A 57,671-nucleotide genomic window follows, 5' to 3' on the forward strand; every position below is an offset into this window, starting at 1 on the left:
TCAAGAAGCAGCACAAAGAGGAGTACTAGAGTTCATACCAAATACTTCAATGCAAATTTTGCATACTTCACTTAATCTAATTGAACCTCCTAAAGAGAAGGAATTACTAAAGTTGCAATTGATAGAGGGCTCACTTTATGTAAATAATATAGAGATTCTAAATAAGAAAGCTGTAGCATGTATGAAAGTTTTTCGCATATTATTTGAACAATTTTTGCATGATTGTAAAAAAGAATTACCCCCTGAAAAACACATGTTGCTTAGCATAACTGAAATAGAAAAGCGCCTAAATCTTGATCCAGAAGCAGATCCAGAACATTACATTAGAAAACCAATAAACACAATTCAAAGAACAATAAAAACTACATTAGCCAAAAAGTTAGGACTAAACATCGAACGTAATGATGTGATTCAAACAGTTGGTTGGCCTGGATCATCGCGTAAAGATTATGGTTACCGTATTAACCCTTTTACTTTGGTTATAAAAGCAACTCGTTAAGTTTTAGAGATACTAAATAACCAATTAAGCGCCATAAGTTACGTAAAATATCGACTATACAAATCTGTCTCATACATTAAAAAAATTTCTTTACAACTAAAGTAAAACGTGATAAAATCAACATATGGTCTTTCTTATAAGTTAAGACATGGTGTTAATCGGCTTTTAAGGGCTGTTATAAGCGTTCTTTAGGTCAAGGTGGTATAATTGTACCCTGAAGTTGTAGAATGGCTTTAAAACGCAATTACGGGCCATTTGTTTTTTCTGAGCGTTTTCTTTCATTTCTTTTATCAGATAACTTTGAAAGAGAGCTTTACACATATACATAACTTATTATTGTAAGTAAAAGAGAAACGAACAGAGTAGTATGTTTTAAAGTCATACTACTATATTATTATATAATAATAGGAGTTATTCTGAAAACTGAGAGTTGAACAAAACCCTCTATATTCCTGAACTTTTTCCCTATTGCTCAGTCTGTAGCTATAAAATTCAACAACCCCTCTAAGTTGTTGAAAATCTCGCATTTCTTTCATCCTTACTAAATTCAGTCTGCATAGACTAAGCAAATTCTGAAGACAAACTGAGCAAATCCGAAGACTGAAATAACTCATATTTTCTATTTTAATTTTATTAATCGCAGATGCTATGATGAACCCAAGTATTCGGATTTTCAACTGGTAAAATGCTACCATTCTCCAGTGATTTATAGTCGGTTGGTAAGACCTTTTCATAAATTGTCACTTCTTTATTCAGTTGATGATCAAATACCTTACTTTTCTTTTCCATGCCTGCAACACAAAGCACCCCATATCTAGTTCTTGCTCCATTTTTACCTTCTCTATTAAATTTTATATAGCCCTTTGTAGCTAAAGTATCAATACGTTCACGGATCGAATGTTGACTACCAAGACCTGCTTTATTCTCAAATGCCTGACAGAACGAATTTATTGTATATAGACGTCCCTTCCGTGCTTCATCATAAATTAATTGTAGAATAGTATCATACCTACGCAAACGTTCTGCATCTAACCTTTGGCCATAATCTTTGTTCACAAGTCTTTGCGATTCATAATCAACTACGTACCAGTTATTGTTAATCTTATCAATGTATTTTGATGCAATAGCGTGGCCATTACGTAACTCAAAGATTAGTTGACGTTTACTTTGTTGTTCATCTGGTCTGTGCATAATTATTCCTGTAGTATAAAATCCCCTTAAACTGCTTGCACCGCTAAAACTTTGAAATGGGTCTTCTTCCAATGATTTCTTTTGCATCTTCTTTGTGTGGTGTACTAAAATAACTCCTGCATCTTGATTAGCCAGCTTTCTCAATTTACCAACCCTTTCTTGTAGAAAGAATAACATAGCATTGTTGTCATTTTCACTACTATTCTCGCCGGCATCAAAAATATTGCGTAGTGGATCTATTGCTATTATATCAACTGCATTAGAGCCAAATGAACTTTCTATTTTATCTACAATAATCTCTATACTATCATCATTTAGAAGTAACTCCACTTGTGGTGTAATAACTAAGTTATATCCAGCAATTTCAAGAAGTTCTTCATTTAGTTTAATCTGCTGAAGACGTTCACGCATATAGTGATAGCCAATTTCAGTTTGTAAGTAAAAGATTTTCAAAGGTCTTGTGGGCATCATGTTCAAAAATGGAATTCCTCCTGCCATGTGTAATAACCAAGAAATAAGAAAATCACTTTTTCCAACCTTAGGTGCACCTGCAAACACCAATAGTCCTCCTGGAGTTAAAATTCTTGGAGCTATTATGTCTTTCGGCATTGGTGATTTATCGTTTAAATACTTTATTACTGGAATTGCTGAAAGTGAAATGCAACGTCCTGCTTTTTGAACTTTCGAGAATTCCTCGGTAGTTGATAGTTTTTTCACATATGGAACTTGAAGAATTAAAGATAAGAATTTTTCAACATTTATACCTTCTTTCACGCAATCAGCAGCGTCCCAACCCTTTGGTTTATCTTTAGGTATTTCCAAAATGCAAAGTTCTTCAACTCCAAGACAAGTAAGTTTCATAGCAGATTTTTCAGCGTATTTCTTGCCTGCTTCATCATTATCTGGCCAAATAATAACATGTTTACCTTTAAGTGGAGTCCAATCTGTCTTCTCAATAGGTGCATTTGCTCCTGACATTGCTGTTGTTGCAGTTATTCCTTTCTCTATCAGCGCTTCTGCACATTTTTCTCCCTCAACCAGAACAACTTTATCGGACTTTAAAATACCTGGAATATTATATAGTGGCCTTATCTCTGGTACACTAAAGGTGGATTTTTTGATATCAAAAGGAAGATATCTCTTTCCACTATCATCATCATAACGATATACTCTAACAATAGCTTGGCCGTTTTCATCGTAATAATCCCAATATGCAGTTGGACTACTTGAAGTTTTGAAATGACCAAGCCACTGAGCTATAGAAGTCATTACTTCAGGAAACTCTATTCTCGTACTTTTTCTATGTACTCCTGCCCAAAGATCAATGATATCACCACCTTCTCCTGTTGCAAAATCATGCCATAGGCCAGCTTCACTGCCACTTAATTCTACTACTAGACTCTTGCCTTTATCACCTTGTATATTGCCTACATAAAACTTATCACCACAAAAAATCCCTCTTGGCAATAGATAAGAAAGGCATGATCTGATATTTAACAGAAGCTGAGCTTTAAGCTGTTCTTTTTCTACTAATGATGCATTTTTTCGTGGAGCTGCAGTATTAAAATCACAATAGATACCCATAAAATCTCCAATATATTTAAAGTTTAGAAATTTGGTTAAGCTGTGGCTATCCAGCGTCCGTTAACCATGTTTATGAATTTTGTTGGTATTGGTTTGCCGTTTTTAAGTTCGTACATCAATTGCAGAGTATTCCTTTCTGGCCTAAATATCATTACTCCAGATGTATATAAACTTCTTAAAACATTAGCACCACTCAATGCTTGAAATGGATTCTTTTTTAACGTGGTTGTTGACACTTTTTTGGTGTAATGTGTAACTATTACTCCAGCAGCAGGATTAGTTATAGAGCGTAGTTCATCAATACTATTTTGCAGAAAAGAGATCATACTCCTATAATCAAAAACAGAGTCTATTACTATAAGATCAACTGTTTTTACATCGAGATTTTCCGACATAATTTCCTTTATTTTTTCCACATTCAAAGTTAACTGTACTTTTTTAGTAATAACTAAGTTTTCTGTTCCTGCATCAAGGATTTTCTTGCTGATTCTTAGCTTCTGTAAGCGCTCTCTTATGTAATCATATTCCATTTCATTCTGTAGATAGAATATCTTAAGTGGCCTTGCAGGCTTCATATCAAGAAATGATACTCCAGCAGCTAAATGTACCAACATGGAAAGTAGAAAATTACTCTTTCCTATTTTAGGAGCTCCACCTATGACCAAAAGACCACTTGGAGTTAGAATTCTTGGGCCTATTATATCTTTTGGCATTGGTGATTTATCATTTAAGTAATGCTTTGCTGAAAACGATGTAATTTTATGTTCTGTTGTGTTTTCTTTAGTATTTAACCACTTCTTAGCGGAATTTATATCACCTTTAACTAAAGTCCAAAGATCGATAATATCACCACTAATTCCTTTAGTAAAATTACGCCAGTTTCCAGTTTCTTTACCTACTATTTTAACTGTAATCGTATTCCCATCAAAATTGCCAACATAAGTCCTCTCTCGATAAAAATTACCGTTTGGAATTAGGTAAGGTACACACTTCTTAATATTATCAATCAATAATCCTTTTATTTCCTTTCTCTGCATAAAACCCCCATACATACTTTTCATACGTTTAGAGCTGAGATTAGCTAGCTCACAAACAGTTTCAAAAGACTCTGAATCAAACCATTTAATTGCTTCTTTCTTTAGCTCTGGATTTTTTCCTGCTGCATCTTTGATAGCTCTCTCAATTACAGCAATCCAGAGCTTCTCTTCGTCGTACTTCAAAATGGCAACCAATCAACTTCAGATTGTTCTGGAGTAATAACCGTAGCAATCTTGTTCTTTTCTCCATACCGATCAGCTTCAATACCAACTTTTGCAGTAAACTCTAACCCGTTAAAATCAGCTATAGAGTTGATTTTTCTAGCAGTAACCGCTTTCTCTGAAGTGTCATGTGCATGAATATTTCGTGCTGACTCCAAAATGCTTCTAAGCATAGAACGTCCAGATTCTCCCCAAGTATCTTCTCCTTCAACTCTTGCTTTGCCACTTTTAATACCAATTACTTGAAAAATCTTGCGTTTTGCATATGGACCTTCAGTGACAGTAAATTCAACGTTTAAATAGATGCTGCCAGTAGTGTAGCTTTTAGTGAACCAATTTTCATAACCTCCTGGTTTAATTGCCATTTTTACCTTGACTATTGTACCTTTTGGTATTAAATTACTTTGTAATTTTGCAGTATTAAAATCAGTTAAAAAATCTGATAACATATTGTCTCCTCCTAAGAAACTCCCTCAATTAGCTCTTCCTGTTGCACCAAGATATAACCAAAAACCCGTGCCTTTTTGATCAAATTTTTCACGACTCTCTCTTTGTAACGTGTTTCGTAATAGTTCATTCCTTTTTCCACATACTCTTGTCCGTATCTCAACATTTGATAGAAGATACACGCTAATTTCCTTGCTGTAGCAGTAATTGCTTTTGGGGATCCCAGTTGCTTTTTTAATCTTCTATAATATGCACCCAATGCACTCTTACTTTTTCCCACGGCATAAGCAGCCATTCGAAATGCATTCGCAGCACGATTGATAACCTCACGAGTTCTTGTCCTAAATACTTTTTCCCCTGTAATCTTATTAGCAGGACTTAGCCCCAACCATGAAGTAAAATGCTTTTCTGATTGCCATTTACTGTAGTTAATACCAACTTCCGAAATAATAGCTTGTACAGTTATAGCCTTTCTTATAATAGTCCGAATGCGATAAGATATGTGTTTATGGCTATAGCAGGCCAGTAGCATATTACGGTCTGTTCGGATTATTGTAAAAAAAGCTATAGTACATCAAATCCAGGAATTTTAGTAAAATCTATACCGGTTACTCGATACAATTCTTCACGCAAGGCAAAGTTTAGCTTATCTTTTCGATACTTACTTCTTTCCTTGCTTAACTCTCTACTCTCGTCAGATTTTGCTTCAAATGTCTTATAGTGGTTTTCAATATTTTTGTCACACTCTGCTATTTTTTCCTGATAAACATTGTATAGTTCAAATTCCTGCTGTAATGCAAATAAATGTTCCTCTCTGTAGTCACCTGTTAGTGCTTTGGCAATAGCCGATTTATCACTCTTTATTCGCACATCCCTTAATTCAGCTAATTTATTAGGATTTCTTTCACCTTCGATTATAGCCTTAATAATTTGCATTCCAGTGACACCTGTTATATGGCTTATTACTTTATGTAACTGAATATTCATTTGTACTAACGCCTTTTGCATCCTATTAATGTGTGTAGTCGCACTTTCTGTAAGATTTTTACGTTGCCGAACATAACTACGCAATATGCACATTTGATCATCTGGCCTAAACGATCCTTGGATTAACCCATAACTGTGTAGTTGTTGTAGCCATTGGCAATCCTGGACGTCTGATTTTCTCCCAGGTACATTTTTTACATGCCTTGCATTTGCCAGTTTTACTTCGAATCCATACGATTCAAGTACTTGGAACAAAGGAATCCAATATACTCCTGTTGACTCCATAGCTACTGTAGTAACTTTACACTTCTTTAACCACTTTGCTATATTGTGAAGATCTTCTGTGAAGCAGCTAAACTTTTGTACACGTTGTTCATCTCTTTCTTCAGGTATACATACATAATGCACAGATGAACCGATATCTATTCCTGCTGCGTTAGGATTCATTATCTCTAATTTACTTTTTGCTTTTTTCATGGTAGCTCCTATAATTTATAATAACGAAGCGCTTCAGCTTGGGAATGGTTAAGATTATACAATCTCCTAAACGAGGTAGTCATAAAATATGGCTCCATCAATGGTTCGAACGTTCCTCCCAAAACCATGCTATAAAACGGGCACTTATGGCACCAGTGAAACATTCGGTTATAACTGCAAAAGCACCTCCTGTACAATTGTACTTAAAAACTACTAAAACTTAAATTGGAGAGTTTCTTCCTGGTTTGACAGATTTTTCTGTTCGGTGCTATAAATCTGTACGTTACGTTGATAATGTGCTAGGACCTGTGAAAGATGTAATTTGTGGAGTTGAGAGTAAAGACAATTATAACAAGTATTATCAAGATAATGATAAACGTGGGTCACAGGGCAGAGAAAGTGTATTCATTGTGTGCACTTGGTGCTATTTTAGCAGCCAACATAATATTGCAACCTTTATGTTTGATACTATAACTAAAGTGACTTAGGTTTACCGACGATTTGATAAACGACAAATTCGTCATCCCGCTGCTTGTTAGCGGGATCTAGAGATACCGCGGCGGTATGACGTAGGAAAACCTGACTTGCACTAGCTACAGCACTCAGCAGTGGCTCAGTTTGAACTATATTGAAATGAAATAAAAAGTGAAAGAGTGTAAGCTTAAGTTACTTTAGCTATACTATATAAATTATTTTATAATATATTTAATGAGTTGTGAACCTTCTCTTACTAAAAAAAGCTACAAATCTCATATTTTCAAGCGTATGCGTAAGTTGCGAATGTATCATTGATGAAAATCTTAATCTGTGTAGTGAATGCAACAAAAAAATCAATTTTCTAACTAAGCATTACTGCAATGTTTGTGGCGTAGTAATCTCAGACAATATTTATACGTGTGGTAAGTGCATCATCAATCCTCCACCGTTTAAAGTATTAAGATCAGTTTTTGCTTATGATCAACATAGTAGAAACATGATTATAAATTTCAAATTTTTTGATAATTTGAATTACGTAAAAATCTATGCAAAGTGGATACACCAAGCTAATCAGGATACATTTCAGAACGCAGAGATCATAATTCCTATACCGTTACATAAAATGCGCTTGTTTAAACGTAAATATAATCAAGCAGCACTGCTTGCAAAAGAATTGAGTAAGTTGTCCAATTTATCCTATACGCCATTTGCAATAAAACGCCTTCGCCATACTGCGCCTCAAGCTGGTCTTTCACTTAAACAGCGTGAAAAAAATTTAAAGAAGGCTTTTAGTATAAGCAACAAAGAAATTATCGAAAATAAAATCGTGATATTAGTTGACGATGTGGTAACAACCGGAGCAACTGTAAGATCTTGCTCTCAGGAAATTTTAAACTCCGGTGCAAAAGAAGTGAGAGTGCTATCACTTGCAAGAACGGTGAATGATTGGACCTCTTGCATAAAAAATTAGCAGTCAGTATCATCCAAGTAGCTTGACTACTTGGATCTATTTTTTTCTAGATTCCAGCGCCAGCGTCACGCACATAGCTGTACGAACATTGTTTGCCAAGGAGGGTGTCATCCCAGTGCTTGACACTGGGATCCAGGAAAGTTTGCTTGTAAACTGATTTGTTGAGTATGAAAAATAGCTGATCTTATACTAAATTGATAAGGCTGCATAAAAAGCTAAATTCTAGCATCAGCTACTTTCATGACACCAATTCCTGCCATCCACTGGATCTATGCTCTTTTTTTCCTGGATCCCAGTGGGCTTTGTTGCATAGCAACTGAAAAAATCTGGTGGCTACTGACAAAATTCATTATAAAATAGCCATTTAACCTTGAAAGAAAAAATATGCCACAAAAAATGAGGGTCAGTAACCATAGCGAATATAACAAATTTCTAGAAAAAAGAGGAAATATTTTTCATTATATCAACGAAGCCATAGAAAAGTGGTACGAGAATGGTCCAAAAATACCAGGTGGCAACAATATTTATAGCGATAAAGTTGTAATTTTGGTGCACATAATAACTTGTTTATTTAGAATAGGCCTGAGGCAAACAGTTGGGTTTATAGCAGGATACCTTGAGCAAATTGGGAAAAATTTGCAAGTTATCAGCTATTCACAATCATCAAGAAGGTTTAAGAAACTCAATATTAAGATCAATGATTGCAGAATTGATAAAAATAATATGGAAGATATCGAAATTACTATAGACAGTACAGGAATTAGTATATACAACAACACTCCTGGTCATAGCAAAGAAAATAGCGAAGATAGAAAGTATCGCAGCTATGAACAGACAAGAAAATTGCATGTAATGTTGAATACAAACAGCAAAAAAGCCATAGCTGTAAAATACAGTAACGGTGTCTACTCTGATCACTATGGAGCTTGTGATTTGCTAAAAGAAGTCGATTTTCAGTATGTCATAAAAGTACTATATGCAGATAGGGCATATGACAGAGAAAAGCTCTATAAGCTGTGTAATCAATATGGTATAAAAACGAAAATTCCTCCGAAAAACAACGCAGCAGAGCATCCAAAATTGGATTATATGCTTGATAGAAATGCCGCTATTCAGTTAATGAAATTACATGGTGAGAATGGTATAAAAAGATGGAAAGAAGAAGTAAATTACGGAAAAAGATCGTATATTGAAGGATTTTTCTCAAGGTTGAAGCGAATATTTGGGTTTAGTTTTAGGAGCAAATCTGAGATTAATCGTGAGAAGGAACTGCTACTCAAGTGTTATTTGCTTAACAAATTTACTGAAATAGGCATGGCTAAGTTTGAGATAGCTTCATGAATTTATTGTACGTTACCTACTATCCGAAGAGCGATGCAACAAAGCCATCCCAGTGTCAAGCACTGGGATGACATCACTTTTGCTTCAATATTCGCACATTAGCGGAGGTAAGACCATTGCGAAAATCAGTATGTTAAGGCATGATTTTTAATAACCTCAACATCGCTAAATTCAAAAGTTTGGTTGCCTATAATTTGAAATTTCTCATTTCCCTTTCCTGCAACTAGCAGAATCATACCCTCGTTATAGGCAATATCTACGCCTTTCTCTGTAGCTTCTCTCCTACCTCCTATCTCCAGTGCATCAGGGCAATGTAGCAAAATATCGTGGCGAATTTTTGCCGGATCTTCATCACGCGAATTATCATCTGTAATTATTACTTTATCTGCATACATTTGTGCTATTTTGCCCATTTCTGAACGTTTCGTCTGATCGCGATTTCCACCGCATCCAAAAACTAGAATTATTTTTTTGTTGATATGCCATTTTAAAGACAATAGGGCTTGTTTAAGCGCACTTGGAGTATGAGCGTAATCCACGAATGCAAAAGGTTGCACTTTTTCCATTCTTCCTGGTGGAGAAACGAGTTTTTCTACGCATATTTCTCTGTAATTTAATCCAGATATACCAATTGCACATAGCAGATTATATGCTTGAAATTTTCCTAAAACTGGGAAAAATGTATTGTAAATTTGGTTATCAATTTTTACTGTAAGATGTTGACCATTAGGGGTTGATGTTTGCTCTAATAAAGTAATATCAGAGCCTTTTTTTCCATAAGTCACAACTTTATTACTGCGTTTTTCAGCTATTTTAAGCAATGCGCCGTATTCATCTATATCCGCATTTAAAATCGCTGTTTTTCCTTCTGGTAATACTTCGTAAAATAACCTTTTTTTAGTTTCTAAATATCCACCAAGACTTTTATGGTAATCTAAATGATCTTGCGAGAAATTAGTAAAAGCTGCAGCACTCAACTTTAATCCATGGATTCTGTATTGATCAATCCCATGACTTGATGATTCCAACACTAAGTGTTCTACACTTATACCACGCAATGTTGCGTAAAGGTCTTCTGCACCTGGAGTGGTAAGGCTGTTGCTATTACCTTTTCTGCCATTATTGATGCATGTTCCAAGTGTTCCAATAGACGCAGCATTATAGCCAGAGTTTTGCCAGATCTGGCGGCAAAATTCTACTACTGAAGTTTTACCATTTGTACCAGTTACAGCAGCAACATATTTGGGCTGTTTGAATTGATAAAACCTGCTGACTATTTCGCTGTATATTTCTTGAGGGTTTGGGTGTTCAAGCACTGCAAAGCTCGAAGTATCTGTCATTCCAGTGCGTGACACTGGAATCCAGTTTTTATTATACAATTGCCTAGTGTGCTCATTTGCAATTAAATTTTCTGGATCCAAGTAGTCAAGCACTGGGATGACATCTTTCTTGGCCCCTTGTATCACAACGTCTACACAGTTGTGTACGTAACACTGTGATTCAGTAGGAAGGATATGGATTCCAGTATCGCATGTTGCGTATTCTTTACTCCTTTCTGATACACAAACAAAAAGATAACCTTCCTTGACTCTCTTGGGATTACATGTAACGCCCTTGATTTCAATATCAAAGTTAACATCAATAATGTTATGCAGTAATTCTCTCAGTTTCATCTGCCAGCTTTGATATTCAAACATGGCAGTCTTGCTAGTGCAGCATTTAAATCAGAGATCAAATCCTCAGAATCTTCTAGTCCACAAAATATCCGCATGAAACTTCCACCATAATCTGAATTCATTACAGATCTTGACATAGATCTACGATCTATTGGTAATATCAAACTGTCGCACCCTCCCCAAGAAGCACCAATACTAAAAATTTTCATATGATCAACCATGCAGCTTAGTTCTTCACATGAATATTCTCTATCCAGTATTATACTGAATACGCTACTTGCTCCTTTGAAGTAACTTTTCCATAATTCGTGTTGAGAATGGGAGGGAAGTGCTGGATACAAAACTTTTTTGATTTTTGAATGTTTTTCTAGCCACTTTGCCACTTCCATTGCTGTATTTTGGTGCCTTGCCATACGTGCATGCAGTGTTCTTAGTCCCCTATGTGCAAGGTAGCAGTCGTGCGATTGAATGGTTACTCCATAATTTTTATAGCTCTCATAAAGCAATTTAAAAGTTTCACCTTCAGCAACCATAGCTCCCATCACTAAATCTGAGTGACCGGCTAGATACTTTGTCACCGCATATAGTGCAACATCAACTCCATAATCAAGCGGCTTAAATAACAAAGGAGTGGCCCATGAATTGTCACAAACGGTTACAATTCCACGTTCTTTAGCAACTTTTACTATATGCTCTATATTCGAAATCTCAAACGTTACAGAACCAGGAGTCTCGATCATTATCAATGAAGTATTACTCTGAATTAAATCAGTTATATCCTGTGTTGGATCATAAAAAGTTACTTCTGTTCCTCTTTTTGGTAGCTCATTTTCTGCAAACCTCCTAAGCCTATAATAACTATTATCTTGAATTAAAACGTGCGAGCCTGCTTTAGCGAAAGTTAGAATAGCAAAAGTAAGTGCAAATAGTCCGGAAGGATAAATAAGCGCTTGTCCACTCCCTTCAATTTCAGCCAGTGCATTTGAAAGATAATGAACAGTAGGAGTACCAACATTACTGTAGCTATAATCCCTTGCAACACCATCATTGATTACATCGTATATACTTTCTCCATTTGCTGCATTTAAGTAGTCCTTGTAAGTAGGGAATAATATGGTAGAAGAATGATAAACTGGCGGGTTCATGGAACCTTTATAGTCATTAAATTTTCTTCCTGCTTTAACTAATATAGACTCTTCCTTCACATTTTTATTATTTATTTTTTAAATTGTACTCATCTTGCGTATACAAGTGAAGAGAAATTGCATGTATTAGCTCTATCTCACCCTTCAATAACTCATAAATCAACTTGTGTCTTTTTAGAACGCTCATTCCAATAAAGCCGTCAGATATTAATATTAATTTAATGTGCGAAGGTAATGTTGAAGATGAAGCAAAATAATGATCAGCATGCTTTGCTGATTCATCGATAATGTTGATATCAATTACATCTATCGAATCGCGTATCTTTTCTTCTATTGTTTTAATAATATCCATAATGGTTTCTTTAAGCAACAATATGCTCCTCTTGTCATCCCAGTATCAGCTACTTGGATGACAATCGCAATTACTTATTCTCTTCTTTATTATCTATGTCTTGATAATCAGAATCTACTACTTTTTCCTCTTTATCATTTGGATTTCCTTCTGATGAAAAGCCATTTTCAGCACTATTTTGTTGAGATGCTTGATACATAGCTTCTCCAAGTTTCATAGATAATTGAGAAAGATTAGTGACTTTCTGCTGTATTGAATCAGCGTCATCAATGTTATCAGATTTACTAACTTCTTTTAATTCGTTAACTGCATTTTCAATAGCAGATCTATCTTCTGGTGAAACTTTATCACCATACTCTGTCAGAGACTTTTCTGTAGAATGGACTAAGCTATCCGCTTGATTCTTCACTTCAATAAACTTTTTGCGCTTTTCATCTTCTTGCGCTTTTTCTTCAGCTTCTTTTACCATGCGATTTATTTCATCATCAGATAAACCACCTGAAGATTGAATGCGTATTTTTTGCTCTTTTCCAGTAGCTTTATCTTTTGCAGAAACGTGTGCTATTCCATTTGCATCTATATCAAATGTCACTTCAATTTGTGGCCTTCCGCGCGGAGCAGGAGGTATCCCTTCCAAACTAAACTGACCGAGTAGCTTATTATCAACTGCCAGTTTTCTTTCACCCTGATGCACCTTAATTGTAACAGCTGTTTGGTTATCTTCTGCAGTTGAAAACACCTGAGATTTTTTAGTAGGAATTGTAGTATTACGCTCAATAAGTGGAGTGAATACTCCTCCTAGAGTTTCAATACCAAGAGAAAGTGGGGTCACATCAAGTAGTAACACATCTCTTACATCACCTTGAATGATCCCCGCCTGTATTGCAGCTCCAATTGCTACAACTTCATCAGGGTTAACTCCTCTATGTGGATCTTTGCCAAAGAATTCTTTAACTTTCTCTATGACTTTTGGCATACGAGTCATGCCACCAACAAGAACCACTTCGCCAATTTGACTAGCAGATAAACCAGCATCCTCAAGAGCTTTTTTACAAGGAGCCATAGTTCTTTCGATTAAATCATTCACTAAGCTTTCAAGTTTTGCTCTCGTTAATTTCATATTTAAGTGTTTTGGACCACTTGCATCAGCTGTAATAAACGGTAGATTTATTTCCGTTTCCATTGCACTTGATAATTCAATTTTCGCTTTTTCAGCAGCTTCTTTGATTCTTTGCATAGCCATTGGATCATTTTTCAAATCAATGCCATTACTTTTCTTGAATTCATCTAGTAAATAACTCACTACTCCATTATCAAAGTCTTCACCTCCAAGATGGGTATCACCGTTTGTTGCTTTCACTTCGAAAACTCCATCACCTATTTCAAGTATTGAAACGTCAAATGTACCACCACCAAGGTCATATACTACTATTGTGTGCCCATGTTTCTTATCAAGACCATAAGCAAGTGCTGCAGCAGTCGGTTCATTTACTATTCTGAGTACATTTAATCCGGCAATTTTTCCTGCATCTTTTGTTGCTTGACGTTGAGAGTCGTTGAAGTATGCTGGCACTGTTATCACAGCATCTTTTACTTCCTCTCCAAGATAAGCTTCTGCTGCCTCTTTCATGTTTTGTAGTATAAATGCACCAATTTGACTAGGAGAATATTCTTTATTATCAGTTGTTTTAACCCATGCATCACCACTTTTTGCTGCAAATACTTTGTATGGTACACTTAGATTTTTCATCTCAGGATCACTATATTGACGGCCTATTAATCTCTTAGTAGCAAAAAAGGTATTACTTGCATTGGTGGTTGCTTGCCTTTTTGCTGGAGCACCAATCAACCTTTCTCCTGAAGAAGTCAATGCAACTATAGATGGAGTAGTTCTTGCCCCTTCTTTATTTTCTATTACCTTTGTATCCTTGCCCTGCATTATTGCAACACAAGAATTTGTTGTTCCGAGATCTATGCCTATTGCTCTTCCCATAATGAGTACCCCATTGTAAATATTATCTGATATAAGAATATATAAGTATAGGGCTCATTAATTACAAGCCCAATTTAGGTTTCTAATTAGTTATTAGAACTTAAAAGGCGCGAAAGCCACTTAGTCAGCCAAAAATTGCCTCGTAGTTTATTTGAATTATCAGCTTCTTCATTGCTGCTATCCCCAATTTGGTATCCAGAGTTCTGTAATGGCTTATAACCGTTTAAATTAACATCATCTCCTTGTTTTAAAACAAATGTATTTATATCTAAACTGTTATCAATACTAACGTTCAATGTAATATTAAACTCTTTTTCGATTGTAGAAACTGTATTGCGTTTGTTATTAAAAATGTGCGCTATAACTGCACTGTGTGCTACTAAATCAAAAGACTTATTTCGATTCTTGTTAGCAATATATTGTAAATCCCTTAGTATTGATGAAACAATTACTTCGTTTGATTTTACTCTTCCAGTACCTTTGCAGTGTAAACACTCTGTAGTATTAATTTCTTGTATGTTTGGTTTAATTCTTTGTCTTGAAAATACCATTAAACCAAAGTCATTTATGTAGCTAAATTGAACTTTAGCTTTATCATCTTTAAACGCTTGCTTTATAGCAGACTCAACAGCTCTGCAATACTGATATTTCAACATATCAATAAAATCGACTACTATTAATCCTGATAGGCCCCTAAGATTCACCTGTCTTGATATTTCAGGTACTGCTTCCATGTTGGTTCTATAAGCTGTTTCTTCTATGCTATCTTCTCCTGTCATCTTTCCTGAATTCACGTCTATCGAAACAAACGCCTCAGTTAAAGTTATTATCAAAGACCCACCAGATGGCAATTCTACTCTATTGCTATATAACTCAGAAATTTGATCTTCGATTCCGTAGTAAGTAAAGATCGGAGCATAACCTCTATACAATCTATAGCGCAACTTACTACCTTTTAGTGCATTGTTAGCATATTGCCTAACTGCCTCAAAAGCTTCCTTTCCAGACACTATAACTTCTATACCATCGCTACAAAAATCACGAACAGATCTCATAATTACATCTGCTTCATTGTAAATTAATGATGGAACGTTTACAGAGAAGGCATTTTTTTGAATGCTCTGCCATAATGAGGATAAGTAATTGTAATCCTGCTCAATTTCTTTCTTATTTTTTCCTGAACCAACAGTTCTTACTATTAAACCTGACCTTTTTGGCAAGTTTATTGAACTCAGTATCTCCTTTAACTGCTTTCTGACATTAGCATCTTCAATTCTGCGAGACACTCCACCTTTACTCATGGAATTTGGCATGAAAACACAGTATCTACCCACTAAAGTTATGTATGTTGTAAATGAAGCTCCTTTATTGCCTCGTTCCTCTTTAGTTAGCTGAACCAATACTTTTTGATTTACTGAAATAACATCTTGTAATTTGTATTTTTTATATAAAGGTACCTCTCTTACAAAACCACTACCTGACTCGTTGACATTCTTACTAGCTGCAGAATCTGAAGAGACATTTGCTATGGTATCGTTCCCTTTTTCTGTATAATCGTCATTTGAGTAGCTCTCAAAGATAGTTTCCTTTTCTTTTTCTGGAATATTGAAGTAATCTAGAGATATCTCGGAAAAAGACAAAAAACCTTGCTTATTTTTTCCATATTCGATAAATACGGCTTGCAAAGAAGGCTCTATACGCTTTATATAAGCAACGTATATATTACCTCTTAATTGTTTTTTTTCCTTGAATTCTTGTTCAAATTCTACAACCTTATTATTAACTGACAAGGCAACTCTTACCTCATTAGAACAGGTGGAATTTTCTATCAATAATAACCTTTTACCACTATTTACCACTTATTTACCGTTTGCTTTTCATTCTGAAGTTAACTTCATGCTACTTAATGCACTGTTGATTGTCAAGAATTTTACGATCTGCATTATTCGGTTGACTTTTAGTGTTTTGCGTAATAAACTCGCATAGAATTTATTATATCATTATAAGTATGGCGAAAAAAAATGCTTCTTTGCTCGTTAAGTTAGTTAGCACTGCAATCAAGACAACAAAAACTGGTGAAGAAAAATCAACAGGTTATTTTTATGTAAAAAAGCGTAATCCAAAAAAGCTTACCAAAAAACTGGAGTTTAGGAAGTATGACCCAGTAGTCAGAAGGCATGTGTTATTTAAAGAAGAAAAACTAAAGTAATTTTTTTATAAGGGATTTTATTATTATGTAAAATTTACAATTAAGTTATCCTATAATAGTAGAGTTGGGGGATGTGAAAGATACAAAACTGAAATTAATAAAGGTCATTGCACAATTAATAAGTAAGAAGTACACAACACAGAAAAAAGCAGCAAACGCTCTAAAGATTGATCAACCTAAAGTATCTCAAATCAATAGGTCAAAAATCGAAGGGTTCTCCTTAGAATACTTGCTTAACTTATTGATTGTATTGGGCCAAGACATAAACGTAAGAATAAAGCATAATTCTAAACCTGCATAATATGTAAAGGACAAATAAATGCAGAACAATAAAACAGTAAGCTAAAAGGGAACTTATTACTCAACAAAACAAGACTTAAAATTTTGTGCAATGTTATTGATTATAGCTAGATATGCATCTTTTCCAGGCTCTATGTCTGATCCAATAGGATCAAGAACTACCATTTTTGCGTCATTAGAAAGAGCATTAGGCTTTATGCTGTCTTCCTGTGAATGAGCAAATATACATTTAACGCTTTCTTCCTTCATTATCTTTTTTAGCTTCATTAAACTCCTCATACCTATGTAAGAATCCTCTTCTATGGAAAGAATGGCGCTTGGGTGATTTAAACCAAAATATTTTTCAAAATATTGATAAGCATCGTGAGTGACGATATATTTTTGATTTTTAAAATCATTCAGTTCTTTCATGATTTCTTTTACTTCTTGGTCTATTTTTTTTATAGCTTTTGTTGCATTAGAGTTGTATCGATGGGAATTTTCTTTATCTATGTTAGACAATGTTGCACTTACAGAAAGTATCATGCTCTTTGCATTTTCGGGACTCAGCCAAATGTGTAAATCTTTTTCATCTTTAATGTGAGTAATTTTTCTAGAAAATGAATGTGGCCGAGTAGGAAGTAGGTTGATTGCCTTTGACAATTGCACTAGTTCTTTATTATTTTTGGCGAAAGTTTGAACAAACGTCTCTAAGTTATCGTCAACATAAAATATAACGTCACTTGATTCTAAATTACTCGCATCAGATGGCTTTAATATATAATTATGCGCAGATGTTGCATAGCCAAGCAATTCCGGTTCTAAAATCCCTTCTGTAATAGAAGCTACAAGTGAGTGGATAGGTTTGATTGTAGCTACAACTTTTAAATTGGATGAAAAGGCGATATTATAGTATAGTGTAAATGAAAGTAATAGAAAAAAAGTCAGTAAATGTCTCATATAAACGTTGAGAAGAAGTTAAATTTTGTCAATAAATTGAATAATGTCAATAATCGTGTTCTAAAAATAGAAAATCTTGCTCTCACATATGATGGTAAAAGAATCCTTGACAATATCAATATGTTCATGGAAAGAGGAGACATAATTACAATACTTGGTCCAAATGGTGGAGGTAAAACCTCTTTAGTGAAAGCAATTGCTGGCATAAATAAAAGCTGTACCGGTAATATCGTATTTGCTGACAACATAAAAATTGGCTATATGCCGCAAAATTTTAGTATTAGTAATTTGATGCCAATAACAGTTGAATATTTCCTTTTAAATAGCTCCTTGAAAAGACTAAAGAAAAATCAATCCATTATTACAGAAACGATAGAGTTGGTTGGTATCGGTAACATTTTGAAGAATCAAGTGTTAGAAATTTCTGCAGGGCAAACACAATTATTGCTACTTGCACGTTGTTTAATTGCAGAGCCTGACTTGATCATTCTAGATGAACCAGTTAGTGCAATGGATATTAACGCGCGGGCTAAATTTTATGATATTATAAATAAAATAGCAAAAAAACGATTGGTATCGATTCTTATGACTTCTCATGATCTTAACTCTGCTCTACCATCCTCAGATTACATAATTTGTATAAATAATACTATCTATTGCCAAGGCAAGCCTGATGAGATTATGAAAAATAGAACCCTAAATGAAATATTTAGCAGTTACGCAGCGAAATGATTCAAAATATTTTGCGTCTTCTGCACATAACTACGGTGCTGACGCGTTACAATATATTACCTTATTTACTTCCACCATCAAAAAAATCAATAAATAAAATACAAGGCCACAAGCTAAAGTGTGCTCTTGAAAAATTAGGTCCGGTGTTCATTAAGTTTGGGCAGTCTATCTCATCACGTACTGATGTTTTAAATGAAGATATAACAAATAACTTGTTATTGATATGTGATAGATTGCCATCATTTTCACATAAAATAGCAGTTAAAACTATAGAAAGTGAGTTTAATTGTAAATTGAGCGACATTTTTTCAAGCTTTTCTGAAAAGCCAATTGCAGCAGCATCGATTTCTCAGGTGCATAGAGCGGTTACAACTGAGGGTAAGGAAGTTGCTGTGAAGGTTTTAAGGCCAAATATTGAGAAAACATTCTCAAGAGATATAAAAATGCTTTCTTGGCTTGCAGAAATTGCAGAAAAATTTAGCGAACAATCAAAAAGGCTGAGGCCAATTGAATTAGTTAAAACTTTTGCTGAAATTTGCCGATTAGAGTTAGATCTACGTTTTGAAGCTGCTCACTCTTCGGAACTAAAGAAAAACACAAAAAATGACAGAGGTTTTTATGTACCTGAAATAGATTGGAATAGAACTGCAAAAAAGGTTTTAACATTAGAATGGATAGAAGCAACGCCAATATACGAAGTTGAAAAACTGAATAATCATAAGCAAATAGCTATCAATCTTATAGAATCGTTTTGTAATCAGGTATACAGGGATTGTTTTTTTCATGCTGATATGCATCCTGGAAATCTAATGGTTGATAGTAATAACAATATTATTGCTCTGGATTGTGGAATCATGGGTAGAATAGATCGTGAGACATGCTATTACGTTATAGAGATACTCAAAGGCTTTTTAAATCGGGATTATGATCACGTTGCAAAAATGCACTTTAAAGCTGGTTACGTTTCATCACAGCATAGAAATTTTGTCACAGCTTGCAGGGCAATAGGTGAACCCATTATTGGGCAGCCTATACAGAAGATTTCATTTGCTAGTTTACTTGCTCAGCTATTAAAAATAACTGGTGATTTTGATATGAAAGTTCAAACACAATTGTTATTGCTGCAGAAAACTATGATTTTACTGGAAGGGACATGTAGAAAGATCTACCCAGAAATCAATATGTGGAAAGTAGTTGAAGCGTGGATAAGCAGTCAACATGAAAGTAAAATAGGGTATAGGGAAAAAATTAGAAGTTCTTATCCTGTAAAAACAATCCAAGGGATATTTAGCCTTATAGAAAAATTAAACCTAATAGCTGATAAAAAATTAGAAAACATCCAAATTAAAAATAAATCAAATGGAAAAGTCTATTTTTTATTGTGGTTTGTAATTATAATTCTAATCGTTAAACTTTTAATTTCTTAAACTATGGGAAAAAACTGCGTCAAATCCAATTTTTATTCAACTTAATTTTTAATCTGCAGGAGCCGAGTTGAGAATGTCCAATTTTCCACTTTCTTTATGTATCTGTTCAGCAGAGTGGCAAAATAAGGTAGACGAGAAAAGACAACTATAGGAACAAATGGGTGTCATGCCAGTGCGTGACACTGGCCTCTTGTTTCAATGTTAAACAAAATACCATAGAATTCAAAAAGACAATTCCTAGAAAATTTCTACATCTAAAAAAGGCATAAGTTATGTTAATGCTGTTTGAATGAGATGATATAAAGATAAGCCAAATTTTTACAAAGAAAACATTTCAAGCAGCAAGACACCTTTGATTGAAAGAGAGCACCAAATTTATGGGGTGAGTAACTGTGCTATTTCAACTATAGTATTTTCTAAAACGAATGATAAACGTCTAAAATGGTATTACCAACTAAAAGGTGTAAGTCTGTACATTGATGCATTAGAGGTCTGAGGCAACTTTTGATGGTGTGCCAACAATGCTCTATCGGATTTAGATCAGGTGAATATGTTGGAAGATAAAGCAAATGACAGCCAAAAGACTCTATTAATGACTTTGTTTTGGGAGTTTTATGGAATGTAGCATTATCCATAACTATGGTTGTATCACGCTGTAATTGTGGAAGTAATCTTCGCTCTAACCGTACATTAAATATATCTTTATTACACCCTCCTGTGAAGGTCATTGGTGCAATAAACTTCTCATCCACCTATTATACTCACTCTTTCCCGCTTTTTTCCTGGAACATCAGCATATATTTTTTCTCCTCTTGGAGCTCGTGCATATTCTCGGTATAGTCTATTATCAACTCCTGCTTCATCTATATATAAAATGCTACAGTGGTCTATTTTTGAGACTTTATCGATAAATTGCTGCCTATCTTCTTGATTGCGCTCTTGATAGAATGTGACTTTTTTTAAAGGTTATTTTTAGCTGTCTTAATCTATACCAAATTGCACTTATCCCAAAGCCAAGGTTTTGTTTCATTTCTGCTAGTGTGTGATCTGGGTGTTTTTTGACATATTCTTTGAGTATTTCTGGATCTATTTTTCGAATAAAACCAGTACTTTTTACCGCTTTGAGACCTTGGCCAGTAGCTTTCTTTTTTAGCCATCTATATAGTGTTGCTATCCCTATCTCAAAAACCTCTGCAACTTCAACCTTTGACTTTCCTTTTTCTACCAAAGACACTGCTTTTTCCCTTAAATCTACACTATATACCATTGCTTTCCCTACTTTAAAAAAACATATTATACCTTTATCATTCGCTTTTGAAAATACTATAGTTAGCGGAATGACGGTTTTTCAAATTGTCGGTAAATCTAATTCAGTTTAGCTATAATTTCCTAAATTTGCTCACAATCTCTTGACTTGACACATATGTTTTTTTCCCAAATGTTACTATCTTCCTCCTTTTCCTTTCTCAATTTGTGCAACCATTTCCTTTACATTTGCATGCGTGAGAAGGGAATTTTTGCTGACATGAGATTTTGGATCAGATTTTGCTGTTACGTGTTTCGTTGCAGATCTTTTATTCTCTGTTAGAAATGAATGAGATTGTTTTTTCTTCACACCGATATCCGCTTGTGCTGCTGGAGTGGTTTTGCTTTCAGCAAGCTGTACATTAGCATTTCCTTTTGCTTGATTTTGCTCAAATTTTTCTTTTAATGCCTTTACTTTACTGCCCATCTCGCGATTAGCTCCTCCTTTCATAGTAGCTGCTGCTACTTTTGGTATCGCCTTACCAGCAGCTTTTTGTGCTGATTTCCTATTGTCTTGATTTTCAGATTTTAGTGGTACTCTTTCAGCTGATTTTTTAAGAATTACTCCTACTACTTTTGGCTCTGTGCTTACTTTTTGATTAGCACGGCTTAGATTTTTAGGCTTTGGCGGTACTGCAGGTTTATCTTTGATTACCACTTTCGATTCTTGTCTAACTTCTTGACCAGTAGTAAACATTTTTTTTGGCACTTGCGGTGGTTTTGGTGGTACGAGGGATTGAGGTTGTTGTTTCTGCTTACGTTCTCTTTTTGCTTCTATATGTTCTTTAGGAACTGTTGCATAAATTGGCTCTTCTTTGGGCGATTTTGAACTCTGCGAATTTTCTATTAAAATTTTACTCTTCTTCTCTTGATAATTTGATATCTCTTTGTATACAGACTCTTCATTTAATGAACTTCCATAGCCTGAATCCTCAGAAGGATTTTCCTTAGCATCAGGCATACTAAAACTATTAGCTCCTTTTAGTAAAGAAGATGTAGACTTTGCCTTGCTTTCTCCATCTGAGGATATTTCTGATTTAAAGCGTACCTTCCTCGAATCTGGAGCAGCCGGAGGTGCTGTTGTTGGTCGCTTTATTTGCCTCATGCGATTACCACCTAATTTTTCTTTCGGCTGTTCTTCTTTTCGCAGCTCAAAAGTACCTTCCTTTTGCTTTCTACCTTCCAAACTCACTTCGTGTGATCTATCTTTTCCTTGACTCTTTTCACTTTGTTCTAAATTTAAAGAATCTTTTAAAATATTATTTTTTCTGAAATCTTTTTCTAATTGTTCCAAGAGATCAATTTTTTTTAAAATTCTTGTATACTTAGCTGCTGTTTCTAAAGTGAAACTTGACAACTCATCATTTACAAAATTACTTATACTACTGTTCTTGGTTGGAAAAATTTTTCCCAAAATTCTATTCATTAATGTTTTAAAAAGACCTAATGGCTGTTCTACATAATTGTTCAAGTCAGTATATATAACAAACTCAGCTATACCTTTTGCCTCACCTGTAAAACCTTCTAATGCATGAGATAAATCCCTTAACGTTTTGTTATATTGTTTCTCTGCATTTCCTAGCTTTACAGCTTTGATCAGAGAATCGAGATTTTTTTTATAGTTCTCACTTTTAAATGGATTATTCATACTAATTACAGCTCATTATTTATTAAAATATAGATCTAAAATATTAAGATCTAGTAAATGTTACTTTTGTAATTCATGTAGAACTATAGCTATAATAAGTAAGATTTCCCTACGTCATACCGCCGCGGTATCTCCAGATCCCGCTAACAACTTACTATTACCCACAAATATGAGGTTCGTGAGCAAGTCGCCATCCTTCTGCTAAATCAAAGAGACGTTTATATCCTTTCCAAAGAGTAATTGGTCCTGGTTTTGGGTCGCTTTTTCTTGCTAAATGACCTCCAAGTTCACGAAACGGCTTCTTTTATAGTAGGGGCTATATTTGGACATGGTTTCCTGTGTATTTTAACATATAAAACTTTCCATTCTTCCTCAGCTAATAAGGCAGTACATGGTAATGTTGGGTTAGTTCTTGCAATTGATGTAATAAAGAAAATTCTCCAAGCAATAATGCTCATGACTGTTAAATACCTCATTAATCTTTCTGCTATTCCAAGCCTACATTCTTCAACTTTGAGACCGGATTTAAAATTTTATGTAATATCTCTATTTTCCATCTAAGGCAATTGTAAGTTAAAAACGTGATATAAAAGAGATAAGAGAGAAAGATAACCCTGCTCACTAGGAATAGCGGGCGTGCGCGACCGAAAGGAAATTGGTATTACAACCGTTGGTATCAAGGTACGCTAGCCCTATCTCTCGATACGTTTGAATAGTTGCTTGGGACATATATATGCACCCGTTTACAATCTTAAATTAACTAAAACTATCGAGGTTTATTATGGTTACATCTTATCAAAATTTTATTGGCATTGACATCGGAAAATTTAAAAATGTCGTTGCAATTCACAAACAGAAGAATGCTGTCGAATTTGATAATAATGCTTCTGGTTGGCAACAATTATTTCAAGAGTTTTCAGATATTCTACCTAATGCTTTAGTGACTTTAGAAAATACAGGGAAATATGAGCTTGGCTTATCACATTTTCTTACCGACAAAAATATTGCCGTGCATCGAGCTAATACTCGTAAAGTAAAAAGCTTTATTTTATCTCACGGAACTTTAGCAAAGTCTAGATGCAAGAGCTCTTGCTCAATATGGATTTGAACGCCATAGAACTATCTCTCTATTTGTACCTACCTCTACAGAACAATCAACTTTGGCTGCACTTTGTCAACGTCGTGATGATATTACGCAAATGAGAACTCAAGAAAAATGCAGACTTGAAGCACCGGAAAATGATCATATAAAAGAAAGCTGTCAAAAGACCATTGAGTTTTTCGATAGTCAAATAAACGAACTCAATGATACTATACAAAAGATTATTGATGAAAGCCGCGAATTACAACAACGCCAAAAAATTCTTAAAACAGTTCCTGGAATAGGTAAAAAGTTATCACAAGATTTTTTGTGTTTAATGCCAGAGCTTGGTTACTTAAATAGAAAAGAAGTAGCAAGTCTTGCCGGAGTTGCACCGCATCCAAAAGAAAGTGGTAAAGCTGTTGGTTACCGAAGGATTACAGGTGGTAGAAGTAACGTTCGTTCAAAGCTCTTTACAGCCGCTATGGCTGCTACAAGGTCAAAATCTATACTTGGCGCCTTTTATTCTAAGCTTGTTGAAAGTGGTAAGAAGAAGATGGTGGCTATAACAGCCCTAATGCGTAAAATTATAGTAATTGCTAATACAAGACTTAAAGAAGCAATTAATTTGCATACTTAAAAATCTTCACAACGGTAACTGAAATTGGCTAATGAATATGTGCGTCCACACAGACTTAAAGCACATATTCATTAGCTTAAGCAGAAATTGCTGTGGTAGCTGTTTGATATAAAATTCTATTTCTATGACAAACGGGTTTTTATTGCCCATATAATTTGCAAAATTACACAAATAAAAAAATTTTTAAAAAACATAGTTGATACCAACTAATTTTTTCAACAGCTTCATCGAAAGTATTAACTGAAAGATTCGTTAATAGCATCCATTCTAGCGGTTTTTTTTAAGGGAAGGGGAGTTTTCTCAACAACATAAACTGCATAAAGTGGTAATTTAGGTAGTTCTTCCGTCTTATGCCTAATATTATTCTTAGATGGATTCATCATAAACTTTCCAAATCTAACTTCCAAACGTGCTGTTCTTTTTGGCTTATTATCTTTTACAGGAACTTCAACTTCTACCGTACCTGCACAATGAGAGGATTTAATAAATGCCCATAACTTCTGCTCACCTTTTTCAGGATATCGAGATTTTCTATTTACTGCTCTATCTCTGCATGCTCTAACTAGCACTGCCGAATTAAGACTATGTGCAAGCTCAAAAAAGTCATATATATCTGCTTCTCTATCGCATACAGTTATAGTCTCAGTTTGAGTTGGATCAATAATATTATTTGTTTTTCTTAAAGTTTCCAACCACTTTACGCTTTCTTTATCTTCAATGCGATCGCTCTTTTTTTTAAGGTTCTCAGTTTCTTCAGGTCTTAAATAAACTTTTTGATCTAGTATCCCTAGTACCAAACCTTCTATACTAACGGCAAGAGCTGTATGCATTATAATACCTTTTGCAGTATCATAACTGGACAAATTTGCTAATCCGCTTGTTTTTTTATGGTTATTATATACAATGTAACTGGTATCTTGAATGACAAGAACCCTCTTGTGAGCTTTTGTTCTCTCAACTGTTTTATCAATGTGTGAAGCTAGAATATCGACTTCTTTTACGTTCTCATTTTAAAAAAAACGATATGCTGCTTTTGCTTCTGACCAACTTTCACATGCTTGATTAATCTAACTTTCAGGTAATTTTGTCAAACATATCAGCAATCTTTACTAATCGCTCAGTTAACCTTTTATCTCCAAATTCATTTTTAGCCCATTCATTACTCTCGTTTGCCATTTTTATACCCTCAATATTTGCAAACTCTAATATTGTAATACTTTATTTATAAGTACATTTATATTTGTGGGTAATAGTAAGGAATGACACCGTCTTGGATGGAAACCAGTGTCAGCTACTTTCATGACACCATCATAAGGTGAAACTGGATCCCAGTGTCTGGGCACTGGGATGACAAGAAGAGAGCACTGGAATGACAGGAGAAGGGGGGCTACTACCGTCATAAAGGAACCAGTGTCAGCTACTCGGATGATACCTTCTTTCTACTTAGTTTGGGTTATGCAAGAAGTCTATTCGCGGTATAGATTCCGCTAACACGTAGCGGGATGACGGTTGTCGGTAAATCTAAGTCAGTTTAGCTATATGCTTTTAATTCCCCCAAAAGGAGAATGAAATATGTGAAATTCTAGTTGATATAATTTAATGAATGGTTAGTTTAAATTACTAATTTATTTAAGAGACTTTGATGATATTTAGCCCACTCGCTTTTCTATTTTCCATATCACGATGTGCTTGAATTATTTCATCAAATTTATATTTTTTATTGATCCGTACAGTTAAAAGTTTTTTTCTTATCATCTCGAAGATTTCCATTGTGGTAAGCACTAATGTGAATCTATCATGCTTATAATGGTATATTGAGGTTCCAGTTGCAAATAACGAACGTGAACTAAGTAAAGAAAAACTAATAGGAGCGTTACCTGATATCTGCCCATAGGAAACGTATATGCCGAACCTGCCTAAAGATTCAAAAGAGAGCTTACTTGTAGCGTAACCTATGGGGTCATACACTGCACCTACTCCTCTGTTTTGCGTAATCTCCATAATTTTAGAAACGAAGTCTTTATCATTGTAGTTTATTGCGTATGTGCAGCCACTTTGTAAAGCTATCTTCATTTTTTCATCAGAGCTTACAGAACCTATCACTACACCTTTTTTATCCTTTGCCCATTGACATATTATTTGCCCTAAGCCACCATTAGCTCCATAAACTAGCACGAAAGCACCAGGCCTGATTTTATAAGATTGATTAACTAAATAGTGAGCTGTCATACCTTTAAACAGCACTGCAGCAGCAACTTCATCAGATATGTCATCTGGAATTTTTATCAGATATTTCTGGTGTATAATGCGCTTTTCACAATATGCCCCTGGAGGAGCTGTGCAATATCCAACTCTGTCTCCAACTTTGAATCCATCACTGATTTTTTTACCAAGTTTTTCAATAACCCCAACTGCTTCCACTCCAAGCACTGATGGTAAATTTTTAATTTTGCGTGTACCTTTTCTGTGCTCTAAATCATAACGATTTAAGCCGATAGTTGTGTGACGCACTAAGACTTCCTCGCCTTTTGGCTCACCTATGCTCTTATCTACAAATTCTAATACTTCTGGTCCCCCAGTTTTTTTAATTTGTATAGCTCTAACCATGATGAATATTAAGACAAAAACTTTGATTATGTTATCTAACAATTAATATTTTGCAAAGTTATTGTTTTCACAATCAATAGACTTCTTGCGTTACCTCCTGTCATTCCAGTGTCAGCTACTTGGATGACACCCTATTGATTACTGAAATGACATGGTTTGCAAACATTCTGTTACTTAAGCTTAAAAAACGTGTATGACAGTGTTATTTCGCTCAAATCTTTTGTATTGTTATCAAGCATTATCTCAGGATCTATATAAAAAGATACGGGCATAGCTGCTTTTTGTTTTGGTAGCAACATTTGTTCTTCAAAACAAAAGCATGCAATTTTATTGAAATACTTACCTGCTTTGAAAGGCGTAACGTTATACACCGCCATTCCAAATGAAGGCTGATCAGATAGATTTTTTGCGTAATAAAACGCTAAACTTTGTTCTCCTATGTTTACGTCAACGTAGTTAGTTTCTGATTTAAACTCCCAAGGTAGATCGGACATTATATCAGCATTGAAATGGACCCTGATCTTTTGGTTAGTTATATTTGTTGTTGTGTTAGTTACTTTTCTTATTGTGCCACCATACCCAGTAGCTTTACAAAAAATGCTATATAGAGGCACTGATGCATATGCAAGACATAACATCAAAAAAACTAAAGATATTAAAAAGAAAACTATAGAACTCTTACTGCCTTTCCTTAAAAAGGAAAACATCTAATCCCTATTGTTGAACAAGTTAAGTAACCTGAGTAAATTAAGGAATATATTGATGAAATCAAAATAAAGATTAGTTGCACCCAGTATTGCCAATTTAGTAGTAGCGACTTCTGATCCGTCGTTATATTTATAATAAACGTCCTTGATTCTTTGAGCATCATACGCAGTCATTAAAGTAAACACTATCACTGATATAAATGATATTGCAAAGTAGAGAGGACTACTTCCAAGAAATAAATTTACTATAGACGCAATGATTAACCCCCAAACTCCCATAATCAAGAAAGAGCCCATACTTGTAAGATCTCTTTTTGTGGTATTACCATATAAAGCCATAGAGCCAAACATGATTGATGTAATGAAAAACGCCCTTGCTATATTTTCTGCAGTATAAACTATAAAAACATAAGATAAGGAAAGCCCCATTAACACTGAGAACGAGAAAAATATAGTAACGGCAGACTGAGCACTTAGGTGTTGAATTCTATAAGACATGTAGAACACCAATGCAACCGGAGATAACATTACCACAAGCGATAGAATAGGATTAGAATAAATTACTTGAAAAAGACCAGAAAACACCGTTAAAAATGCAACAAGTCCTGTAACACCTAAAGCTAAAGCCATATAATTATATACTTTAGTTAGGTAACTTCTAAGCCCAGCACTATAATAAACGCCTTGAGAGCGAATATCCTGTTCATTTCTCATATAAGACATAATATAACTCCTTTTGTCCATTACTTAACACATTATAATATAAAACCACATTTTTATCAAGTATTTTTATTATAAACAGCTATGCGCTGGCATTTGTTTTAATATAAATAGAATATAGGCCTATTGCTGCTGCATTTGAAACATTTAAGCTGTCAATTACGTTTGATATTGGGATCTTTAAAAGATAATCACAATTTTCTTTAACTAACCTCCGCATTCCTTTCTCTTCAGAACCAAAAATAATTACTCTTTTTTTCTCAAAACTCTTTATTTCATCTATATTTTCTTTAGCATTGCAATCAAACCCGTAACACCAGTAGCCGACCTTTTTTAAATACTGCATAGTTTTTACTATATTTGTAACGTATATTAGCGGGACAATATCTAAAGCTCCACTTGCTGCTTTTGCAATAGATGCATTTTCACTCGGTGAGTGGTTATGTGGTAAAACCAATGCGTTGACATTAAAACAAGCTGAAGTTCTTAAAATTGATCCAATATTGTGCGTGTCAGTGACTTGATCTAAAATGACTATAGTAGAGCTATCGTTCGAGCTTTCAGCTACTTCTTCGATGCTTAAGTTATAAAGAATAGGGGCAACATTTAAAGCAATTCCTTGATGGTTAGCACCTTTGGGTAAAACGTCATTAAGTATTTTGTTTTCTACTAATCGAACTTTAATGCCCTTACTGTCTACACATTGCCTAATTTCTTTTTTGTGCTCTCTATAGAAATTTTCTGTTGCTAACAGTTCTATACACCGCCTATTTTTATTCTTCAGTGCTGACATGCAGGTGTGCTTTCCATACAGCCAAAAATTCTCATTAGTTTTTGACGATTTCATCGTATTATCGAAAATTGGGTTTTCATAGAATAAGCAACATTTTACTATGTTTGGATATTGTTGTAAAATTATACAATTCGATTAATGCGTTTATGTCGGACGATGAGTTGGATTGGCAAAAAAATGTTAAGCCAATAGAATGTGGGAAGGTCACTTTGAAAGTTGATCATAAAGTAAATATAAAGTCTATGGTTGATAAAGGTACCTCCGACTTACAAGGGAATTTTCTTAATACCAATAATGGTAACTCATCATTTTGTCTTGACTACAACACAAAATCAAAGATTGATAGGGGTAAATATTTTATAAGCGATAAGCTCGATTTGCATGGCTATAATATAGAGGATGCTTACTGTAAATTGATAGATTTTATTATCAAAAATTATCGAGCAGGGAATAGATGTTTATTGGTAATTACGGGATACGGCAGTGCAACAAATAAAACAGACACTATAAAGAATAACTTAAATAAGTGGTTAAATGATACTAAAATCCAGCATATGGTTCTATACTACCAGCAAGCTACGAAAAAACATGGTGGTAAAGGGGCTTTTTATGTTTTATTAAGAAGGCTTAGGCCCTATTAGCTGCTTAAGTTTCCTTTTAAGCCTTAATTTTTCTTGTATAACCATACAGTGTTCGGCAGCGCGTGACGCACAACTGTGCGAACATTGTGATTTGGGTCTACCAGGAAGGATGTCTCCCAGTACCTCTTTTCCCGTCATCCCGCTACGTGTTAGCGGGATCTCATTTCACTTTATGAGGGTGTCATCCGAGTAGCCCCTTTCTCGTCATCCCGCTACGTGTTAGCGGGATCTCATTTCACTTTATGAGGGTGTCATCCGAATAGCTTGACTACTTGGATCCAGATTGGATACTGAGTTGGTGAGTATAAAAGTATAGCTTCTACGTCATACCGCCGCGGTATCTCAGCCGCTAACAAGTAGCGGGGTGACGAGTTACTATACCGCTGCGAACCGTCATACCGCGATTTATTCCATAGCTGTACGAACATTCATTTTTGAAGGTAAACTGCACAGCAAATGGTGTCATTCCAGTGCTTGACACTGGAATCCAGCCGGCTTTGTTGCATCGCTAGCTATGATGGATTAAAGATAAAAAAGGTGGAGAATATCAGTAGCTTATTATTCTGGTATTTATAACAAGAACGGTCAGTGAATACCTAAATTTGAGTAAAAGAAATTTCACTACCACTCACTAATCCGGCTAAAATTCAAGAATTTCAATGCTTTAGCTATTTTCAATAGAATTAAATTTATTAATATAAATAACAAATTACTATTCTTAAATTTGATCAGATTGATTGCAAAAAAACAAGATTTTCAATAAGTTGCTTATAATCCTAATTATAGTTAGCCTTTCATAAGTAGCGATGCAACAAAGCCATTCCAGCGTCACGCGCTGCCATGTGGTATACAAATTTCCTTCGAATTACAACGTACGTGCGCTCTATATGCACTTGATTGACAAATGCTCTCTTATCAAAATCTCAAGAATCTGCACTATATTTAATGCTGCGCCTTTGCGCAGGTTGTCAGCCACTATCCACATATTTAATCCGTGCTCAACAGTATTGTCTCTTCTAATACGCGATACATATACAGCATTCTCCTGTACAACATCAATTTGAGTTATGTATTCACTATCTTCACGCCTGTTGTACACTAAAACTCCACTATCTTCGGCTTCACTTAGCACTTCACGAGCTTGTTCTTCAGTGATATGTTGATCAAATTCCACATTTACTGCCATAGCGTGACCGATAAAGACGGGTACCCTTACACAAGTTGCAGTAACTTTTATATCTTCCTCTAAAATTTTTTTTGTCTCCTCTTGCATTTTCCATTCCTCTTCTGTAGAACCATTTTCCATGAATTCTCCTACATGGGGAATGCAATTGAATGCTATTTGCTTAGAGAATATCTTGGGTTTTTTAGCTTCGTTCATAAAGATTTTTTTTGTCTGGTCATAGAGCTCATCCATTGCTGCTTTGCCTGCACCAGAAGTTGATTGATAAGTTGAAGCAACGATTCTCTTTATTTTTGCTTTTTGGTGTAATAGATGTAGTACTAGCAGCATCTGTATTGTAGTACAGTTTGGATTGGATATTATGTTGTGGTTTTTATATTCCATAATTTTTTCTTTATTAATCTCTGGAATAATGAGTGGCACACCCTCTTTCATTCTAAAATGGGAACTGTTATCTATCACGATGCATCCAGCCTGTGTTGCAATTGGTACATACTCTTCAGAAACATGAGATCCAGCACAGAAAATGGCTACATTAGTTCCAACGAAGTCATAATCCTCAAGGCATAAAACTGTTAACTCTTTGTCACCAAAGCTCACCTTCTTCCCTTCTGATTTTTTCGATGCAAGTGCAATAACGCAATCTATCGCCTCATCTTGAAATTCAGCAAGCGTGCTTAATACCTCACGCCCTACTCTTCCGGTTGCTCCAATAACAGCAATTTTGTATCCCATATAGATGAACCTCTAATTTCAAAGTTCTATTATATTTTTACTGACAAAATTTACAATTGTTTTAATATTTTTACCTTGCAATTAATTGTAATTTAGCTATTATTATGCAATATTAGTAATATTACATAATGAAATGAAAGATGAGTAAGGAATACGATGAAACTAAGGTTAAACCTGCAATTTCTACACCTCAAGGGCCTGAAGGAACCAATGGATCAAAGGCCCAAAGTGTTCTTTCGAATAAAAGAAAGCCTACAATAAATTTTGATGATAAAAAGTATGGTGTAAAAACCTCTAAAATAGACCAACAGTCTCTAAACAAAAGACAAGAATCTTCAAAGCTAAGAGATTTCTTAAGGTCAATACCAATAATAAGGAGATTTTTAGCAAGGATTTTCACACCTGAAAAAATAGAAATCATCAGTAACCCTATACATGACAACATGGAAGCATATAAAAAATCGCAGGAAGATTACCCTAGTAAGATAAAAGATGAAACTAGTATAGATGATGAACACACAAAAGAAGTAGATAGAAAACTTGAGAAGGGTAATGTTGAACAAGTGGACAACAAGAAAAGTCGTAGTTCATAAATATCAATCATTTAAAAATTATCTCTAGTTATAACATTGTATCTGTTCAGATGCATGGCTCATGTACAAATATTGAAACAAAAATTCCAGTGCTCCCTTTCTTGTCATCCCAGTGCGTGACACTTGTATCTTTATGATGTGAGGCATTAGAGCTAAATACCTCACAGGGAGGGTGAAGCTGATGCGACACTAATGCCATTAAGCCAGATTTTGCTTCCCTCCCATAGAGTTAAAGACTGAACAGTATCTTTTGGAATTATATCCCGTATTACAAGGTTAGTCTAAACTCTCAGTTTATTTATAGTCTTGGAGGCAATTTTATGCAAGTAAATGCTATTTTGGGTGTGGATATTTCAAAAAAGAAATTTGATGTTTGTTTGTTAGTGGACAGTAAAAAACGACACAAAGTCTTTCAAAATAATCAAGATGGTTTTGCAAAACTTGTAATTTGGTGCAATGGCCATGGAGCAAATCTTACTCATTTATGTCTTGAAGCAACTAGTTGGTATGGAGAAGATTTGGCTACTTTTATGCACGATTTAGGACATAATGTCAGTATAGTAAACCCAGCCCAAATCAAAGCTTTTGGCAAAAGTGAGCTGCTCAGAAATAAGACAGATAAATCAGATGCAGCTATGATAGCTAGATTTTGTATCGCCAACAAACCTGCTCTTTGGAAGCCCATTGCACCTGAAATGAGGCATTTGAGGGAGCTTTACCGTTGCATGCAATCGCTAAAAGATGATAAGGTGCAACAGACAAATCGCTTGGAAAACAAAAATATGCATTCCAGTTGCAAAGAAGCTATATCTAAAGTAATTTTGGCAATAGAGGAGCAAATTATTGTTCTCGAAAAAGAAATTAATGAGCATATAAATAACTATCCACATCTAAAAAATATGGTGGAAAACCTTAAGACTATAAAAGGTATAGGATATCTTACTGCTGTTGCTGTTGTCGCAGAAATGCCATCAGTTGATAACTTTGACAATGCTAAACAATTTACAGCTTTTGCTGGTCTAAATCCAGGACATTATCAATCGGGATTGTCAGTAAGTAAGAGAAGTTGCATATGCAAAATAGGATCTGAGCGTATTCGAAAAGCTCTTTATATGCCAGCTATAGTAGTCAAAAACCATAATAATCATTTTCAAAAGTTTTGTCAGCGTCTAGCAAGTAAAGGCAAATGTCCAAAAGTCATAGTTCTTGCGTTAATGCGAAAATTAATGCATGTCTTTTTTGGTATTCTTAAAAATAATCAACCATTTAATTGTAATTTTGTTGGATAATTTGTTTGACAGCAGAGACAGTATCTGGGATCCAGGAAAGTTTGCTTGTGAGCAAGCAAACTAGCATAGAAAGTGGTTACAACATTTTCGATGAGATTATATGGAAAACTGGATCCCAGTGGGCTTTGTTGCATCGCTCAAGTGAAAAGAACTGGCAGTTACTGACAAAATTCATTATAAATAGCCATTTAACTGTTGAAGAAAAAATATGCCACAAAAAATGAGAGTCAGTAACTGCCATGAATATAACAAATTTCTCCAAGAAAGAGGAAGCATTTTTTGTTATATCAATGACGCCATAGAAAATTGGTACGAGAATTTTCCAAAAATGCAGGACGGCAACTATATTTATAGTAATAAAGTTGTGATTTTGGTGCATATAATCGTCAGTTTCTTTAGAATTGGTTTAAGACAAACAGTCGGGTTTATAAAAGGGTATTTGCAACAAATAGGAAGAGATTTGGCAGTTATCAGCTATTCACAAGCATCAAGAAGGTTTAAGAAACTTAATATTAAGATAAATGATTGCAGAATTGATAAAAATAATATGGAAGATATCGAAATTGCTATAGACAGTACAGGAATTAGTATATACAACAACACTCCTGAAGGAAAATAGCACTGACAGAAAATATCGTGGCTATGAGCAAACGAGAAAATTGCACGTAATGTTGAATATAAACAACAAAAAAGCCATAGCTGTAAAATACAGTAACGGTGTCTACTCTGATCACTATGGAGCTTGTGATTTGCTAAAAGAAGTTGATTTTCAGCATGCCATAAAAGCACTATATGCAGATAGAGCATGTGATAGGCACAAGTTTTATAAGTTGTGTAACAAATATGATATAAAGACAAAAATTCCACCAATAAACAATGCGGCAGAACATCCAGAAATAGATTATATGTCTGACAGGAATGCTGCTATTAGGTTAATAAAATTATACGGTGAAGATGGCATGAAAGAATGGAAAAAAGAAGTAAATTATGGGAAAAGATCTTATATTGAAGGGTTTTTCTCAAGATTAAAGCAAATATTCGGATTTAGTTTTAGGAATAAATCTGAGATAAATCGAGAAAAAGAACTGCTAATCAAATGCTATTTGCTTAATAAATTCACTGATATTGGTATGGCTAAATTTGAGATAGTTACATGAATTTACCATAAATCACCATCTCATAAAGTGTGATGCAACAAAGCCATCCCAGTGTCACGCACTGGCATGACACCCATTTCTTCCTATAGTTGTCTTTTCTCGTCTACCTTATTTTGCCACTCTGCTGAACAGATACATAACATTTGCTATACAGAAACTCTGCGATACCAAAATAAATAAAGAGGTACGCCACTTGCAGTGAATAAGCTTGCGATCAGCAAGGTATTCACAGAAGTTTCAAATATTACCCAGCAGCAAAAGGTTGTTGCTATACTGCCAATTAAAAATTTGTAACAACTCTTTTCTTGCACAATAACTTTGAGAAAAGCAAGACTGCATGCAAGGTAAACAAATAAAAATGAAACTACAGAAAAGTCGATAATTGATGTGATCTGCTTAGCAAAATTGTTGCTTGAAGTGAGGATTAGTAAAGTTGCAGTTCCAACTGAGCTAGTTGTTATGCCCCAGAAAGGAGAACCGTGCTTGTTTCTTTGAGCAAAAAACTGTGGCATCAGTTTATCTTTTGCAAGGCCAAGGGCCACTTGTCCACTAGCTAGTACCCAAGCGTTTAAAGTACCAACACAAAAAATGAACGCAGTTATAGAAATAATCAAGTGCCAATTGCCAGAGGCCATAATTTTTATTGCGTCAACATATGGTGCTCTTGAACTTGCTAAATCATTGCCATTTATTAATCCCATAATTGCAAGATTGTTGATAAAATACACAACAGCAACAGAGATTGTTCCAAGTACCACAGCTCTTGGTATTGTTCTAGCTGGATTATCAACTGACCCTGCAGGTGCTGTTGCCAATTCAACTCCAATAAAACCCCATAGAGTAATAAGTGTAGAACGGGCAAGAATCTGCGATGTTGTAAGATTTGATATTTCTTCACTTATGATGAAGTTATTTCTATCAAAAAAAAACAATGCTGCTATAGGTATTACAAGCAATACAGAAATTTTTATCACCGTCAATAAAAACTCAACACGTCCAGCAGTAGCTACTCCTCTAAAATTTATTAGTGTAATAATTGTAAGTAATAACATCTCTAAAAACAGATGTACGTTTTGAATATCTTCATGGAAAAATGGTGTAAGATAACCAACACCCACAACTATTACGGCTGTTGTGCTAACCCATGAGATCACCCAATACGTCCAACCAACAAAAAAAGCTGCAGCAGGGCCAAAAGCATGCTTTACATAGACGTGAGGGCCACCCGTTTCCGGAAATTTTGCGCAGAGTGAGGCAAAAACTAAAGCAAGAGATATAGCACCAAGCCCTGATATTATCCAGCTTATAAGGCTATACATGCCATATGGAGCAAGGCTAATTGGAAGCATAAAAATTCCAGAGCCAATTTGGCTGCTAATCACTAAGGCAAAAATAGCCCAAAAACCTATTTTATTTGACACAATAATTTTTGTTTAAATAGATTAACAATATACCCTAAACTCAGAAATTTCAATTGATCTTTTAACATAAAAACTTGCATTTTTTTCAATTTATTCCTAAAATAGATTATATTAACAGATTATTAAGAGGGGGTTATGAATCCGAGATTAAAAGCATTTTTGATTGCACTTTTGTTTCTCGTGTATTATTTAAATCTTCTTGTTAACTATATCCTTGACCCGATTCTAGTTCGTCCCTTTGAAAGATTATACAAAAACTTAATTGTTGATGGTCTTTATGCCTATTTATCTACAAGCACTTCTAGCCCTGCACTAGCATTTTTGGCTACAGGTTTTATTGTTATTGCTGCGTTTATTTGCCTGAATAAAATGCTTCTTCCCTTGCAAGAGAAGATCATAAACAACTATACCTTCTTTAAAAACAACAATATTGATAGCAATAGCATGTTGTTTGAGGTTTATAAAGATCCAACAATAAAATTAAAGGACAAAATCTTATTCTTCAGTATACACTTGATATATTACCTACAGCTTCCATTTTTGTATATTGCATCAAAGGTATCAGCTCTACGTGGGTTTCTTATATTTAATTTTGGTTTATTATTGTTAAATTATGCACTGCTAATTCCAGTAGCACTTCTTGAGTTAATAAAATATCCATCAGTAAAACTCTTTTCACCTTTGGGTTTGAATGTAAAGCAGCTAAGCTTTTTGTTTAATGTAAGTGATGTGGGTACTAGTAGTCAGAGCGTTCATACTAGAAGTTTTCAGCAAAGCGTTATTGAATGTGCCAAAAAATTAAAGGAAGAACATGGTACGCCGTTAAATGAGTTGGATGAAGAGTTTAAAAGTTATATAAGCGGTTTAACAAGTCAGCAAAAACGAATGATAGAACCTTATCTAAGATTGGATGGTTATGAAACTGGGGAGTGGGTAAATTGGGTAGATTCACAAACCGGATTGACATTGACACAGGCTATAAATTTAGTTTTAATTGCGGCAAGAGAGCAAAATGCAGACGTAGAACTATTGAAATCTACATTACTGGTTCGCTTTGAAGAAAGTAACCGCCAATGTGGTCCTGGAATGCTTCTCCGTATTATTTATGCATTAAGTGGCCTTGAAGCAGAAAACAACTTTGCAGCTCAACTGGAGCCTCAGCTAATGGGGAAGTTGGCTGGTAATGCTACTAAAAGATTTCTTGAGAAATATGTGAATAAGCACTACCATAAAATAAAAGTTTTGAAAGAAAATTTTGATAATTTGTATTCACCAAGTTCTGGGGTGGATTTGAGCAACGTGAGTGATGAAGTAAAGGACGGCATTTCTTATACAAGAGATGCTATAAAAGAATTCGTGTTTAAGGAATTATATGTAAAGTTTTATAACGACTATGGGGAGCATATTCAGAGAGGGCAGATAAAACAAAGTTAAGGGAGTTAATAACGGATGAAGTCGTAGACGCGGCAATATATTCTAAAATAGATGAAATAGAAATCCCTGCAGAACCACCTACTTATCTTGAAAGAGTAAAAGCATTTTTTGGAGGTCATGCAAGGTCTTCTGCTGCTTAGTGGTTTAGTTCGTGCTATATAGCTAAACTAACTTAGATTTACTGACAATTTTAAAACAACAAATTCGTCATTCCGCTACTAGTTAGCGGAATCTATACCGCGAATGAATCCATAGCTGTACGAACATTGTGATTTGAGAGCAATTTCCACAAGGGAGGGTGTCATTCCAGTGCCTAGACACTGGAATCCAGCCTTTATTATGCAGCCACTTGGTTGAAATTAAGTCTTCTGGATCCCAGTGTCTAGGCACTGGGATGACACCATTTGCTGTGCAATTTACCTTCAAAAATGAATGTTCGTACAGCTATGGAATGAATCGTGGTATGACGCGTTAGCTATAGCTTTGTCCTCCCTTTTCTAAATGGCTTGCAAGCTGCTATCTCTACAAAAACTATATTTTTCTTCAGAAGAGAGTTATATTGTAACTATGGACAAAATAATCATAAAAAAATTTGGTGGGACTTCGCTAACTGATTTAAACCGAGTTGCAAATTTGATAAAAAACGATATTGAGAAAGGTTGTAATGTAATCGTTGTTGTATCTGCTGTTGCAGGATTTACTGACCAAATGGTTTTTCAGGCTAGGCAAATCTCAAATTTAAGTTATAGACAAGAGTTATCAGAGTATGACGTTATGCTTTCAGCAGGAGAACAAATCTCTTGCGGTCTATTAGCTATCACTCTCCAATCGATCGGAGTTAATGCTAAATCGTGGCTTGCCTGGCAGTTACCAATTGTAACTGATGATTTTTATTCTGAGTCTAAAATAAAAACAATAAAGATTGAACGTGTGAAAAGATCTTTTGCTGAGGGTTATACTGCTGCGATCATTGCTGGTTTTCAGGGTATAAATGATGATAGAATCACTACTTTTGGAAGAGGAGGCTCTGATATATCAGCAGTTGCCTTCGCGGTAGCCTTTGGTGTTAGAACTTGCGAAATTTTTACTGATATTGATGGAATATATACAGCAGACCCGAGAATTGTTCCAAAGGCACGCAAGCTCAAATTTATCTCTTACGATGAAATGTTGGAAATGTCGTCATCTGGTGCTAAAATACTGCATAATCGTTCAGTACAACTTGCAATGAAACATAACATTAAAGTGCAAGTGCTATCCACTTTTAAGGAAGTAGAAGGCACCACAGTGCTACACAAAAGGGATGTACTAGAGAGATACTTAATTACTGGAATAACTTATAGCACTAATGAAGCTCTTGTAACTTTCACTAACCTTGCAAATAACTTGCGTACTTTAAGAGATATAGCAGGAGCAAACGTTAAAATTGATATGATACATGGGTCAAGTTTTGTTATCTCCAAATTTGATATTGATTTAATGGAAAAGTTACTGAATAAGAATGAAAATTATGCTATAAACGATAATGTAGCTAAAATTTCAATAATTGGTATTGGTGTTATGTCTAACACTGAAGTGATGCACCGCACACTCAAGGTTTTAAGCGAAAAAAAGATAGAAATACTTGCTATCACAACATCTGAAATCAAAATCAGTATAATTGTTCAAAAAGAATGCGCTGTAGCTTTAGTCAAAGATTTACATACTGAGTATGAGCTTGATATGCAGCACTAGGATAGGCTTGACGTCCAGTTGTCTAAGAGTATGTCTTGAAAAGGAATGAGGAAAAAAATATGATAGTGTAAGTAAAAAATAGGAGGGAAAATTGTATCCAAGTGATATAAGTGATAAGGAATGGGAAATTTTGGAGCCACATGTTGCACAAGGAAAGATAGGGAGGCCAAGAAAGCACAATATCAGAACAATTATTAATGCAATAAGGTATATAATGAGAGGTGGTTGTCAATGGAGAATGCTGCCGAAAGATTTTCCTCCATGGAAGACGGTGTATGACTATTTTCTCAGGTGACGTAGTAATGGCAAATTGGAAAAAATACATAATATGCTAGTAAAAGAGGTAAGAAAAATGTTTGGTAAAAATGAAACACCTTCAGTAGGAATAATTGACAGTCAATCAGTAAAAACCACTCAAAAAGGGGATCCAGAGGATATGATGCTGAAAAAAAAATAAAGGGTAGAAAACGTCATATTGTTGTAGATACAGTGGGCTTAATTATTGCGGCTGATGTTCATAGTGCAAGTGTTCAAGATCGTGATGGTGCTCTAAATCTTTTCACTCAAGCTAAATACAAGGCTCCAACTTTACGTAAGTTTTTTGCTGATCAAGGATACATAGCAAAACCGCTGTTTATTGGAGACAGGATACGATTACCAAGAAAGCTGTTGATGTTACAGGATTTTTCGACAATCTGGACCACAATTTAGCACTGCAGGCTATCAAGAAGCACACAGACTGCAAATGGGTCATACTGTATGTTGAAAGGTGGATGAAATCCCCTATTCAGCAAGCAGATGGCAGTAAGGTAGTTAGGGAAAAAAGGAGTTCCGCAAGGAGGTTCAATAAGCCCAATCATTTCAAACATATTTATACACCATGCATTTGATATATGGATGAAACAAAATCACCCAACAGTACCATTTGAAAGATATGTGGATGATGCGATAGTGCACTGCAGAACTAAAAGACAGGCAGAATTTATGCGAGCAGCAATCGAAGAAAGATTGGCACAATGTAAGCTAAAATTGCAACCTGATACCAATGCCATTCCAAAACTCCATCATTATACTGCCTTAGTATAACCTTCTCACTTCTATTGTCTATTTGTTTGTTATGTAATAGAAATTGGTATGAGATTGAAGAATTAAGTGTGAACGGTTACAGAATTTTTGCCAGGAGAAACATATAGTTGAAGTAATTCAGATTTGTAAGATATGTTTATCTGCAATTATAGCTTCAACAGTAGGCAATGTTGCTTTTAATTACCTCAACATTTTCTCTTGGCAATTCTTTAATGAACCGAGAAGTGCGCATCGGTTGCCACTGGTTGTTAATTTCCCTCCTATCTGCACATGAAATGATTAACCTTTCCTTTGCCCTGGTTATGCCAACATATGCAAGTCTTCTTTCTTCTTCTAAAGCTTTACCACTTTTGTCATCAAAAGATCTTTGATGAGGAAATAATCCCTCTTCCCAACCAGGTAGAAACACGCACGGGAATTCAAGTCCTTTGGCTGCATGAAGAGTCATAACATATACGGTGTCATCGTTATTCATATTATCCACTTCCATCACCAGACTTATATGCTCCAAGAAAGTTGTGGCATTATCGAAATTTTTTAAAGATGAGATGAGCTCTTTAACATTTTCTATTCGTGCTAAGCCTGTTACCTCCTCATTTTCAAGCATTTCAATATATCCTGATTGGTTTGCTACGATTTTAACGAATTCATGCAGTGGTTTTACGCTTACTATTTCTTCCCAAGCTTTAATTTTATTTAAAAAATCGTTGAGTGAGAGTTTAATTCTTTCGGTTACCTGATTACTATTAACCAATATTTTTGCTGCCTCAAAAAAAGAAATTTTGTTATCCTGAGCAGTCGTGTATATTTTCTTTAGAGTTGTAGCTCCTATGCTTCTTTTTGGCCGATTTACTATCCTTTCGAAAGCTAAGTCATCGTTATTGTTTGTAACAAGTCTTAAATATGCAATTATATCCCTGACTTCCTGACGTTCGTAGAATTTTACGCCACTTATAATCTTGTAGGGAATTGAATATTTTATAAAATACTCTTCGAGAACTCTAGTTTGAAAAGTGGCCCTTACCAGCACTGCAATGTCACTAAATCTGTATTTATTGAGTTTCAATATCTGTTCGCTTATGAACCTTGCTTCAGCTTTCCCATCCCATAATTTTATTAGATTTACCTTTTCCCCTTCAATGTTTGTTGTCCACAATTTTTTTTCTAAGCGAGTCTTATTGTGATTGATAACATATGACGCAGTTGCAAGTATGTGGGATGTTGACCTGTAGTTACACTCTAGTTTAACGGTTTTTGCATTTTTAAAATCATCAGAAAACTTCAAAATATTTTCAACTTCTGCACCACGCCAACTATATATCGACTGGTCATCATCTCCTACACAGCAAATATTTGAGTGCTCTTTTGCAAGGTATTTTAGCCAAAGATATTGTATCGCATTTGTATCTTGATATTCATCTACCATGACATATTTAAACTTGTTTTGGTAGTAGGACAGAACTTCGGTCTTTTGATTAAAGAGCTGTATGTTATATAGCAATAAGTCACCAAAATCGACAGAATTAAGGAATTTCAACCTTTCCTGATACTGGTGATAGACCTTGAGTGCAGTTACATATACTGGCCTAAATGATTGAATATCTTCCACTTCAGATGGCAATAAGCACTTCTCTTTCCATTGCTGAATAATATTCATAATGGTCTTACATTTTTCTGATAGGTAATCAGGATTTATTTCATTGATAATATTTTTTATTACCTGTAATTGGTCATCCACACCAATGATTGTAAAATTGGGGTTTAAGCCCACAATTTCTGCGTGCATGCGCAAAATTTTTGCTGCAATTGCATGGAAAGTGCCAAGCCATGGTATGTTTGTGCCCGTTAGCTCAAGTACCCTTGATACCATCTCATTTGCTGCTTTATTTGTAAATGTAACTGCTAATATCTCATCAGAATAAGCGTGACCGTTTCTAATTATGTGTGCTATTCTTGAAGTAATCGTTCTTGTTTTTCCCGTCCCGGCTCCTGCCAGTATCAAAACTGGTCCATCTATGTTAGTTACAGCTGATTGTTGTTCTGGATTTAGCAGTGAGAGATAATCGTTCATCGTAGCCCTATAGATTATAACTTCGTAAAGTTAAACCTATGATTGAAATATTGTAAAGGTTTTATTGAATAGAACAGTTAAAGAATGCTTCACTCAAGTACTACATATTTAAACGTAGGTTTTACATCTATTTTGTTTTAGTAGTTTCAGGTGTATGTCGAGTAACAACAACTTGATTTGAGGTATTGGCACCAGAACTTCTGCTTGTTGGGTGGATAAGTGGAGTTTGGAATGGCTTATATGTACGCCTTCATTTCTATTTCTTCAGCTTTATAATAATTTAAAATGGAGCTGGAGCTTTGTAGTACAATGTTTTCAAACGTTTAATATAATATTGACTTTACCACGATAGTCACTTTAAATTAGTAACTATTGTTGCAGTTAAAGTATCGATGCCTTTTTTCTTTTATTTTTTTGCAATTCTCAGCATTTTATCTGCTGTATGCGTAATTAGTGTAAGAAATCCTGTGCATGCAGTATTATTTTTAATTTTCACCTTCGTTAACTCTGCAGTTCTTTTCATTCTCCTTGGAGCTGAGTTCATTGCTATGATGGTGATGATAGTATACATCGGTGCGGTTGCGGTGTTGTTCCTCTTTGTAGTTATGATGCTCGATATTGACTACATAAGGTTGCGCCAGGGTTTTGCAAAGCATTGCACTCTTGGTGCTATGTTGTGTGTTGTGTTTTTTCTAGTCATCAGCTTTGTAATCCGCAGCTCAGCACCGAATATAAGCAATGTTATAAACTATAATACCAATAATGTGAAAGCTATTGGTAATTTGCTGTATACCGACTACATGTACGCTTTTCATCTTTCTGGTATTCTGCTGCTTGTTGCAATTGTCGGTGCAATTGCTCTTACTTTGCAGGACAAGAAAAAAGGAGTTAAAAAACAGAATGTATTAAAGCAATTGACACAATCTTCATCTGTAAAATTGATTAAGGCTAAATTTGGAAAAGGAGTAGAATGGAAATAGGATTAAATCACTTTTTGATAGTTGCTGCTGTTTTGTTCACTATTGGAGTGTGCGGTATTTTCATCAACCGTAAGAGCATAATCAATATATTGTTATCAATAGAAATATTATTGCTGGCAATTAATATCAACTTAGTTGCTTTTTCTGCCTTTATGAATGATATAGTTGGGCAAATTTTTGTGATGTTTGTGTTGAATGTTGCGGCAGCAGAGTCAGGAGTTGGGCTTGCAATATTGGTTGTATATTATAGAAGCCGTGGCAATATAGATGTTGAACAAGCAAATTTAATGAAAGAATGAAAGTATGATGGATATACTGAAATTAATAGTATTTTTGCCACTTTTTGGTTCGCTATTTGCAGCACTTTTTAGAAAAAGTCAGTTAGTTACAACTGCAGGGATTGGAATATCTGCAGTTTTATCTTGGTATGTTTTTCTCACCTTCTCTGAAAATTATCACTTGAGTTTATTTCCTTTGTTCTCATTGAGCATCTTAAAAGTAAATTGGGCAATTAGTGTGGATGCTCTCTCATCCTTAATGCTTATTGTTATTACCACCGTTTCACTGGTAGTACATCTCTACTCTATCGGTTATATGGAGCATGATAAGGGGAAGTCGAGGTTTTTTTCTTACCTATCGCTATTTACGTTTTGCATGATTGTGCTGGTTGTAAGCGATAATTTCGTGCAGCTTTTTTTTGGCTGGGAAGGGGTTGGCCTATGTTCTTATTTACTCATAGGATTTTGGTTCCAAAAATATTCTGCAAATAATGCAGCAATTAAAGCATTTGTTGTGAATAGGGTAGGAGACTTTGCACTATTGATTGGAATCTTTCTTATTTATTATACATTTCACTCTTTGAATTTTACTGAAGTTTTTGACACAACTGATCTTCTTGGCACGCAGAACATTAGGGCATTCTGCTGTGAATTCAAAGTAACTCATATAATATGCATATTACTTTTTATTGGCTGTATGGGTAAATCTGCACAGCTTGGTTTACATGTTTGGTTGCCAGATGCAATGGAAGGGCCAACTCCTGTTTCTGCACTTATTCACGCAGCAACGATGGTAACAGCAGGTATATTTTTAGTAGCAAAGTGTTCTCCATTGTTTGAGTTATCAAATGTGGCACGAGAATTAATAGTTATCGTTGGAGCACTCACTGCTTTTTTTGCAGCCACCGTTGCAATTACTCAGAACGATATAAAGAAAATAATTGCTTATTCAACCTGCAGTCAACTTGGTTATATGTTCATGGCATGTGGGCTTTCTGCTTACAATGTTGCTATTTTTCATTTAATGACACACGCTTTTTTTAAAGCTCTACTATTTCTTGGTGCTGGCAATGTGATTCATGCAATGCATCATGAGCAAAACATTCAGAAAATGGGAAATTGCTGGAAGAAAATCCCTTGCACTTACGCTCTCATGTGGATTGGATCTCTTGCGCTTTCTGGGATATTCCCATTTGCAGGTTTTTATTCAAAGGATTTGATAATTGAACATGCTTATAGCACGGATAGCTTTGCTTTTGTAATAAGCTTAGTTGTTGCATTCTTCACAGCGTTTTACTCTTGGAGGTTATTGCTTCTTGTGTTCCACAGCCAAAAACAAAGTAAAATTAATATACATGAGGCACCAAAGATTATGCTTATACCATTACTGATACTCGCTTTTGGATCAGTATTTTCTGGAATATGGGGAGCAAATATTTTGAACATAACTAGTAATGCGTTTTGGAAATCAAGTTTAGTGATGATTGATGAGCATGGAGTTCATAATTTCTTTATAAAACTACTGCCAACCTTAACAAGCCTAAGTGGAATAGCACTTGCGTACCTAATTTACCAATATCAAGTAATTAGGCAAATTAAGAGTAAATTTTTACTTAAGTTTTTGCAGAATAAATGGTACTTTGATGAGGTGTATGAGTTTGTTATAATTGCACCGATAAGGTTTATATCTAGGCTTCTATGGAAGTTTGATGTTAAGGCTATTGATTCATTTGGACCAAATGGTGTTGTAAGGTTGGTTAATGAATGTTCAAAAAGTTCTATAAAGTTACAAACTGGTTATATATTTGATTATGCATTTATTATGTTTGTTACTTTAATAATCGGTGCTTTATATATTATTGGAATTAAATAGAAGGTGTTGTTACTTAGTATATTTTTGTTTCCACTGATAGGAGCGTTGATTTTATCCTTAATCAGGATTAATCATCAATCTATACACTTAAGATTCCTTGCTCTATTTTTTGCTGTACTTCCATTTTTGCTTAGCATTGTAGCTTGTATAGAATTTGATTATAACGATGCGGACTTTCAGTTTGTCAGCTACCCAATTAGAAATGTTGGAATAGGGATAGATGGTATATCGTTGCTTTTCCTTCTGCTTACAACTTTCTTGTTTGTAATTTGTATACTCTACAACTGCAAAATGAGTTATACAACCCTTAGGCCATATATGGCATTATTTCTACTGCTTGAGAGTTTTGTAGTCGGTTTTTTCGTTTCACTGAATGCTATAAGCTTTTATGTGTTTTTTGAAGCTGTTTTAATACCAATGTTCTTTATTATTGGCATCTGGGGAGGAAAACACAGGGTATATGCAACGTTTAAGTTGTTTCTTTATACATTAACTGGCTCATTATTATTTCTACTTGGATTGGTTTACATCTATAACATTTTTGGAACGTTTAATATACAAAAATTAGCTACATTAGTGCCAAGCCTTGATCTTGAAGTGCAGTCATTGCTGTGGATTGCATTTTTTATTTCTTTTGCAATAAAAGTACCGATGTTTCCATTTCACACTTGGCTTCCTGATGCGCATGTACAATCACCAACTTCTGGATCTGTGATTTTAGCTGGCTTGCTTATTAAAATGGGCGGATATGGATTTTTAAGGTTTTCTATTCCAATGCTTCCTCAGGCAAGTTTGTATTTTTCAAATTTCGTTGTTGTGCTGAGCATTATTGCGGTGATATATGCTTCGCTAGTTGCGTTTGCTCAAGATGATATAAAGAAGTTAATAGCTTATTCTTCAATAGCACATATGGGGATCGTTACTGCTGGCCTCTTTTCATTTTGTGAGGAAGGAGTACTGGGTAGCATATTTCAAATGATTAGTCATGGCCTTATTTCTGCTGCTTTATTTTTGTGTGTTGGAATGCTATATACTCGAACTGGAACTTTGGAGATTGCAAAATATTTTGGCATAGTAAACACAATGCCAAAATTTGGTTTTATGTTCATTTTATTTTCAATGGCTTCAATAGGGCTACCTGGAACATCTGGATTCATAGGTGAGTTTTTGGCTATGGTTGGAATGTTTAAGAGCATAGGGTTTTTTACAGGATTTATCGCACTTGGCACTATTTTAAGCGCAGTTTATATGCTGAATTTATGTAAGCAAATAATATGGGGGGTTAGCTATTCTAAATTATTAAATAACCGTTTGGATAGCATAGAATTTTCTGTCTTAATTCTGCTTGCAGTGTTTGTTATTTTGCTTGGATTTTACCCAACCCTTGCACTGAATTATTTGAAGCCATGTATGGCAAATTTGTTAGTCAAATATAATGCGCTATGAATTATATACAGATATTGCCGGAAACGTTCTCTATTATCTCCTCGTTCGTGTTGCTGCTGCTTGGGATTATATTTAACCGCCGAACTATCAACTTATTAGCACTTGGCTGCACAGTGGTAACTTTGATTATTTTAATTCTTTCGGCAGAAAACAATGAAATTTTTCTCTTTAATTCGTTGTTAAAACTCAATTTATACATCAGGTCAGCCCAAGGGTTAATTCTCAGCACAGGAATTTTAATACTTTTGATGCTGAATTTATCAAAATATGACTATAAGTATGAATTTTCAATGCTGATTCTTTTTGCGCTATTTGGCATGATAACTTTGGTTTCAGCAAATAGTCTGATTTCTTTTTATTTAGCTTTTGAGTTGATGAGTATATCTTTGTATGTTCTTGCGAGCTTTAATAAAGATTCGATTTATTCATGTGAAGCAGGAGTGAAATATTTTACACTCAGTGCATTATCTTCCTGCATTATGCTATATGGAATGTCGCTGCTTTATGGATATACAGGACAAGTCAATTTCTCTGAGCTCGGTTCATTCTTGCAAAACCATCAGATAACTTATGGAATAGTTTTTGGGTTAGTCTTTGTCCTAATTGGTTTGTGTTTCAAGCTTGCTATTGCTCCTTTTCATATGTGGGCTCCAGATGTCTATCAAGGTGCACCTACCATAGTAACTGCGTTTTTTTCTACGGCCCCAAAAGCTGCACTTGTAACATTTTTAATTCGATTGATGAATGAAGAGTTAGTAAATGTAAAAAGTTATGTTCAGCCTATTTTCTTATACGTTTCAGCATTGTCTGTGCTTATCTCAGCTTTTGGGGCCTTACGTCAGCAAAACTTAAAAAGGCTGCTTGCTTACAGTTCAATTGGTCACATTGGTTTTATATTTGCTTCACTTTCTATTTTTACACAAGCAGGAACAGATAGTGCCTTAATGTATCTGGTGATATATATCATCACAAGCATAGGGCTATTCTCATATCTCGTACAAATTGACGATGACGATTGTGATATTGCAAATTTATCTGGTATAGGGAAGAAACGCCCAATTGTAGCATTTCATCTTTCTGTGCTGTTACTCTCAATGTCGGGAATACCTCCACTTGCTGGGTTTTTCGCCAAATTTTTTATATTCAAAAGTTTAATAAATTCTGGCTTTATCAGCCTGTCCTTGATCCTTGTAATAGCGAGTGTGATATCATGCTACTATTATTTAAATATCATGAAAGTTATGTATTTTGATAAAGCTAGTGGTAATAAGATTGCTTATTCTAAGGGTCTATTCATTATCACTTCAGTGGCTTCACTGATCAACCTCGTTCTTTTCTTGTATGTAGAAGATCTTTACTCACTCATTGAACTAAAGGGCTGACAAGGTGATCCCTGAGGGTTTTTATATTCATCATTACAAAGAAGTTTCAAGCACTAATAAAGAAGCGTTGGATTTAATTGATAAAGGAATATCAAATGAAACCGTTATTATTGCCGATAAACAAACAGAAGGCAGGGGGCGCACCGGAAAAAGTTGGGTTTCTCCAGAGGGTAATTTTTATGCGAGTTTGGTGATAAACCTCTTTAACGATTATCTGAATGAAAGCCAGCTTTCGGTGTCATTCCAGCGCGTGACGCTGGAATCTAGAAAAAAAGAAGAATGGTCAAGCACACAACTGTACAAACGTTGTGGTATTCCCACCAAGGATGATGTCATCCCAGTGCCCAGACACTGGGATCCAGAAAACTTAATTACAAATGGGCACATCAGGCAACTGTGTAATAAGAACTGGATTCCAGTGTCACGCACTGGAATGACACCACATACCACCTGCAAATTGCAATGTTCGCATAGTTATGTGTCAAGCACTGGGGAAAATACTGGGATGACAGAAAGAGGTTTAATGAATCAAGTTAGCAAATTAACAGAATTGACTTTTGTTACTGCTCTTGCTGTTGGAAATACTATACTGTCATTTATAAATGGTCTAAATCTCCAGTATAAGTGGCCAAATGATGCCCTTATTGATGGCAAGAAAATAAGTGGAATATTACTTGAAAAAAGATCCAATTCGAATTGGTTCATTATAGGAATTGGAATTAATGTCAGTCATGCACCACTTCCAGGAACAACGTGCATTAGCAATTACGGTGAGTCTGTGTCTAACATAGATCTGTTAAAGAAATTAATAATAAATTTTAATAAGCTAAGAAAGCAATGGCTACTTGATGGGTTTTATGCTATAAGAGAAATGTGGTTAAAAAAAGCATTCAAAATGAATGAGCAAATCAGTGTAAAGTTAGCTGACAAATTGTATGAAGGAATTTTTGCTGATATAGATAAAAGTGGTAAATTGGTGTTGCAGCAAAAGGATGGAAGCTTAATTTATTTTGATGCAGGTGAGTTATTTATTAACGATATATTATGAACACGTATGTGATTTTTGCTTACCTTATTAGTCTTACATTGATTACCGGAGAACTGATTCTTACCATTTCTTGCTATATTAAAAGTAAAAAAATTCTAGAAAGCCTGAAAGATAATAATGAAGAAGAAACATAAGCGATTACTTATAACTTCAGGAATTTTCTGCTTTTTAAGCTGCATAGTCTTTTTTATTTTAACAACGCTCAAAGAAAACATCTCATTTTTCTATACAGTAAGTGAGGCAATAGTTTTACAAAATAGTCAAAAACTAATCCGTGTTGGTGGAATGGTTGTTGAAAATAGCGTGATACGGAGCGAAAGTGAAGTAATTTTTCAAATGACAGATTTTAACAAAAGCGTTGTGGTAAAATATCAAGGGATACTTCCACCAATGTTTTCAGAAAAAAGTGGTGTTGTTGTGCAAGGTAAAATGTTTGATAATAGTACTTTTCTTGCAGATACAGTGTTTGCAAAACATGATGAGAACTATATGCCAAAAGTTTTAAAACAGATTCCCTAATTCAGTTGTATTGAAACGATATGTAGAGAGAGTAACAGCCCACTGAGCTATTACTTTTTTTCTTATATGAATTCAGGAGCATCCATTGGTGGCGGTTCTAGCGAAGATTTTAAATCGTTAATTTCTTTTATTAGCTCGTCAAGCTTACTCCTTTCTTCTGTTAGCATGTCATTTAATTGACTGATAGAGTTGCTATTGTTATGCAATACATCATCCAATTCAGGAACGAATTTCGTGTTCAGCTCTGCGATTAATTTATCTAAAGCTTTGTGGACATAACCAAGCTGCGCTGGATTTCGCGCAACTGTTTCATCATAACCTTTAGGTTTGGTGTTAACTTCTATTTTGCTTATTACTTTAAGTTCGTTTTTGCTTTCTTGTTTACTATTATTCATGCTAACTCCTATAAAAAATTATAATTTCAAAATCAATTCAGCTACATTGAAATGGTATGTGGAGAAAGTAATAGCCTAGAGACTATTACTCTTTCCAGTTTAACCCCAATCTGGTTCACTAGTGGTATTGTCTTCTAATTCTTTTACTCTTGTCTGTAAGTTATTCAGGCTCTGTACTAAACCACTATCTACATTACCAACGTCTTCAATCAGTTGATTGACTTTTTCTTGTTCTCCATGCAAGTTAGTATTTACTTGCACAACAAGTCCGTCATTCATACTTTCAATCAGTTTATCAATAACACTATGAGTATAACTAACTTTCGCATTTTTATCTTTATTCGTTTCGTAATTTGTCGGTTTTGCAAGGGTAACTTTACTTATAATTTTTGGTTCATTGGCCATATAAACTACCTCATTAAAATTTAAAATTTCAAATAAAATCAACTATAGAAATATAAAAAGCTCTTTTCAAACCCATAAATATTTAGCTCAACAATACTTCGTATCCAGTCTGAAAGTACTCTTCCATTACCATTAGTTCAGCATTGGCGTTTTGAAGAGGGCCCTCCCATTTAGGTTCATCAGCAGAATCTCCAAGTTTCTTAATCAGCTCAAGGATTTCCTTTTGTTTTTCATTTTGTTCATCAAGTTTCCCTTTTAATGCATCAATAATAGCTTTAGACTGATCTTGATTGCTGAGATCACCAATCACAGCTGTCACTTTCTCATAAGGCAGTTTGTGAATAATCTCTTTAAGCTCTTCTGCACCTACGTTATCCAAAAGTTCTTTAAACTGCTCATTAGACATATTGCGAGCAAAAGCTTGAAGTTTGTCTGGGTTATCAACTAAAGACTTGATGATAATCTGAATCCTATTAGAATCAGTTAAATCCTGAGCAATTGCTTCGAGTTTCTCATGATCAAGCTTATTAACTAAGTCTTTCAGTTGGTCTTCTTGCAGACTATTTACTAAAGCTTTCAACTGATCACCTTCTAATTCTTTGGAAAGTATTGTCAAGTGGTGCTCAGCCAAGTCTTTTGCAAGCACTGTAAATTGCTCGTCATTTAAAGTTTTAATAAGTGCTTTGAACTGATCCACTTTTAAGTGAGGTAAAATTTCTTTTACTTGCTCTGAATTTAATTTTCTCACTAGAGCTTCAAGCTGAGTATCATTTAAAATAGGAACAATTATTTGTAACTTTTCTGGATTTAGTTCCTGAGCGAGGGTTTTTAGCTGGTGATTGGTTAGATGATCCACTAAAGCTTGGAGTTGTTCATCTGTTAAGTTCTCTGCTAAGGCCTGCAACTGGCTTGAGCTCAGTTCAGGAATTATTTTTTGCAGTTGCTCGTTACTAAGAGTATTGGCAAGAGTTTTTAGTTGGCCGTCTGTTAGGCCCTGAATAAAAACTTTAGTAAACGCGTTTGATAGCAACAGTAGCACATCTCTTATATGTCTCTCACCGTAGTATAACATAATGTCTTGTAATACCTTATTGTCAGGTGAATCGATTATATTTCCTGCCTCGTCTGAAAAATAATATTTATTGTTGCCAGTATCTGAATCTTCCCATGTTACATATTTGTATTCCAATTTTTTTGATTTAATAGAACTGCCACAAATAGTTTTGAAAGGCTGCACAAGTTCTCTTGTATATGATAACTTAGCCAACTCATTACCGTAATATACAAATGTATGGTTACTTTTTAAATAATCTAAGTTAGAATCACTTTTATAATCTTTGGCTACCAGATTTCCTTCATTTTCTTCCTCCAGACATATGTAACTGTCTAGGCAAGAACTGCCGCAAAGTTTTATAGGTAATAAGCCTAGTGCTACATCGTTTTTATCATCCAGCGATACAAGCTCAACTTTTTTAATAGACATTGTAGGATCATAACCTTCAGGCCACTTTATCCTTGTAGTCGGGGTTTTTCTAAACACCTCTTTTCCAGGTATCATCTTAAAAACATGCTTTTTTCCACTCATAGGCGTTACCAATAAATTAATTGTTAGTATTCTAACATTTATTGATTAATTTATTGTTAAGTTAGTATATATTACAATTGTAATAACCAACATTACTTGTGTAGAGAAAAGTTACGAAAAGAAATAGAGATTTTCAGGGAAATAGTATAAAATCCTCATAGATTAAAATAAGCTGCTTTGACAGGTTTTGTGGCGGCTAGAGCTGTATAGACTGGTGGAGGCAAGCGGGATCGAACCGCTGACCTTCTGCGTGCAAAACAGATGCTCTACCAGCTGAGCTATACCCCCAGGTAATTCTTGCTTAAAGCATAAATCACTCAGGCTGAAATGCAAGAAATATTTATCTATTAGGCTATTGCTAAATAGTGTACAAATTCTGCAGGGTGTACACACTTCTCTATTTTTTTGTCTCCTTAGCGTTATACGTCACACCATCCAAATAAATCTGTGAACTGAAAATTAACAAGAAGTTTTCCTTTGGAAATTTTTTTAAATTATTCATAGATTTTTTAACTAAATTATCACTAACGCAGTATATTATATAATTTATTTAACCACACATGAAAATTTTAGTTTGATTAAAACGGATAAAAACTGTATTGATGTTTAGTATAGCTGAAAAATGAAATGATCCCGTAGCTCAGCCGGTAGAGCAACTGACTTTTAATCAGTGGGTCACGCGTTCGAATCGCGTCGGGATCACTCACAAATTTTGAAAAACATGCTAAAAGAACAAGACAAAATATTCACCAACCTAAATGGTAAAGAAACTCCACTACTTGAGGGTGCAAAAAAACGTGGTGGTTGGCAAAAAACAAAGGAATTACTGGATTTAGGATCAGAAAAAATCATTGATGAAGTAAAGAAATCTGGCTTGAGAGGTCGAGGGGGTGCAGGATTTTCCACCGGCCTTAAGTGGAGCTTTATGCCCAAAAATCTCCCAAAAGCATATTTAGTAGTCAATGCAGATGAGTCAGAACCTGGTACATGTAAAGATAGAGATATATTGCGATATGAGCCACATAAGTTACTTGAGGGAATTCTCCTGGCCAGCAGAGCGATCAGCGCATCAGTTGCGTATATTTATATCAGGGGTGAATTTTATAATGAATATTTAGTTCTGAAAAAAGCACTTGAGGAAGCCTATAAAGAAAACTTAATTGGAAAAAATGCCTGCAAATCAGGTTATGATCTTGATGTGTTTATCCATAGGGGTGCAGGAGCTTACATATGTGGAGAAGAAACAGCTCAACTTGAATCAATTGAAGGAAAAAAGGGCTTTCCTCGCATGAAGCCTCCATTTCCCGCAGGTGTTGGACTTTTTGGCTGCCCAACCACAATAAACAACGTTGAAACTATAGCCATGGTTCCAGATATTCTAAATCGCGGAGGAGAATGGTTTACATCTCTTGGTAAACCAAATAATACTGGTACCAAGGTCTTTTGTATTTCAGGACATGTAAACAACCCGTGTAATGTTGAAGAAGAGCTCGGAATTCCATTACGTGAATTAATTGAAAAATACGCAGGTGGAGTGCGAGGAGGTTGGGATAATTTACTTGCTGTAATACCTGGTGGGTCTTCAGTGCCATTAATTCCAAAATCTATATGCGATACTATTGAAATGGATTTTGATTCATTAAGAACTGCACAATCAGGGCTTGGTACTGCTGCTGTAATAGTGATGGATAAATCAACTGATATAATAGCTGCAATAGAGAGGTTATCACACTTTTATATGCATGAGTCCTGTGGACAATGCACACCATGCCGTGAAGGTACTGGATGGATGTGGAGGATTATGAAGAGGATGGTGGCAGGAGATATTAAACCTGATGAAATAGATAAGCTGCTTGACCTTACAACTCAAATAGAAGGACATACAATTTGCGCGCTTGGCGATGCTGCAGCTTGGCCGATTCAAGGATTAATAAGACATTTTCGCCATGTTATCAAAGAGAGAGCGATAATTTAACTTTACTTATACTTCTTAAGCCGTTTTGCTACTTAGCAACCAGAGCTAAAAAATATTGATTCCCTTCTCTTTTAGGTGCCAATTCTACCTTTGCGATATCTTCAGTGTCTCGAATTAGCCGTTCTAATTTTTCCAGTCCAACTTCAGTGTTTATAAGCTCTCTCCCTCTAAATCTCATTGTGACTTTAATTTTATGTCCGTGGACAAGTAAGTCTCTTGCTTGACGCAATTTTGTTTCGTAGTCGTGATCACCAATATTAGGACCCAGTTTAATTTCTTTTATAGTTAATGTTTTTTGTTTCTTTTTTGCTTCACTTGCTTTCTTTTTTATATCATACTTTTGCTTGCTATAATCCAGAATTTTACATACTGGAGGGGTTGAATCAGGTGCAATTTCCACCAAGTCTAAACCAACACCCTGTGCAAATTCCAAAGCTCGTTCTATTGGCACGATTCCGACCATTTCACCACTATGATCAACTAAGCGTACCTCCTTAGCTGTGATAAATCCATTAATTCTGTTTTTATTGTTCTTTTTAATTTGCAAACTTTAACTCCCTTAATTCAAATTAATACTTTTTAACAGCGATTCATTAGCCTTTTCCAAAGAAAAAGACTCCTGTCTTTCCGATCCTAAATTTCTTACTGACACAGTTTTACTTGTAACTTCATTTTTGCCTACAATCCACAATATAGGAACCTTGTTTGAACTATGCAAACGTATCTTATAACTAATTTTTTCATTGGTCAAATCAGTCTTGACTCTCACACCTTGTTCTTTTAAAATATTGCTAATTTCTGTGGCGTAACCGTCAGCCTCATTTGTAATGGTCAGAATAGCAAGTTGCGTTGGAGCAAGCCAAACTGGAAATTTTCCTGCATAATTTTCTATCAAAATTCCAATAAAACGCTCAAAAGTTCCAAGAATTGCCCTATGTAACATGACAGGGTGATGCTTTTGTCCATCTGCTCCTATATAAAAAGCTCCCAGACGTTCTGGTAAAATGAAATCAACTTGTAATGTTCCACATTGCCAGCTTCTGCCTATTGCATCTTTCAAGACAAACTCTAACTTTGGACCATAAAACGCACCTTCACCAGGGTTAAGTTTATAACTCAAGCCTGCTTCTTTAACGGCTTCAAGCAGCGCTTTTTCAGCTCTATCCCACACTTCATCATTACCTGCTCTAATATCTGGACGGTCTGAAAATTTCACAGAAATTTCATTAAATCCAAGCTCTGAATATACTTCTTTTAAAAGGTCACAAAACTTTATAGTCTCAGAATTCACTTGTTCTTCCATACAAAAAATGTGTGCATCGTCTTGCGTAAAACCACGCACTCGCATCAGTCCGTGCAATGATCCTGAGCTTTCATTTCTATGGCATGTGCCAAACTCTGCCATACGTATTGGTAAATCACGGTAGCTCCTGGTGTGAGAATTAAAAATCTGCACATGACAAGGACAATTCATGGGTTTTATTGCTAACTTTTTATTCTCAGATTCGTCAACAATAAACATATTTTCACGAAACTTATCCCAATGTCCAGATCTTTCCCACAGCTCTTTACTTACTAAAATAGGAGTTTTTACCTCAAAATAGCCATTATTTATTAGCTTCTTTCTGATGTAAGACTCAAGAACATTATATAGAATATATCCTTGTTCATGCCAAAAAACCTGCCCAACAGCTTCCTCTTGGATGTGAAATAAATCCATATCCTTGGCAATTTTGCGGTGATCACGTTTCTCTGCTTCTTTGAGACACTCAAGATAAGCGTTTAATTCATCCTTATTTCTCCATGCTGTGCCATATATTCGCTGCAACATTGGGCCCTTTGCATCACCTCGCCAGTATGCACCCGCTACTTTCATAAGTTTAAACGCTTTAACTCTGCCGGTTGATGGTGAGTGCGGACCACGGCATAGGTCAACAAAATCACCTTGCCTATAAACAGTTAGGTTTTCACCCTCTGGTATGGATGAGATAATATCAACCTTATATTTTTCGCCTATACCACTAAAGAAATCAACTGACTGCTTGCGAGTCCAAACTTCTCGAACAAATCTGTGGTTACTTTTTACAATCTCTTTCATTTTCTTTTCTATTGCGGTAAGATCGTCCGTAGTGAAGGTACGACCTGTAGCAAAATCATAGTAAAAACCGTCCTGAATTGTTGGGCCGATAGTAATCTGAGTATTAGGAAATAGCTCTTTCACTGCCTGCGCCATTATGTGAGCAGCATCATGCCTTATTATATCTAAACCCGCTTCGTCACTCAGTTGTATCACCTCTATCTCTGCATCAGCTTCAATTTCACGTGAGAGATCATGCAACTCACCATTTACCTTAAAGGCAATTGCTTCTTTCAAAGCATCCGGTTGTAATATATCAAAGCCAGTAACTTTACCACTGTATTCTTTTACTTTTTGTTCGGTTGAAAAAGTAACTTTAATCATTCATCAGACCCTTTTGTCATCCCAGTGCCTCCTATGATGTCATCCGAGTAGCTGACACTGGGATCTAAGTATAAAAATATTCGCAAGTTATGCAATGGACAACAGATTCTAGGAACATATGTTAAAATAATGTCCATGATGAAAATAAGATAGATCCCAGTGTCAAGCACTGGGATGACACCACCCCTAGTGGGCACTGCCCCTAAATCATAATGGATAACAGGGTTATAAGTTCTGAACATTAATAATAAGGTCTATTCTTTTTTAACCTGAGTGCAATTGCGTCTTCCCAAACTTCACCATTACGCAATAACTTTTCTTTATTGTACATTAGCTCCTCTCTTGTTTCAGTAGCAAATTCAAAGTTAGGACCTTCAACAATTGCATCAACTGGACATGCCTCTTGGCAAAGTCCGCAGTATATGCATTTTGTCATATCAATATCATAGCGCGTGGTGCGGCGACTACCGTCTT

Annotated in this window: 57 protein-coding genes, 2 tRNA genes and 7 pseudogenes (2 of these 66 only partly in view); 30 read left to right on the plus strand and 36 right to left on the minus strand. The window is 35.1% G+C overall.

The annotated features are described in order from the left end of the window. A protein-coding gene (locus OOK97_RS06670; protein ID WP_264705253.1) for a hypothetical protein crosses the window boundary here: on the plus strand, positions 1–499 show its end. Its footprint begins 617 nt before the window's first position; 499 of the gene's 1,116 nt are visible here — the last part of the coding sequence; its start codon lies beyond the left edge, outside the window; it ends in the stop codon at positions 497–499. A gap of 633 nt (positions 500–1,132) precedes the next feature. Here the strand turns inward: OOK97_RS06670 and OOK97_RS06675 are convergent. The 6 genes and pseudogenes from OOK97_RS06675 to OOK97_RS06700 all read right to left on the minus strand — a co-directional run bounded on the left by OOK97_RS06675 (position 1,133) and on the right by OOK97_RS06700 (position 6,968). Next, positions 1,133–3,274, minus strand: coding sequence for an AAA family ATPase (locus OOK97_RS06675; RefSeq protein WP_264705254.1), 2,142 nt, complete (start codon positions 3,272–3,274; stop codon positions 1,133–1,135). A 35-nt stretch (positions 3,275–3,309) separates the two neighbouring features. Next, positions 3,310–4,494 (minus strand): helicase RepA family protein, encoded by a 1,185-nt coding sequence (locus tag OOK97_RS06680; protein WP_264336614.1) that lies wholly within the window; start codon positions 4,492–4,494, stop codon positions 3,310–3,312. Beyond that, the gene (locus OOK97_RS06685; protein WP_017532026.1) at positions 4,491–4,982 is read right to left on the minus strand and encodes a hypothetical protein; all 492 of its coding nucleotides are present in this window, start codon (positions 4,980–4,982) and stop codon (positions 4,491–4,493) included. Before OOK97_RS06685 ends, OOK97_RS06680 begins: the two co-directional genes overlap by 4 nt. 11 nt (positions 4,983–4,993) lie before the next feature. Continuing rightward, a pseudogene (locus OOK97_RS06690) lies at positions 4,994–5,449 on the minus strand (transposase); the annotation flags it as partial. 104 nt (positions 5,450–5,553) lie between these two features. After that, a pseudogene (locus OOK97_RS06695) lies at positions 5,554–6,444 on the minus strand (IS110 family RNA-guided transposase); the annotation flags it as partial. 383 nt (positions 6,445–6,827) lie between these two features. Further along, positions 6,828–6,968 (minus strand): hypothetical protein, encoded by a 141-nt coding sequence (locus OOK97_RS06700; RefSeq protein WP_264705255.1) that lies wholly within the window; start codon positions 6,966–6,968, stop codon positions 6,828–6,830. A 191-nt stretch (positions 6,969–7,159) separates the two neighbouring features. Here OOK97_RS06700 and OOK97_RS06705 point away from each other — a divergent pair, with 191 nt between their 5' ends. Together OOK97_RS06705 and OOK97_RS06710 are read left to right on the plus strand one after the other, a co-directional pair. Further along, the gene (locus tag OOK97_RS06705) at positions 7,160–7,891 is read left to right on the plus strand and encodes a ComF family protein (protein ID WP_264705256.1); all 732 of its coding nucleotides are present in this window, start codon (positions 7,160–7,162) and stop codon (positions 7,889–7,891) included. A 384-nt stretch (positions 7,892–8,275) separates the two neighbouring features. After that, on the plus strand, positions 8,276–9,232 hold the full coding sequence (locus tag OOK97_RS06710; protein ID WP_253303449.1) for an IS5 family transposase: 957 nt from the start codon (positions 8,276–8,278) through the stop codon (positions 9,230–9,232). 125 nt (positions 9,233–9,357) lie between these two features. Here the strand turns inward: OOK97_RS06710 and murE are convergent, their stop codons facing one another. The 5 genes and pseudogenes from murE to OOK97_RS06735 all read right to left on the minus strand — a co-directional run bounded on the left by murE (position 9,358) and on the right by OOK97_RS06735 (position 16,257). Further along, positions 9,358–10,905, minus strand: coding sequence for a UDP-N-acetylmuramoyl-L-alanyl-D-glutamate--2,6-diaminopimelate ligase (gene murE / locus OOK97_RS06715; RefSeq protein ID WP_264705678.1), 1,548 nt, complete (start codon positions 10,903–10,905; stop codon positions 9,358–9,360). Continuing rightward, positions 10,880–12,113, minus strand: a pseudogene (gene metC, locus OOK97_RS06720) (cystathionine beta-lyase). Before metC ends, murE begins: the two are co-directional and overlap by 26 nt. 7 nt (positions 12,114–12,120) lie before the next feature. Next, positions 12,121–12,405, minus strand: a complete 285-nt coding sequence (locus tag OOK97_RS06725) for a BolA family protein (RefSeq protein ID WP_077188332.1) — start codon at positions 12,403–12,405, stop codon at positions 12,121–12,123. 70 nt (positions 12,406–12,475) lie between these two features. Then, the gene (gene dnaK / locus OOK97_RS06730; protein ID WP_012673300.1) at positions 12,476–14,398 is read right to left on the minus strand and encodes a molecular chaperone DnaK; all 1,923 of its coding nucleotides are present in this window, start codon (positions 14,396–14,398) and stop codon (positions 12,476–12,478) included. Between the two features lie 86 nt (positions 14,399–14,484). After that, on the minus strand, positions 14,485–16,257 hold the full coding sequence (locus tag OOK97_RS06735) for an Rne/Rng family ribonuclease (RefSeq protein ID WP_264705258.1): 1,773 nt from the start codon (positions 16,255–16,257) through the stop codon (positions 14,485–14,487). Between the two features lie 149 nt (positions 16,258–16,406). Here OOK97_RS06735 and rpmG point away from each other — a divergent pair, with 149 nt between their 5' ends. Next, positions 16,407–16,607 carry a 50S ribosomal protein L33 gene (gene rpmG, locus OOK97_RS06740; protein ID WP_015589280.1) on the plus strand — a complete coding sequence of 67 codons (201 nt, stop codon included), beginning with the start codon at positions 16,407–16,409 and terminating at the stop codon, positions 16,605–16,607. 73 nt (positions 16,608–16,680) lie between these two features. Next, positions 16,681–16,908 carry a helix-turn-helix domain-containing protein gene (locus OOK97_RS06745; protein ID WP_264339655.1) on the plus strand — a complete coding sequence of 76 codons (228 nt, stop codon included), beginning with the start codon at positions 16,681–16,683 and terminating at the stop codon, positions 16,906–16,908. A gap of 56 nt (positions 16,909–16,964) precedes the next feature. Here the strand turns inward: OOK97_RS06745 and OOK97_RS06750 are convergent, their stop codons facing one another. Beyond that, complete coding sequence (locus OOK97_RS06750) at positions 16,965–17,846, minus strand: zinc ABC transporter substrate-binding protein (RefSeq protein WP_264705259.1); 882 nt, start codon at positions 17,844–17,846, stop codon at positions 16,965–16,967. Here OOK97_RS06750 and OOK97_RS06755 point away from each other — a divergent pair. Both OOK97_RS06755 and ubiB read left to right on the plus strand, forming a co-directional pair. Then, on the plus strand, positions 17,838–18,578 hold the full coding sequence (locus OOK97_RS06755; protein WP_006279528.1) for a metal ABC transporter ATP-binding protein: 741 nt from the start codon (positions 17,838–17,840) through the stop codon (positions 18,576–18,578). The genes OOK97_RS06750 and OOK97_RS06755 overlap by 9 nt on opposite strands. Then, on the plus strand, positions 18,575–20,005 hold the full coding sequence (gene ubiB, locus OOK97_RS06760; protein WP_236514429.1) for a 2-polyprenylphenol 6-hydroxylase: 1,431 nt from the start codon (positions 18,575–18,577) through the stop codon (positions 20,003–20,005). Before OOK97_RS06755 ends, ubiB begins: the two co-directional genes overlap by 4 nt. 416 nt (positions 20,006–20,421) lie before the next feature. On the opposite strand, the gene OOK97_RS06765 is transcribed toward ubiB, so the two are convergent. From OOK97_RS06765 to OOK97_RS06780, 4 genes and pseudogenes are all read right to left on the minus strand, one after another. Continuing rightward, on the minus strand, positions 20,422–20,757 hold the full coding sequence (locus OOK97_RS06765; protein WP_264705260.1) for a transposase: 336 nt from the start codon (positions 20,755–20,757) through the stop codon (positions 20,422–20,424). Between the two features lie 167 nt (positions 20,758–20,924). Beyond that, positions 20,925–21,272, minus strand: coding sequence for an IS630 transposase-related protein (locus OOK97_RS06770; RefSeq protein WP_022626382.1), 348 nt, complete (start codon positions 21,270–21,272; stop codon positions 20,925–20,927). Positions 21,273–21,449: 177 nt separating this feature from the next. Then, positions 21,450–22,958: a hypothetical protein gene (locus OOK97_RS06775; protein WP_264705261.1), complete on the minus strand. Its 1,509-nt coding sequence runs from the start codon at positions 22,956–22,958 to the stop codon at positions 21,450–21,452. Between the two features lie 157 nt (positions 22,959–23,115). Beyond that, a pseudogene (locus OOK97_RS06780) lies at positions 23,116–23,523 on the minus strand (IS4 family transposase); the annotation flags it as partial. Between the two features lie 216 nt (positions 23,524–23,739). Here OOK97_RS06780 and OOK97_RS06785 point away from each other — a divergent pair. Next, a pseudogene (locus OOK97_RS06785) lies at positions 23,740–24,679 on the plus strand (IS110 family RNA-guided transposase). Positions 24,680–24,872: 193 nt separating this feature from the next. On the opposite strand, the pseudogene OOK97_RS06790 reads toward OOK97_RS06785, so the two are convergent. The 6 genes and pseudogenes from OOK97_RS06790 to rlmB all read right to left on the minus strand — a co-directional run. Continuing rightward, positions 24,873–25,855 (minus strand): annotated as a pseudogene (locus OOK97_RS06790) (IS4 family transposase); the annotation flags it as partial. Positions 25,856–25,881: 26 nt separating this feature from the next. Then, positions 25,882–26,079 (minus strand): hypothetical protein, encoded by a 198-nt coding sequence (locus tag OOK97_RS06795; RefSeq protein WP_264705262.1) that lies wholly within the window; start codon positions 26,077–26,079, stop codon positions 25,882–25,884. 229 nt (positions 26,080–26,308) lie between these two features. After that, positions 26,309–27,286 (minus strand): quinone oxidoreductase family protein, encoded by a 978-nt coding sequence (locus OOK97_RS06800; RefSeq protein WP_253303422.1) that lies wholly within the window; start codon positions 27,284–27,286, stop codon positions 26,309–26,311. Positions 27,287–27,456: 170 nt separating this feature from the next. Then, positions 27,457–27,993, minus strand: a complete 537-nt coding sequence (locus OOK97_RS06805) for a cytochrome c oxidase assembly protein (RefSeq protein ID WP_264705264.1) — start codon at positions 27,991–27,993, stop codon at positions 27,457–27,459. After that, on the minus strand, positions 27,994–28,716 hold the full coding sequence (locus tag OOK97_RS06810) for a Bax inhibitor-1/YccA family protein (RefSeq protein WP_264705265.1): 723 nt from the start codon (positions 28,714–28,716) through the stop codon (positions 27,994–27,996). It abuts the gene before it with no gap. Between the two features lie 79 nt (positions 28,717–28,795). Next, positions 28,796–29,560 carry a 23S rRNA (guanosine(2251)-2'-O)-methyltransferase RlmB gene (rlmB, locus tag OOK97_RS06815; RefSeq protein WP_264705266.1) on the minus strand — a complete coding sequence of 255 codons (765 nt, stop codon included), beginning with the start codon at positions 29,558–29,560 and terminating at the stop codon, positions 28,796–28,798. Between the two features lie 92 nt (positions 29,561–29,652). Here rlmB and OOK97_RS06820 point away from each other — a divergent pair, with 92 nt between their 5' ends. After that, on the plus strand, positions 29,653–30,147 hold the full coding sequence (locus OOK97_RS06820) for a Smr/MutS family protein (RefSeq protein WP_264705679.1): 495 nt from the start codon (positions 29,653–29,655) through the stop codon (positions 30,145–30,147). Here the strand turns inward: OOK97_RS06820 and OOK97_RS06825 are convergent. Beyond that, positions 30,124–30,285, minus strand: coding sequence for a hypothetical protein (locus OOK97_RS06825; RefSeq protein ID WP_264705267.1), 162 nt, complete (start codon positions 30,283–30,285; stop codon positions 30,124–30,126). The genes OOK97_RS06820 and OOK97_RS06825 overlap by 24 nt on opposite strands. 745 nt (positions 30,286–31,030) lie before the next feature. After that, positions 31,031–32,065, minus strand: coding sequence for an aspartate-semialdehyde dehydrogenase (locus OOK97_RS06830; protein ID WP_012673309.1), 1,035 nt, complete (start codon positions 32,063–32,065; stop codon positions 31,031–31,033). A gap of 140 nt (positions 32,066–32,205) precedes the next feature. Between OOK97_RS06830 and OOK97_RS06835 the strand changes: the two genes are divergently transcribed. After that, positions 32,206–32,658 carry a hypothetical protein gene (locus tag OOK97_RS06835; protein ID WP_264705268.1) on the plus strand — a complete coding sequence of 151 codons (453 nt, stop codon included), beginning with the start codon at positions 32,206–32,208 and terminating at the stop codon, positions 32,656–32,658. A gap of 24 nt (positions 32,659–32,682) precedes the next feature. Here OOK97_RS06835 and OOK97_RS06840 read toward each other — a convergent pair whose 3' ends face one another. Next, positions 32,683–32,805, minus strand: a complete 123-nt coding sequence (locus OOK97_RS06840) for a hypothetical protein (protein ID WP_255324202.1) — start codon at positions 32,803–32,805, stop codon at positions 32,683–32,685. A gap of 173 nt (positions 32,806–32,978) precedes the next feature. Here OOK97_RS06840 and OOK97_RS06845 point away from each other — a divergent pair, with 173 nt between their 5' ends. From OOK97_RS06845 to OOK97_RS07640, 3 genes and pseudogenes are all read left to right on the plus strand, one after another. Then, a complete protein-coding gene (locus OOK97_RS06845) occupies positions 32,979–33,947 on the plus strand; it encodes an IS110 family RNA-guided transposase (RefSeq protein WP_264705269.1) in 969 nt (322 codons plus the stop codon). A gap of 5 nt (positions 33,948–33,952) precedes the next feature. Next, complete coding sequence (locus tag OOK97_RS06850) at positions 33,953–34,171, plus strand: hypothetical protein (protein ID WP_264705270.1); 219 nt, start codon at positions 33,953–33,955, stop codon at positions 34,169–34,171. Continuing rightward, a pseudogene (locus tag OOK97_RS07640) lies at positions 34,156–35,104 on the plus strand (IS5 family transposase). Before OOK97_RS06850 ends, OOK97_RS07640 begins: the two are co-directional and overlap by 16 nt. 146 nt (positions 35,105–35,250) lie before the next feature. Here OOK97_RS07640 and OOK97_RS06865 read toward each other — a convergent pair. Continuing rightward, complete coding sequence (locus tag OOK97_RS06865; RefSeq protein WP_010082345.1) at positions 35,251–36,525, minus strand: APC family permease; 1,275 nt, start codon at positions 36,523–36,525, stop codon at positions 35,251–35,253. Between the two features lie 135 nt (positions 36,526–36,660). Between OOK97_RS06865 and OOK97_RS06870 the strand changes: the two genes are divergently transcribed. The 6 genes from OOK97_RS06870 to OOK97_RS07485 all read left to right on the plus strand — a co-directional run bounded on the left by OOK97_RS06870 (position 36,661) and on the right by OOK97_RS07485 (position 40,404). Then, positions 36,661–37,959, plus strand: a complete 1,299-nt coding sequence (locus tag OOK97_RS06870; protein WP_264705273.1) for a hypothetical protein — start codon at positions 36,661–36,663, stop codon at positions 37,957–37,959. A 298-nt stretch (positions 37,960–38,257) separates the two neighbouring features. After that, positions 38,258–38,434: a hypothetical protein gene (locus OOK97_RS06880; RefSeq protein WP_264705692.1), complete on the plus strand. Its 177-nt coding sequence runs from the start codon at positions 38,258–38,260 to the stop codon at positions 38,432–38,434. A gap of 92 nt (positions 38,435–38,526) precedes the next feature. Beyond that, positions 38,527–39,693 (plus strand): aspartate kinase, encoded by a 1,167-nt coding sequence (locus OOK97_RS06885; RefSeq protein WP_010962950.1) that lies wholly within the window; start codon positions 38,527–38,529, stop codon positions 39,691–39,693. 91 nt (positions 39,694–39,784) lie between these two features. Next, positions 39,785–39,988, plus strand: a complete 204-nt coding sequence (locus OOK97_RS06890) for an IS5 family transposase (RefSeq protein ID WP_007549940.1) — start codon at positions 39,785–39,787, stop codon at positions 39,986–39,988. 33 nt (positions 39,989–40,021) lie between these two features. Next, the gene (locus OOK97_RS06895; protein WP_255317429.1) at positions 40,022–40,150 is read left to right on the plus strand and encodes a hypothetical protein; all 129 of its coding nucleotides are present in this window, start codon (positions 40,022–40,024) and stop codon (positions 40,148–40,150) included. Between the two features lie 17 nt (positions 40,151–40,167). After that, positions 40,168–40,404, plus strand: a complete 237-nt coding sequence (locus tag OOK97_RS07485) for a hypothetical protein (protein WP_238513961.1) — start codon at positions 40,168–40,170, stop codon at positions 40,402–40,404. Here the strand turns inward: OOK97_RS07485 and OOK97_RS06900 are convergent. Continuing rightward, the gene (locus OOK97_RS06900; protein WP_237357334.1) at positions 40,401–40,562 is read right to left on the minus strand and encodes a hypothetical protein; all 162 of its coding nucleotides are present in this window, start codon (positions 40,560–40,562) and stop codon (positions 40,401–40,403) included. The genes OOK97_RS07485 and OOK97_RS06900 overlap by 4 nt on opposite strands. A 4-nt stretch (positions 40,563–40,566) precedes the next feature. Between OOK97_RS06900 and OOK97_RS06905 the strand changes: the two genes are divergently transcribed. After that, complete coding sequence (locus OOK97_RS06905) at positions 40,567–40,779, plus strand: hypothetical protein (RefSeq protein ID WP_065094389.1); 213 nt, start codon at positions 40,567–40,569, stop codon at positions 40,777–40,779. Between the two features lie 154 nt (positions 40,780–40,933). Here the strand turns inward: OOK97_RS06905 and OOK97_RS06910 are convergent, their stop codons facing one another. Next, positions 40,934–42,850, minus strand: a complete 1,917-nt coding sequence (locus OOK97_RS06910) for an ATP-dependent helicase (protein WP_264705275.1) — start codon at positions 42,848–42,850, stop codon at positions 40,934–40,936. A 392-nt stretch (positions 42,851–43,242) separates the two neighbouring features. Here OOK97_RS06910 and OOK97_RS06915 point away from each other — a divergent pair, with 392 nt between their 5' ends. Genes OOK97_RS06915 through ccmE form a run of 8 tightly spaced genes read left to right on the plus strand, consistent with a single transcriptional unit; the run spans position 43,243 to position 50,376 of the window. Then, a complete protein-coding gene (locus tag OOK97_RS06915) occupies positions 43,243–43,830 on the plus strand; it encodes an NADH-quinone oxidoreductase subunit J (protein ID WP_006279581.1) in 588 nt (195 codons plus the stop codon). Beyond that, on the plus strand, positions 43,821–44,129 hold the full coding sequence (gene nuoK, locus OOK97_RS06920; protein ID WP_264705276.1) for an NADH-quinone oxidoreductase subunit NuoK: 309 nt from the start codon (positions 43,821–43,823) through the stop codon (positions 44,127–44,129). The genes OOK97_RS06915 and nuoK overlap by 10 nt, the downstream gene beginning before the upstream one ends. A 4-nt stretch (positions 44,130–44,133) precedes the next feature. Beyond that, complete coding sequence (nuoL, locus tag OOK97_RS06925) at positions 44,134–45,981, plus strand: NADH-quinone oxidoreductase subunit L (protein WP_049973600.1); 1,848 nt, start codon at positions 44,134–44,136, stop codon at positions 45,979–45,981. Positions 45,982–45,984: 3 nt separating this feature from the next. After that, complete coding sequence (locus OOK97_RS06930) at positions 45,985–47,427, plus strand: complex I subunit 4 family protein (RefSeq protein WP_264705277.1); 1,443 nt, start codon at positions 45,985–45,987, stop codon at positions 47,425–47,427. After that, positions 47,424–48,809: an NADH-quinone oxidoreductase subunit N gene (locus OOK97_RS06935; protein WP_264705278.1), complete on the plus strand. Its 1,386-nt coding sequence runs from the start codon at positions 47,424–47,426 to the stop codon at positions 48,807–48,809. The genes OOK97_RS06930 and OOK97_RS06935 overlap by 4 nt, the downstream gene beginning before the upstream one ends. A gap of 4 nt (positions 48,810–48,813) precedes the next feature. Beyond that, positions 48,814–49,857: a biotin--[acetyl-CoA-carboxylase] ligase gene (locus OOK97_RS06940; protein ID WP_264705279.1), complete on the plus strand. Its 1,044-nt coding sequence runs from the start codon at positions 48,814–48,816 to the stop codon at positions 49,855–49,857. Then, on the plus strand, positions 49,854–49,991 hold the full coding sequence (locus OOK97_RS07645; RefSeq protein WP_006012903.1) for a CcmD-like small membrane protein: 138 nt from the start codon (positions 49,854–49,856) through the stop codon (positions 49,989–49,991). Before OOK97_RS06940 ends, OOK97_RS07645 begins: the two co-directional genes overlap by 4 nt. Continuing rightward, positions 49,975–50,376, plus strand: a complete 402-nt coding sequence (ccmE, locus tag OOK97_RS06945; RefSeq protein ID WP_012673317.1) for a cytochrome c maturation protein CcmE — start codon at positions 49,975–49,977, stop codon at positions 50,374–50,376. The genes OOK97_RS07645 and ccmE overlap by 17 nt, the downstream gene beginning before the upstream one ends. Before the next feature lie 62 nt (positions 50,377–50,438). Here the strand turns inward: ccmE and OOK97_RS06950 are convergent, their stop codons facing one another. From OOK97_RS06950 to OOK97_RS06965, 4 genes are all read right to left on the minus strand, one after another. Further along, positions 50,439–50,771, minus strand: a complete 333-nt coding sequence (locus OOK97_RS06950) for a hypothetical protein (RefSeq protein WP_182320991.1) — start codon at positions 50,769–50,771, stop codon at positions 50,439–50,441. A 99-nt stretch (positions 50,772–50,870) separates the two neighbouring features. After that, positions 50,871–51,176, minus strand: coding sequence for a hypothetical protein (locus OOK97_RS06955; RefSeq protein WP_264329450.1), 306 nt, complete (start codon positions 51,174–51,176; stop codon positions 50,871–50,873). 82 nt (positions 51,177–51,258) lie between these two features. Further along, positions 51,259–52,761, minus strand: a complete 1,503-nt coding sequence (locus tag OOK97_RS06960; RefSeq protein WP_406719916.1) for a magnesium transporter MgtE N-terminal domain-containing protein — start codon at positions 52,759–52,761, stop codon at positions 51,259–51,261. Between the two features lie 212 nt (positions 52,762–52,973). Continuing rightward, positions 52,974–53,049, minus strand: a tRNA-Ala gene (locus OOK97_RS06965). Positions 53,050–53,390: 341 nt separating this feature from the next. Here OOK97_RS06965 and OOK97_RS06970 point away from each other — a divergent pair. Continuing rightward, a tRNA-Lys gene (locus tag OOK97_RS06970) sits at positions 53,391–53,463 on the plus strand. Positions 53,464–53,482: 19 nt separating this feature from the next. Continuing rightward, a complete protein-coding gene (gene nuoF, locus OOK97_RS06975) occupies positions 53,483–54,736 on the plus strand; it encodes an NADH-quinone oxidoreductase subunit NuoF (RefSeq protein ID WP_264705281.1) in 1,254 nt (417 codons plus the stop codon). Positions 54,737–54,764: 28 nt separating this feature from the next. Here the strand turns inward: nuoF and infC are convergent, their stop codons facing one another. The 4 genes in view from infC to nuoI are tightly spaced (at most 12 nt apart) and all read right to left on the minus strand, a layout consistent with a single transcriptional unit that may run on beyond the window. Beyond that, a complete protein-coding gene (infC, locus tag OOK97_RS06980; protein WP_264705282.1) occupies positions 54,765–55,283 on the minus strand; it encodes a translation initiation factor IF-3 in 519 nt (172 codons plus the stop codon). A gap of 12 nt (positions 55,284–55,295) precedes the next feature. Beyond that, positions 55,296–57,197 (minus strand): threonine--tRNA ligase, encoded by a 1,902-nt coding sequence (gene thrS, locus OOK97_RS06985; protein WP_264705283.1) that lies wholly within the window; start codon positions 57,195–57,197, stop codon positions 55,296–55,298. Beyond that, positions 57,194–57,439 (minus strand): hypothetical protein, encoded by a 246-nt coding sequence (locus OOK97_RS06990; protein WP_264705284.1) that lies wholly within the window; start codon positions 57,437–57,439, stop codon positions 57,194–57,196. The genes thrS and OOK97_RS06990 overlap by 4 nt, the downstream gene beginning before the upstream one ends. After that, on the minus strand, positions 57,439–57,671 hold the end of the coding sequence (gene nuoI, locus OOK97_RS06995; protein ID WP_038199316.1) for an NADH-quinone oxidoreductase subunit NuoI. 250 nt of this gene lie beyond the right edge of the window; the window shows 233 of its 483 coding nt (coding positions 251–483); its start codon lies beyond the right edge, outside the window; its stop codon occupies positions 57,439–57,441. Before nuoI ends, OOK97_RS06990 begins: the two co-directional genes overlap by 1 nt.

Origin of the sequence: Wolbachia endosymbiont (group A) of Gymnosoma rotundatum (assembly GCF_947250765.1) — a bacterium.
Taxonomy (GTDB): domain Bacteria; phylum Pseudomonadota; class Alphaproteobacteria; order Rickettsiales; family Anaplasmataceae; genus Wolbachia; species Wolbachia pipientis.

Excerpts from the sequence above, each read along its gene's own strand:
- OOK97_RS06900 (WP_237357334.1), bottom strand. The coding sequence starts at position 40,562 with ATGTTTGAAATGATTGGGCTTATTGAACCTCCTTGCGGAACTCCTTTT.
- OOK97_RS06895 (WP_255317429.1), top strand. The coding sequence starts at position 40,022 with ATGCTAGTAAAAGAGGTAAGAAAAATGTTTGGTAAAAATGAAACACCT.
- OOK97_RS07645 (WP_006012903.1), top strand. The coding sequence starts at position 49,854 with ATGAACACGTATGTGATTTTTGCTTACCTTATTAGTCTTACATTGATT.
- OOK97_RS06770 (WP_022626382.1), bottom strand. The coding sequence starts at position 21,272 with ATGGTATATAGTGTAGATTTAAGGGAAAAAGCAGTGTCTTTGGTAGAA.
- OOK97_RS06915 (WP_006279581.1), top strand. The coding sequence starts at position 43,243 with ATGCCTTTTTTCTTTTATTTTTTTGCAATTCTCAGCATTTTATCTGCT.
- OOK97_RS06755 (WP_006279528.1), top strand. The coding sequence starts at position 17,838 with ATGTCTCATATAAACGTTGAGAAGAAGTTAAATTTTGTCAATAAATTG.
- OOK97_RS06835 (WP_264705268.1), top strand. The coding sequence starts at position 32,206 with ATGAGTAAGGAATACGATGAAACTAAGGTTAAACCTGCAATTTCTACA.
- OOK97_RS06825 (WP_264705267.1), bottom strand. The coding sequence starts at position 30,285 with ATGACGGGAAAAGAGGTACTGGGAGACATCCTTCCTGGTAGACCCAAA.
- OOK97_RS06910 (WP_264705275.1), bottom strand. The coding sequence starts at position 42,850 with ATGAACGATTATCTCTCACTGCTAAATCCAGAACAACAATCAGCTGTA.
- OOK97_RS06960 (WP_406719916.1), bottom strand. The coding sequence starts at position 52,761 with ATGAGTGGAAAAAAGCATGTTTTTAAGATGATACCTGGAAAAGAGGTG.
- OOK97_RS06725 (WP_077188332.1), bottom strand. The coding sequence starts at position 12,405 with ATGGATATTATTAAAACAATAGAAGAAAAGATACGCGATTCGATAGAT.
- OOK97_RS06775 (WP_264705261.1), bottom strand. The coding sequence starts at position 22,958 with ATGAATAATCCATTTAAAAGTGAGAACTATAAAAAAAATCTCGATTCT.
- nuoK (WP_264705276.1), top strand. The coding sequence starts at position 43,821 with ATGGAAATAGGATTAAATCACTTTTTGATAGTTGCTGCTGTTTTGTTC.
- OOK97_RS06955 (WP_264329450.1), bottom strand. The coding sequence starts at position 51,176 with ATGGCCAATGAACCAAAAATTATAAGTAAAGTTACCCTTGCAAAACCG.
- OOK97_RS06800 (WP_253303422.1), bottom strand. The coding sequence starts at position 27,286 with ATGGTTAGAGCTATACAAATTAAAAAAACTGGGGGACCAGAAGTATTA.
- OOK97_RS06820 (WP_264705679.1), top strand. The coding sequence starts at position 29,653 with ATGTCGGACGATGAGTTGGATTGGCAAAAAAATGTTAAGCCAATAGAA.
- dnaK (WP_012673300.1), bottom strand. The coding sequence starts at position 14,398 with ATGGGAAGAGCAATAGGCATAGATCTCGGAACAACAAATTCTTGTGTT.
- OOK97_RS06750 (WP_264705259.1), bottom strand. The coding sequence starts at position 17,846 with ATGAGACATTTACTGACTTTTTTTCTATTACTTTCATTTACACTATAC.
- OOK97_RS06830 (WP_012673309.1), bottom strand. The coding sequence starts at position 32,065 with ATGGGATACAAAATTGCTGTTATTGGAGCAACCGGAAGAGTAGGGCGT.
- OOK97_RS06840 (WP_255324202.1), bottom strand. The coding sequence starts at position 32,805 with ATGCCTCACATCATAAAGATACAAGTGTCACGCACTGGGATGACAAGA.
- OOK97_RS06710 (WP_253303449.1), top strand. The coding sequence starts at position 8,276 with ATGCCACAAAAAATGAGGGTCAGTAACCATAGCGAATATAACAAATTT.
- OOK97_RS06950 (WP_182320991.1), bottom strand. The coding sequence starts at position 50,771 with ATGAATAATAGTAAACAAGAAAGCAAAAACGAACTTAAAGTAATAAGC.
- OOK97_RS06885 (WP_010962950.1), top strand. The coding sequence starts at position 38,527 with ATGGACAAAATAATCATAAAAAAATTTGGTGGGACTTCGCTAACTGAT.
- ccmE (WP_012673317.1), top strand. The coding sequence starts at position 49,975 with ATGAAGAAGAAACATAAGCGATTACTTATAACTTCAGGAATTTTCTGC.
- rlmB (WP_264705266.1), bottom strand. The coding sequence starts at position 29,560 with ATGAAATCGTCAAAAACTAATGAGAATTTTTGGCTGTATGGAAAGCAC.
- nuoF (WP_264705281.1), top strand. The coding sequence starts at position 53,483 with ATGCTAAAAGAACAAGACAAAATATTCACCAACCTAAATGGTAAAGAA.
- nuoL (WP_049973600.1), top strand. The coding sequence starts at position 44,134 with ATGATGGATATACTGAAATTAATAGTATTTTTGCCACTTTTTGGTTCG.
- OOK97_RS06935 (WP_264705278.1), top strand. The coding sequence starts at position 47,424 with ATGAATTATATACAGATATTGCCGGAAACGTTCTCTATTATCTCCTCG.
- murE (WP_264705678.1), bottom strand. The coding sequence starts at position 10,905 with ATGAAACTGAGAGAATTACTGCATAACATTATTGATGTTAACTTTGAT.
- OOK97_RS06990 (WP_264705284.1), bottom strand. The coding sequence starts at position 57,439 with ATGTTCAGAACTTATAACCCTGTTATCCATTATGATTTAGGGGCAGTG.
- thrS (WP_264705283.1), bottom strand. The coding sequence starts at position 57,197 with ATGATTAAAGTTACTTTTTCAACCGAACAAAAAGTAAAAGAATACAGT.
- OOK97_RS06700 (WP_264705255.1), bottom strand. The coding sequence starts at position 6,968 with ATGACGAATTTGTCGTTTATCAAATCGTCGGTAAACCTAAGTCACTTT.
- OOK97_RS06810 (WP_264705265.1), bottom strand. The coding sequence starts at position 28,716 with ATGTCTTATATGAGAAATGAACAGGATATTCGCTCTCAAGGCGTTTAT.
- OOK97_RS06795 (WP_264705262.1), bottom strand. The coding sequence starts at position 26,079 with ATGACGGTAGTAGCCCCCCTTCTCCTGTCATTCCAGTGCTCTCTTCTT.
- ubiB (WP_236514429.1), top strand. The coding sequence starts at position 18,575 with ATGATTCAAAATATTTTGCGTCTTCTGCACATAACTACGGTGCTGACG.
- rpmG (WP_015589280.1), top strand. The coding sequence starts at position 16,407 with ATGGCGAAAAAAAATGCTTCTTTGCTCGTTAAGTTAGTTAGCACTGCA.
- OOK97_RS06675 (WP_264705254.1), bottom strand. The coding sequence starts at position 3,274 with ATGGGTATCTATTGTGATTTTAATACTGCAGCTCCACGAAAAAATGCA.
- OOK97_RS06870 (WP_264705273.1), top strand. The coding sequence starts at position 36,661 with ATGAATCCGAGATTAAAAGCATTTTTGATTGCACTTTTGTTTCTCGTG.
- OOK97_RS06685 (WP_017532026.1), bottom strand. The coding sequence starts at position 4,982 with ATGTTATCAGATTTTTTAACTGATTTTAATACTGCAAAATTACAAAGT.
- OOK97_RS06845 (WP_264705269.1), top strand. The coding sequence starts at position 32,979 with ATGCAAGTAAATGCTATTTTGGGTGTGGATATTTCAAAAAAGAAATTT.
- OOK97_RS06805 (WP_264705264.1), bottom strand. The coding sequence starts at position 27,993 with ATGTTTTCCTTTTTAAGGAAAGGCAGTAAGAGTTCTATAGTTTTCTTT.